The organism is Couchioplanes caeruleus (assembly GCF_003751945.1).
GTDB lineage: Bacteria > Actinomycetota > Actinomycetes > Mycobacteriales > Micromonosporaceae > Actinoplanes > Actinoplanes caeruleus.
Genome location: NZ_RJKL01000001.1, coordinates 2,107,514 through 2,165,184, shown reverse-complemented (window position 1 = coordinate 2,165,184; position 57,671 = coordinate 2,107,514). Strand labels below are relative to the sequence as shown.

General features: G+C 70.7%; 50 protein-coding genes and 1 pseudogene (2 of these 51 running past the window's edge). 35 read left to right on the top strand and 16 right to left on the bottom strand.

Annotated elements, in window-relative coordinates; translation table 11 throughout:
• The 5 genes from rpsA to EDD30_RS09335 all read left to right on the top strand — a co-directional run.
• On the top strand, nt 1-1,062 hold the 3' portion of the coding sequence (gene rpsA / locus EDD30_RS09355) for a 30S ribosomal protein S1 (protein ID WP_123678193.1). Its footprint begins 444 nt before the window's first position; 1,062 of the gene's 1,506 nt are visible here — the last part of the coding sequence; its start codon lies beyond the left edge, outside the window; the stop codon is at nt 1,060-1,062.
• Between the two features lie 421 nt (nt 1,063-1,483).
• Complete coding sequence (coaE, locus tag EDD30_RS09350) at nt 1,484-2,686, top strand: dephospho-CoA kinase (RefSeq protein ID WP_071805324.1); 1,203 nt, start codon at nt 1,484-1,486, stop codon at nt 2,684-2,686.
• A gap of 605 nt (nt 2,687-3,291) precedes the next feature.
• Entirely contained in the window at nt 3,292-5,424 is a 2,133-nt protein-coding gene (gene uvrB / locus EDD30_RS09345) for an excinuclease ABC subunit UvrB (RefSeq protein ID WP_071805350.1), read from the top strand.
• A gap of 739 nt (nt 5,425-6,163) precedes the next feature.
• Entirely contained in the window at nt 6,164-6,763 is a 600-nt protein-coding gene (locus EDD30_RS38925) for a GNAT family N-acetyltransferase (RefSeq protein ID WP_170047258.1), read from the top strand.
• Nucleotides 6,764-7,254: 491 nt separating this feature from the next.
• On the top strand, nt 7,255-8,256 hold the full coding sequence (locus EDD30_RS09335) for a TerC family protein (RefSeq protein ID WP_071805320.1): 1,002 nt from the start codon (nt 7,255-7,257) through the stop codon (nt 8,254-8,256).
• A gap of 84 nt (nt 8,257-8,340) precedes the next feature.
• Here EDD30_RS09335 and typA read toward each other — a convergent pair whose 3' ends face one another.
• The gene (gene typA, locus EDD30_RS09330; RefSeq protein WP_071805349.1) at nt 8,341-10,206 is read right to left on the bottom strand and encodes a translational GTPase TypA; all 1,866 of its coding nucleotides are present in this window, start codon (nt 10,204-10,206) and stop codon (nt 8,341-8,343) included.
• A 309-nt stretch (nt 10,207-10,515) separates the two neighbouring features.
• Here typA and EDD30_RS09325 point away from each other — a divergent pair, with 309 nt between their 5' ends.
• On the top strand, nt 10,516-10,941 hold the full coding sequence (locus tag EDD30_RS09325; RefSeq protein WP_071805318.1) for an uL11 family ribosomal protein: 426 nt from the start codon (nt 10,516-10,518) through the stop codon (nt 10,939-10,941).
• 65 nt (nt 10,942-11,006) lie between these two features.
• On the opposite strand, the gene EDD30_RS09320 is transcribed toward EDD30_RS09325, so the two are convergent.
• The 3 genes from EDD30_RS09320 to EDD30_RS09310 all read right to left on the bottom strand — a co-directional run bounded on the left by EDD30_RS09320 (nt 11,007) and on the right by EDD30_RS09310 (nt 13,089).
• Complete coding sequence (locus EDD30_RS09320; protein ID WP_071805316.1) at nt 11,007-11,636, bottom strand: ATP-dependent Clp protease proteolytic subunit; 630 nt, start codon at nt 11,634-11,636, stop codon at nt 11,007-11,009.
• Between the two features lie 92 nt (nt 11,637-11,728).
• On the bottom strand, nt 11,729-12,379 hold the full coding sequence (locus tag EDD30_RS09315; RefSeq protein WP_071805314.1) for an MBL fold metallo-hydrolase: 651 nt from the start codon (nt 12,377-12,379) through the stop codon (nt 11,729-11,731).
• Between the two features lie 2 nt (nt 12,380-12,381).
• The gene (locus EDD30_RS09310) at nt 12,382-13,089 is read right to left on the bottom strand and encodes a maleylpyruvate isomerase family mycothiol-dependent enzyme (RefSeq protein ID WP_071805312.1); all 708 of its coding nucleotides are present in this window, start codon (nt 13,087-13,089) and stop codon (nt 12,382-12,384) included.
• Between the two features lie 209 nt (nt 13,090-13,298).
• On the opposite strand from EDD30_RS09310, the gene rsgA reads away from it, so the two are divergent.
• The 7 genes and pseudogenes from rsgA to whiA all read left to right on the top strand — a co-directional run bounded on the left by rsgA (nt 13,299) and on the right by whiA (nt 24,826).
• Nucleotides 13,299-14,339: a ribosome small subunit-dependent GTPase A gene (gene rsgA, locus EDD30_RS09305; protein ID WP_071805310.1), complete on the top strand. Its 1,041-nt coding sequence runs from the start codon at nt 13,299-13,301 to the stop codon at nt 14,337-14,339.
• 157 nt (nt 14,340-14,496) lie between these two features.
• The gene (uvrA, locus tag EDD30_RS09300; protein WP_071805308.1) at nt 14,497-17,466 is read left to right on the top strand and encodes an excinuclease ABC subunit UvrA; all 2,970 of its coding nucleotides are present in this window, start codon (nt 14,497-14,499) and stop codon (nt 17,464-17,466) included.
• Nucleotides 17,467-17,705: 239 nt separating this feature from the next.
• Nucleotides 17,706-18,257: a Rieske (2Fe-2S) protein gene (locus EDD30_RS09295; protein WP_084556384.1), complete on the top strand. Its 552-nt coding sequence runs from the start codon at nt 17,706-17,708 to the stop codon at nt 18,255-18,257.
• A gap of 240 nt (nt 18,258-18,497) precedes the next feature.
• Nucleotides 18,498-20,615, top strand: a pseudogene (uvrC, locus tag EDD30_RS09290) (excinuclease ABC subunit UvrC); the annotation flags it as partial.
• A gap of 771 nt (nt 20,616-21,386) precedes the next feature.
• A complete protein-coding gene (rapZ, locus tag EDD30_RS09285) occupies nt 21,387-22,283 on the top strand; it encodes an RNase adapter RapZ (protein WP_071805347.1) in 897 nt (298 codons plus the stop codon).
• A 215-nt stretch (nt 22,284-22,498) separates the two neighbouring features.
• Nucleotides 22,499-23,731 (top strand): gluconeogenesis factor YvcK family protein, encoded by a 1,233-nt coding sequence (locus tag EDD30_RS09280; RefSeq protein ID WP_394328246.1) that lies wholly within the window; start codon nt 22,499-22,501, stop codon nt 23,729-23,731.
• 114 nt (nt 23,732-23,845) lie between these two features.
• Nucleotides 23,846-24,826: a DNA-binding protein WhiA gene (gene whiA, locus EDD30_RS09275; RefSeq protein WP_071805306.1), complete on the top strand. Its 981-nt coding sequence runs from the start codon at nt 23,846-23,848 to the stop codon at nt 24,824-24,826.
• Nucleotides 24,827-24,893: 67 nt separating this feature from the next.
• On the opposite strand, the gene EDD30_RS09270 is transcribed toward whiA, so the two are convergent.
• Entirely contained in the window at nt 24,894-27,257 is a 2,364-nt protein-coding gene (locus EDD30_RS09270) for a glycoside hydrolase family 3 C-terminal domain-containing protein (RefSeq protein WP_071805304.1), read from the bottom strand.
• A 470-nt stretch (nt 27,258-27,727) separates the two neighbouring features.
• Between EDD30_RS09270 and gap the strand changes: the two genes are divergently transcribed.
• The 5 genes from gap to EDD30_RS09245 all read left to right on the top strand — a co-directional run bounded on the left by gap (nt 27,728) and on the right by EDD30_RS09245 (nt 31,688).
• On the top strand, nt 27,728-28,723 hold the full coding sequence (gap, locus tag EDD30_RS09265; RefSeq protein WP_071805302.1) for a type I glyceraldehyde-3-phosphate dehydrogenase: 996 nt from the start codon (nt 27,728-27,730) through the stop codon (nt 28,721-28,723).
• A gap of 5 nt (nt 28,724-28,728) precedes the next feature.
• Entirely contained in the window at nt 28,729-29,925 is a 1,197-nt protein-coding gene (locus tag EDD30_RS09260) for a phosphoglycerate kinase (protein WP_071805300.1), read from the top strand.
• Nucleotides 29,926-29,927: 2 nt separating this feature from the next.
• Nucleotides 29,928-30,719, top strand: coding sequence for a triose-phosphate isomerase (tpiA, locus tag EDD30_RS09255; RefSeq protein ID WP_071805298.1), 792 nt, complete (start codon nt 29,928-29,930; stop codon nt 30,717-30,719).
• Between the two features lie 222 nt (nt 30,720-30,941).
• The gene (gene secG, locus EDD30_RS09250) at nt 30,942-31,199 is read left to right on the top strand and encodes a preprotein translocase subunit SecG (RefSeq protein WP_071805296.1); all 258 of its coding nucleotides are present in this window, start codon (nt 30,942-30,944) and stop codon (nt 31,197-31,199) included.
• Nucleotides 31,200-31,346: 147 nt separating this feature from the next.
• Complete coding sequence (locus EDD30_RS09245; protein ID WP_071805294.1) at nt 31,347-31,688, top strand: RNA polymerase-binding protein RbpA; 342 nt, start codon at nt 31,347-31,349, stop codon at nt 31,686-31,688.
• Nucleotides 31,689-31,919: 231 nt separating this feature from the next.
• Here EDD30_RS09245 and EDD30_RS09240 read toward each other — a convergent pair whose 3' ends face one another.
• Both EDD30_RS09240 and EDD30_RS09235 read right to left on the bottom strand, forming a co-directional pair.
• On the bottom strand, nt 31,920-32,537 hold the full coding sequence (locus tag EDD30_RS09240) for a GNAT family N-acetyltransferase (RefSeq protein ID WP_244945177.1): 618 nt from the start codon (nt 32,535-32,537) through the stop codon (nt 31,920-31,922).
• Between the two features lie 356 nt (nt 32,538-32,893).
• On the bottom strand, nt 32,894-33,187 hold the full coding sequence (locus EDD30_RS09235; protein WP_123678191.1) for a hypothetical protein: 294 nt from the start codon (nt 33,185-33,187) through the stop codon (nt 32,894-32,896).
• 30 nt (nt 33,188-33,217) lie between these two features.
• Here EDD30_RS09235 and EDD30_RS09230 point away from each other — a divergent pair, with 30 nt between their 5' ends.
• The 3 genes from EDD30_RS09230 to fliQ all read left to right on the top strand — a co-directional run bounded on the left by EDD30_RS09230 (nt 33,218) and on the right by fliQ (nt 35,140).
• A complete protein-coding gene (locus EDD30_RS09230; protein ID WP_071809423.1) occupies nt 33,218-33,829 on the top strand; it encodes an RNA polymerase sigma factor in 612 nt (203 codons plus the stop codon).
• A gap of 540 nt (nt 33,830-34,369) precedes the next feature.
• Nucleotides 34,370-34,777, top strand: coding sequence for a VOC family protein (locus EDD30_RS09220; RefSeq protein WP_071809421.1), 408 nt, complete (start codon nt 34,370-34,372; stop codon nt 34,775-34,777).
• Nucleotides 34,778-34,867: 90 nt separating this feature from the next.
• The gene (gene fliQ, locus EDD30_RS09215) at nt 34,868-35,140 is read left to right on the top strand and encodes a flagellar biosynthesis protein FliQ (RefSeq protein ID WP_071809420.1); all 273 of its coding nucleotides are present in this window, start codon (nt 34,868-34,870) and stop codon (nt 35,138-35,140) included.
• Between the two features lie 57 nt (nt 35,141-35,197).
• Here the strand turns inward: fliQ and pgl are convergent, their stop codons facing one another.
• The 5 genes from pgl to tkt all read right to left on the bottom strand — a co-directional run bounded on the left by pgl (nt 35,198) and on the right by tkt (nt 41,800).
• Nucleotides 35,198-35,917, bottom strand: coding sequence for a 6-phosphogluconolactonase (gene pgl, locus EDD30_RS09210; protein WP_123678190.1), 720 nt, complete (start codon nt 35,915-35,917; stop codon nt 35,198-35,200).
• An 80-nt stretch (nt 35,918-35,997) separates the two neighbouring features.
• The gene (locus tag EDD30_RS09205; RefSeq protein WP_071803554.1) at nt 35,998-37,014 is read right to left on the bottom strand and encodes a glucose-6-phosphate dehydrogenase assembly protein OpcA; all 1,017 of its coding nucleotides are present in this window, start codon (nt 37,012-37,014) and stop codon (nt 35,998-36,000) included.
• Entirely contained in the window at nt 37,011-38,528 is a 1,518-nt protein-coding gene (gene zwf, locus EDD30_RS09200) for a glucose-6-phosphate dehydrogenase (RefSeq protein WP_211277690.1), read from the bottom strand. Before zwf ends, EDD30_RS09205 begins: the two co-directional genes overlap by 4 nt.
• 98 nt (nt 38,529-38,626) lie before the next feature.
• A complete protein-coding gene (gene tal / locus EDD30_RS09195) occupies nt 38,627-39,736 on the bottom strand; it encodes a transaldolase (RefSeq protein ID WP_071803546.1) in 1,110 nt (369 codons plus the stop codon).
• 9 nt (nt 39,737-39,745) lie between these two features.
• On the bottom strand, nt 39,746-41,800 hold the full coding sequence (gene tkt, locus EDD30_RS09190) for a transketolase (protein ID WP_244945581.1): 2,055 nt from the start codon (nt 41,798-41,800) through the stop codon (nt 39,746-39,748).
• Nucleotides 41,801-42,132: 332 nt separating this feature from the next.
• Here tkt and EDD30_RS09185 point away from each other — a divergent pair, with 332 nt between their 5' ends.
• Nucleotides 42,133-43,092 carry a heme o synthase gene (locus tag EDD30_RS09185; RefSeq protein ID WP_071803544.1) on the top strand — a complete coding sequence of 320 codons (960 nt, stop codon included), beginning with the start codon at nt 42,133-42,135 and terminating at the stop codon, nt 43,090-43,092.
• 238 nt (nt 43,093-43,330) lie between these two features.
• Nucleotides 43,331-43,627 (top strand): hypothetical protein, encoded by a 297-nt coding sequence (locus EDD30_RS09180; RefSeq protein WP_071803543.1) that lies wholly within the window; start codon nt 43,331-43,333, stop codon nt 43,625-43,627.
• 303 nt (nt 43,628-43,930) lie between these two features.
• Here EDD30_RS09180 and EDD30_RS09175 read toward each other — a convergent pair whose 3' ends face one another.
• Nucleotides 43,931-44,866, bottom strand: a complete 936-nt coding sequence (locus tag EDD30_RS09175) for a COX15/CtaA family protein (protein ID WP_394328214.1) — start codon at nt 44,864-44,866, stop codon at nt 43,931-43,933.
• A 148-nt stretch (nt 44,867-45,014) separates the two neighbouring features.
• Here EDD30_RS09175 and EDD30_RS09170 point away from each other — a divergent pair, with 148 nt between their 5' ends.
• The 9 genes from EDD30_RS09170 (at nt 45,015) to EDD30_RS09130 (ending at nt 52,712) form a co-directional block, all read left to right on the top strand.
• The gene (locus tag EDD30_RS09170) at nt 45,015-45,737 is read left to right on the top strand and encodes a helix-turn-helix transcriptional regulator (protein ID WP_071803553.1); all 723 of its coding nucleotides are present in this window, start codon (nt 45,015-45,017) and stop codon (nt 45,735-45,737) included.
• Nucleotides 45,737-47,158: a Fe-S cluster assembly protein SufB gene (sufB, locus tag EDD30_RS09165; protein WP_071803541.1), complete on the top strand. Its 1,422-nt coding sequence runs from the start codon at nt 45,737-45,739 to the stop codon at nt 47,156-47,158. The genes EDD30_RS09170 and sufB overlap by 1 nt, the downstream gene beginning before the upstream one ends.
• Nucleotides 47,159-47,204: 46 nt before the next feature.
• Nucleotides 47,205-48,338: a Fe-S cluster assembly protein SufD gene (gene sufD, locus EDD30_RS09160; protein ID WP_071803540.1), complete on the top strand. Its 1,134-nt coding sequence runs from the start codon at nt 47,205-47,207 to the stop codon at nt 48,336-48,338.
• 3 nt (nt 48,339-48,341) lie between these two features.
• Nucleotides 48,342-48,674, top strand: a complete 333-nt coding sequence (locus tag EDD30_RS09155; RefSeq protein ID WP_071803539.1) for a non-heme iron oxygenase ferredoxin subunit — start codon at nt 48,342-48,344, stop codon at nt 48,672-48,674.
• Nucleotides 48,671-49,435: a Fe-S cluster assembly ATPase SufC gene (gene sufC, locus EDD30_RS09150; protein ID WP_071803538.1), complete on the top strand. Its 765-nt coding sequence runs from the start codon at nt 48,671-48,673 to the stop codon at nt 49,433-49,435. The genes EDD30_RS09155 and sufC overlap by 4 nt, the downstream gene beginning before the upstream one ends.
• Before the next feature lie 26 nt (nt 49,436-49,461).
• Nucleotides 49,462-50,691: a cysteine desulfurase gene (locus EDD30_RS09145; RefSeq protein WP_071803537.1), complete on the top strand. Its 1,230-nt coding sequence runs from the start codon at nt 49,462-49,464 to the stop codon at nt 50,689-50,691.
• Nucleotides 50,688-51,137: a Fe-S cluster assembly sulfur transfer protein SufU gene (sufU, locus tag EDD30_RS09140; RefSeq protein ID WP_071803551.1), complete on the top strand. Its 450-nt coding sequence runs from the start codon at nt 50,688-50,690 to the stop codon at nt 51,135-51,137. The genes EDD30_RS09145 and sufU overlap by 4 nt, the downstream gene beginning before the upstream one ends.
• On the top strand, nt 51,134-51,667 hold the full coding sequence (locus EDD30_RS09135; protein ID WP_084556152.1) for a metal-sulfur cluster assembly factor: 534 nt from the start codon (nt 51,134-51,136) through the stop codon (nt 51,665-51,667). The genes sufU and EDD30_RS09135 overlap by 4 nt, the downstream gene beginning before the upstream one ends.
• Nucleotides 51,668-51,959: 292 nt before the next feature.
• Nucleotides 51,960-52,712 carry a maleylpyruvate isomerase N-terminal domain-containing protein gene (locus EDD30_RS09130; protein WP_071803536.1) on the top strand — a complete coding sequence of 251 codons (753 nt, stop codon included), beginning with the start codon at nt 51,960-51,962 and terminating at the stop codon, nt 52,710-52,712.
• 295 nt (nt 52,713-53,007) lie between these two features.
• On the opposite strand, the gene EDD30_RS09125 is transcribed toward EDD30_RS09130, so the two are convergent.
• Entirely contained in the window at nt 53,008-53,691 is a 684-nt protein-coding gene (locus EDD30_RS09125) for a DNA alkylation repair protein (RefSeq protein WP_084556154.1), read from the bottom strand.
• 356 nt (nt 53,692-54,047) lie between these two features.
• Here EDD30_RS09125 and EDD30_RS09120 point away from each other — a divergent pair, with 356 nt between their 5' ends.
• Nucleotides 54,048-54,692 carry an acVLRF1 family peptidyl-tRNA hydrolase gene (locus tag EDD30_RS09120; protein WP_071803534.1) on the top strand — a complete coding sequence of 215 codons (645 nt, stop codon included), beginning with the start codon at nt 54,048-54,050 and terminating at the stop codon, nt 54,690-54,692.
• The gene (locus EDD30_RS09115) at nt 54,692-55,387 is read left to right on the top strand and encodes a histidine phosphatase family protein (protein ID WP_084556151.1); all 696 of its coding nucleotides are present in this window, start codon (nt 54,692-54,694) and stop codon (nt 55,385-55,387) included. The genes EDD30_RS09120 and EDD30_RS09115 overlap by 1 nt, the downstream gene beginning before the upstream one ends.
• A 6-nt stretch (nt 55,388-55,393) precedes the next feature.
• Here EDD30_RS09115 and EDD30_RS09110 read toward each other — a convergent pair whose 3' ends face one another.
• Nucleotides 55,394-55,987 carry a LysE family transporter gene (locus EDD30_RS09110; RefSeq protein WP_071803533.1) on the bottom strand — a complete coding sequence of 198 codons (594 nt, stop codon included), beginning with the start codon at nt 55,985-55,987 and terminating at the stop codon, nt 55,394-55,396.
• A 147-nt stretch (nt 55,988-56,134) separates the two neighbouring features.
• Nucleotides 56,135-57,052 (bottom strand): KPN_02809 family neutral zinc metallopeptidase, encoded by a 918-nt coding sequence (gene ypfJ, locus EDD30_RS09105; protein ID WP_071803532.1) that lies wholly within the window; start codon nt 57,050-57,052, stop codon nt 56,135-56,137.
• 223 nt (nt 57,053-57,275) lie between these two features.
• Here ypfJ and EDD30_RS09100 point away from each other — a divergent pair, with 223 nt between their 5' ends.
• Nucleotides 57,276-57,671: the 5' end (the start) of an ABC-F family ATP-binding cassette domain-containing protein gene (locus EDD30_RS09100; protein ID WP_071803531.1), read on the top strand. The gene runs 1,209 nt beyond the window's last position; the window shows 396 of its 1,605 coding nt (coding positions 1-396); its start codon is at nt 57,276-57,278; the stop codon falls past the right edge of the window.

Genomic DNA, 57,671 nt, shown 5'->3' with positions numbered 1-57,671 from the left:
GGCTTCCTGCCGGCCTCGCTGGTGGAGATGCGGCGCGTGCGCGACCTCCAGCCGTACGTCGGCCGGGAGCTCGAGGCGAAGATCATCGAGCTGGACAAGAACCGCAACAACGTGGTCCTGTCCCGCCGCGCCTGGCTCGAGCAGACCCAGTCCGAGGTCCGCACCGAGTTCCTCAACAAGCTCCAGAAGGGCCAGGTCCGCAAGGGCGTCGTGTCCTCCATCGTCAACTTCGGTGCCTTCGTGGACCTGGGTGGCGTGGACGGCCTGGTGCACGTCTCGGAGCTCTCCTGGAAGCACATCGACCACCCGTCCGAGGTTGTCGAGGTCGGCCAGGAGGTCGAGGTCGAGGTGCTCGACGTCGACCTGGACCGCGAGCGCGTCTCGCTGTCGCTGAAGGCGACCCAGGAAGACCCGTGGCGCCAGTTCGCCCGGACCCACGCGATCAACCAGATCGTGCCGGGCAAGGTCACCAAGCTGGTTCCGTTCGGTGCGTTCGTCCGCGTGGACGACGGCATCGAGGGCCTGGTGCACATCTCCGAGCTGGCCGAGCGTCACGTCGAGCTGCCCGAGCAGGTCGTCCAGGTGGGTTCGGACGTCATGGTCAAGGTCATCGACATCGACCTGGAGCGTCGCCGGATCTCGCTCTCGCTCAAGCAGGCGAACGAGAACTTCGTGGAGGGCGAGGAGCACTTCGACCCCACCCTCTACGGCATGGCCGCCACGTACGACAACGAGGGCAACTACATCTACCCGGAGGGCTTCGACCCGGAGACGGGCGAGTGGCTCGAGGGCTTCGACAAGCAGCGCGAGGCGTGGGAGAAGCAGTACGCCGACGCCCGCGAGCGCTGGGAGGCCCACACCAAGCAGGTCCAGGCGTCCCGCGAGGCCGACGCCGAGGCCGCGCTCAACCCGGCTCCGGCCGGCGGCGTGACCACCTCGTCCTCCTCCACCTCCACGAGCACGTCGGCCCCGGCGCGCGCCGCGGAGGAGCCGGCCGGCACCCTGGCCACCGACGAGGCCCTCGCCGCTCTGCGCGAGAAGCTCGCCGGCGGCAAGAGCTGATCACGGCATCACGGTGACACCGGCCCTCGGGCCGGCGAACCCGACACCGGCCTTCGGGCCGGGCTGACGAGGGAGACCCCGTCCATCTGGCCTATGGGCCCGGTGGGCGGGGTCTCTTCGTTCTAGTCCATGCGTCTCTTCGTTCTAGTCCATGCGAACGACATCCTCCTGCGCAACGCCCCTCCTGCCGGCCACGCCGTCCTGCTGGCGACCCCTTCCGGCTAGCGACGCCCATTGTGCTGGACACGCCCGTCCCGCTGGCGGTCCCTTCCGGCCGGCGACGCCCGATCCTGCCGGCCACGCCCGTTCCGCTGGCGATGCCGTCCTGCTGGCGGCGCTCGTCGCGCCGTCACTTCGTGCGTTATCCACAGGTCGCCGGGGTCGCAATGACACCAACCGATCCAGCCGCGATACTGATCGCGTGCTCAGAGTGGGATTGACCGGAGGGATCGGCGCGGGCAAGAGTGCCGTCGCGCAGCGGCTGCACGAGCTCGGTGCCGTGATTCTCGACGCCGACAAACTGGCGCGCGACGTCGTCGCCGCCGGCACCGATGGCCTCGCCGCGGTCGTGGCGGCCTTCGGGCCCGAGGTCCTGGGCGTCGACGGCGAGCTGGATCGTCCTGCCCTGGGCGCGCGCGTCTTCGGCGACGAGCCGGCCAGGCGCCGCCTCGAGAGCATCATCCATCCCCGGGTGCGCGCCCGCACGGCGGAGCTGGCGGCGGCCGCCCCGGCCGACGCGATCGTGGTCAACGACGTGCCCCTGCTGGTGGAGACCGGGCTCGCGCCCACCTTCCACCTCGTGATCGTCGTCGATGCGGCCCCGGAGGTGCGGATCGCCCGGCTTGTCGGTTCGCGGGGGATGACCGCGGAGCAGGCCGCCGTCCGCATCGCCGCTCAGGCCGACGACGCCGATCGGCGCGCCGCCGCCGACGTGGTGATCGACAACAACGGCGGGCTCGACGAGCTCACCGCCCAGGTCGACGAGCTGTGGCGCGCGCGGCTCCGGCCGTACGAGAGGAATCTCCGGCTCCGCAAGCACGCGCCCTTCGACGCAAGCCTGCGCATCGTGGCGTCGGATCCGGCCTGGCGCGGGCAGGCCGCCCGGCTGATCGCCCGGATCAACCAGGCACTGCGCCCGCAGCTCGGCGGCGATGCCGACGTCTCGCACATCGGATCGACGGCCGTGCCGGGCCTGCCCGCCAAGGACCTGATCGACCTGATGCTCGCGGTGCCGACGCTCGAGCTGGCCGACAAGCTCGCCGACACGCTGGCCGGCGCGGGCCTGCCGCCGAGAGACGGCGAATGGTTCGACAACGCCTGGGGCATACCGGGCAAAACCTGGCCCAAGCGCCTGCATGGCAGCGCGGATCCCGGCCGCTCCGTCAACCTCCACGTCCGGGTCACCGGCTCCCCAGGCTGGCGCTTCGCCCTGCTGATGCGCGACCACCTCCGCGCGGTCCCCGAGGCGCGCGACGAATACGCGGCGGCGAAGGCGCGCTGGGCCGAGATCCACGGCGACCCGGAGGGGTACGCGGCGGCCAAGGAACCCTGGTTCGACGCGGAGGCCACGGCGGCACACGAGTGGGCGGAGGCGACGGGCTGGCAGCCACCGACCCGGCCCTAGCGTCATCCTTTCCGGAGCGCCGCGCCCCGACCGCCTCGGGTCTGAGCGGTGCCTTCCTGTCCTACTGCGTCCTCGGGTTTCGGGCGGCGTGCCCTGTCTGGCTGCCTCACCGTGTTCGCGCGGCCGCGCTTCGCCTGGTGTGCCCTTGCTCGACTACGACCGTCCCGCATCCGGCGGTGGTGTTTCCCCGCGTGCTGTCCCGTGGTCGCTTCCACTCGTTGCTGCTTGTCGCGCGACGCCGCTGGTGTCATCGGCTTGCCGGAGGCCGGCTCATGCACCGACAGGGATTTTTCAGGCGGCCGACCCGGCTCGACTCGTCCGAGCCCGGACAGCCAGTGGCGCTCGCGGCGGCCGGTCGACGCCTGTCGCGTCACCTTCGAGATGCGCTCTCCGGCGTCGCCGGGGCTGCAGTCTCGTCCCGTCCGTGGCGCCGTGTGGTGGCGCCGGGTCGGCCGGGCGGCCGCCGCGAGCGGCCTACCCGCCCAGGGTAGACGCGCGGGGCAAGACCGGACAATGCCCGGTGCCGAAGCCGAATGTGCACTCTCCGAACAGCGTCCGTCCGAGCCGGCCCAAACTTGTCACACCCCCGACGTACGGTGGTCAGCATGGCGCTCGACATCCCACGACTCGACGGCACGTTCAAGGTCGTCAGCGACTACCAACCGGCTGGTGACCAGCCCACGGCCATCGCCGAGCTCGAGCGCCGGGTGCGCCGCGGGGATCGCCACTCGGTTCTGCTCGGCGCCACCGGCACCGGCAAGAGCGCGACCACCGCGTGGCTCATCGAGAAGCTGCAGCGGCCGGCGCTCGTGCTCGCCCCCAACAAGACGCTCTGTGCCCAGCTCGCCAAGGAGTTCCGCGAGCTGATGCCGCACAACGCCGTCGAATACTTCGTCAGTTACTACGACTACTACCAGCCCGAGGCGTACATCGCCCAGACCGACACCTACATCGAAAAGGACTCGTCGATCAACGAGGAGGTCGAGCGGCTGCGCCATTCCGCGACGATGTCCCTGCTGACCCGCCGCGACGTCATCGTGGTGGCGACGGTTTCCGCGATCTACGGTCTCGGCACACCGCAGGAATACCTCGACCGGGCCGTCAGGGTGAAGGTCGGCGACGAGCTCGACCGCGACAAGCTGCTGCGCCGTCTCGTCGACATCCAGTATTCCCGCAACGACATGTCCTTCCAGCGGGGCACGTTCCGGGTCCGGGGCGACACCCTCGAGATCATCCCGGCGTACGAAGAGCTCGCCGTCCGCCTCGAGCTCTTCGGCGACGAGATCGAGAAGCTCTACTACCTGCACCCCCTCACCGGCGAGATCGTCCGCGAGGTGGACCAACTGGTGATCTTCCCGGCGACCCATTACGCCGCCGGTCCGGAGCGCATGGAGCGCGCCATCCGCGACATCGAGGCCGAGCTCACCGAGCGCCTCGCCGAGCTCGAGCGCCAAGGCAAGCTGCTCGAGGCGCAGCGGCTGCGGATGCGCACCACCTACGACATCGAGATGATGCGTCAGGTCGGCTTCTGCAACGGCATCGAGAACTACTCGATGCACATGGACGGCCGGTCTTACGGCGATCCCGCCTACACCCTGCTCGACTACTTCCCGGACGACTTCGTCACCGTCATCGACGAATCGCATGTGACGATTCCGCAGATCGGCGGCATGTACGAGGGTGACGCCTCCCGCAAGCGCATCCTCATCGAGCACGGCTTCCGCCTGCCGAGCGCCGCCGACAACCGCCCGCTGCGCTTCGACGAGTTCCTCGAGCGCGTCGGGCAGATGGTCTTCCTCTCGGCGACCCCCGGCCCGTGGGAGCTGCAGCAGTCCGGCGGCGAATATGTCGAACAGGTCATCCGCCCCACCGGACTGGTCGACCCCCAGGTTGTGGTGAAGCCGACCAAGGGCCAGATCGACGACCTCATGCACGAGATCAAGGAGCGCACCGAGCGGGACGAGCGGGTCTTGGTCACCACGCTCACCAAGAAGATGGCCGAGGACCTGACCGACTATCTCCTCGAGAACGGCATCCGCGTCCGCTACCTGCATTCCGAGGTTGACACGCTGCGCCGGGTGGAGCTGCTCAAGGAACTGCGCAAGGGAGACTACGACGTCCTCGTCGGCATCAACCTGCTCCGGGAAGGACTCGACCTTCCGGAGGTCTCCCTGGTCGCGATCCTCGACGCAGACAAGGAAGGCTTCCTCCGCAGCGGCCGCTCGCTCATCCAGACGATCGGCCGCGCGGCGCGAAACGTCTCGGGCCAGGTCCATATGTACGCCGACAAGATGACCCCGTCCATGCGTGACGCCATCGAGGAGACCGACCGCCGCCGCGCCAAGCAGATCGCCCACAACGAGGCGCACGGCATCAGCCCGGAGCCCCTGCGCAAGAAGATCCACGACATCCTCGACGACATCTACCGCGAGGCCGAGGACACCGACACGGCCCTCGGCGGCCACGGCCCCGGCGGCCACGTCGTCGGCGGCGCCGGCCGCCAGATGTCCCGGGGCAAGGGCCCCGTGCCCGAGACCCGCTCCAAGGCGAGAACCTCGTCGGCCCCGGCCCGCGAGGGCATGGCCCGGGCGGAGCTCGCCCAGCTCATCCAGGACCTCAACGACCAGATGCTGGCGGCCGCCCGCGAGCTGCAGTTCGAACTCGCGGCCCGCATCCGCGACGAGGTGTCGGAGCTGAAGAAGGAACTCCGAGGAATGGACGTCGCCGGAGTGAAGTAGACGAGAGAAGCGCAAGCCCAGGGCCGAACGGAATCGGCCAGCCACATGCCGGACGTCCGCTCGTCGTTCGTCGGGTCGGTCGGTCTCAGCCGTCCTACCTGGCGTGTGTGCTCAGCCGTCCTACCTGGCGTGTGTGCTCGGCCGGCTTGCCTGGTGGTCGGTTGGTGCTCGGCCGGCCTGTGCGGCGAGCCGTTCGACCTCGGGGGGTAGCTGGCAGGTCGTTCGAGCTCCGGCGGGATGCCCGCCGGGATCCTGTTGCGGAACTCGGTGGGGATCGAACCCGAATCTCACTAGGCTCGCGCGCGTGTTCTCGATTGACGCCGTGGAATGGACCGTCAGCCCGGTCGCCGTCGAGGCGGAACTCGTTCCGCTCGCCGAGCGATGCCTCGAAGCCGACGGCGGCCTGCCGATGTCCGCCGACCCGGACTTTCTCCGGCGCCGGTGGACGGGAGGCGCCGTGACGACCGTGCAGATCTGTTCGACCCGTGAGCCGAGCGATGACGCGACAGAGCTGCCCCGCGGACCCACGGACGCCGTGGCGTGTCCGCCGGTGCCCCATCGACCTGTGGGCCGCCTTCTCGCGGCGGGAGCTGTCCGGCCGACGTCCGGCGACGGTTCGGACCCTTGGGCCGGCGGCGCCACCTTCGTCGGATTGGTCGATCCGGAGGTTCGGGCGTGTGGTCTGGGAAGCCGGCTCCTCGACTGGGGGCTGGCCGAAGGCCGCCGCCGCGGGGGCTCGGTGACGGTCGAGACCGAATCGCTGACCGGTGAGTCGCTGCGCCTGTTCGAGGGACGGGGGCTGCGACAGGTGTTTGCGGAAGACGTCCTGCGGTTCGGGTTCGATGTGGGTGCTCGGCGCGTACCCGAGGCGGTGTGGCCCGGCGGCACCACCTTCGCGGCGTGGTCGGATGCAAATGCCGAGCGGTTCTTCCGGGTCTATGAGGCCGCGTTCCGGGAGCGGCCCGGTTTTCCCGGGTGGAACGCCGAGCGGTGGATCGCCTGGGTGACCGGGGATGACGAGTTCCGGCCCGAGTGGTCCGTGCTGGCGACCGTTCCCACGCTGGGCGGTGATGCCGGGCTGGGTGGTGATGTCGGGCTGGATCATGACGTCGGCTTCGTGATCGCTGCGGTCGGCTGGATCGTGCAGGTCGGCGTCGTTCCCGCGGCTCGGGGGCGCGGGCTCGGCTCGGCGCTTGTGACAGAGGTTCTGCGGCGGATGCGGGCCGGGGGAGCGGACGAGGCGTGGCTCGATGTGAACGTTGACAACCCGGCGGGCCGGTTGTACCGGCGGCTCGGCTTCGAGGATCGCGGCCGGCGGGCTCGCTTTCGCGCCGGCTGAACGCGGGCCACGGCGAACAGGTCTCGAGCCCACGAACATGTGGGGCGCGGGGCCGACAGAGAGGGCGGATCAAGGATGGCGGGCGCGCGAAGAGCGCATCGCCGGCGCGCCGCCGCGCTCCGCGCGCACAGCGCAGGCACAACCTGGGCAATCCGAGCAGCGTCGAGGCAAGCGAAGACGAACTAGCCTCCTAGGAAGCCGGAGACGGTGTGGCGGCGAAATCTCTGAGCTGGGGGACCGTGCGCGAGAGCCCTGCCACGATTAACCGGGGTGACGTGTCATGGGAGCCTCCGATGCGACACAATGGCTTCCGTAGGAGGGGAGTATTCCTCTGCGCCGGTCTCGTCAGCACGGTCAGCGCCCTTGGGGCGCCCCCGGGGCCGGTGGTCTTCGCTCGCCGGGCGGAGGCGGAAGAGACCTCCGACAGTCACTTCGCCGCTTCGGATTCTGTTTCCGATGCGGCGTTGAACCGTGTCTGCCGGAGGTCCTCGTTGAACGTCTCCACCTGGGTGTGGCTGGTCACCCTCGCCGCCCTCATCGTCATGCTCGCCGTCGATCTGCTGATCGTCGGGCGGCGCCCGCATGAGCCGTCGATGCGGGAGGCCGGCGGCTGGGTCGCCTTCTATGTCGGCCTCGCCCTGGCGTTCGGCGTCGGGTTGTGGATCACCTCCGGGGGAGCGGCCGCGGGGGAGTTCTACACCGGGTGGCTCACCGAGTATTCGCTGAGCGTCGACAACCTGTTTGTATTCATGATCATCATGGCGCGGTTCAACGTGCCGCGGCAGTACCAGCAGAAGGTGCTGCTCATCGGCATCGTGCTGGCGTTGCTCATGCGGGGTGCGTTCATCGCCGCCGGCGCCGCGTTGATCCAGCAGTTCTCGTGGGTGTTCTACATCTTCGGCGTCTTCCTGGTCTACACCGCGATCACCCTGGTGAAGGGTGGCGAGAACGACGAGGACGACTTCAAGGAGAACATCCTGATCCGCTGGGCCAAGCGGGCGCTTCCGATCTCCAGCTCCTTCGGTGACGGCAAGCTGATGGCGGTCTCCGAGACCGGCAAGCGGGTCTTCACGCCGCTGCTCATCGTCATGATCGCGATCGGGACCACCGACCTGATCTTCGCGCTCGACTCGATTCCGGCGATCTTCGGCATCACCAAGGAGCCGTACCTCGTCTTCACCGCGAACGTCTTCGCCCTGATGGGTCTGCGCCAGCTCTACTTCCTGCTCGGCGGGCTGCTGGAGCGCCTGGTCTACCTCAACATCGGGCTGGCGTTCGTGCTCGCCTTCATCGGGGTCAAACTGTTCCTCGAGGCGCTGCACACCAACTCGCTCGGGTTCATCAACGGTGGCCGTGGGGTGCCCTGGGCGCCGGAGATTCCGATCTGGCTCTCGCTGCTGGTCATCATCGGGACTCTGGGCATCGCCACGGTCGCCAGCCTGGTGAAGTCGTCGCGCGACCAGAAGAAGGAACCGCTCAAGACCTCCGCCTGACCGGACAGGAAAGGCCCCGCTGTCACGACAGCGGGGCCTTTCCATGCGCGGGTACGGTGCCGAGCACCGTACCCGCGATCGGTTCTACTGCTGGTGCTTGCGCCGGGCCGCAGCCCGGCCGCGGGTCTGCTGGTCGAGCACCACCTTGCGGATGCGCACTGCGGCGGGCGTCACCTCGACGCACTCGTCCTCGCGGCAGAATTCGAGGGCCTGCTCCAGCGACAGCTTGCGCGGCGGGATCAGCTTCTCGGTCTCGTCGGCGGTCGACGAGCGCATGTTGGTGAGCTTCTTCTCCTTGGTGATGTTGACGTCCATGTCGTCCTGGCGGCTGTTCTCGCCGACGATCATGCCCTCGTACACCTCGATGGTGGGCTCGACGAAGAGCTGGCCGCGCTCCTGCAGGTTGGTCATGGCGAACGCGGTGACCACGCCGGCCCGGTCGGCGACGAGCGAGCCGTTCTGGCGGGTGCGCAGCTCGCCGAACCACGGCTCATAGTCCTCGAACAGGTGGTGCATGATGCCGGTGCCGCGGGTCTCGGTGAGGAACTCCGTACGGAATCCGATGAGACCGCGGGCCGGCACCAGCCACTCCATCCGCAGCCAGCCGGTGCCGTGGTTGATCAGCTCCTGCATCCGGCCCTTGCGGGTGGAGAGCAACTGGGTGATCGCGCCCATGTACTCGTCGGGGGCGTCGATGGTGAGGCGCTCGACCGGCTCGTGCACCTTGCCGTCGATCTCCTTGGTGACGACCTGCGGCTTGCCGACGGTCAGCTCGTACGACTCCCGCCGCATCTGCTCGACCAGGATCGCGAGGGCCAGCTCGCCGCGGCCCTGGACCTCCCAGGCGTCCGGGCGCTCGGTCGGGAGCACCCGGAGCGAGACGTTGCCGATCAGCTCCTTGTCGAGCCGGTCCTTGACCATGCGGGCGGTGACCTTGGCGCCCTTGACCCGGCCGACGAGCGGCGAGGTGTTCGTGCCGATGACCATGGAGATGGCCGGCTCGTCGACCTGGATCAGCGGCAGCGGCTTCGGGTTCTCGGCGTCCGCGAGGGTCTCGCCGATCATGATGTCGGCGATGCCGGCGACCGCCATGATGTCGCCGGGGCCGGCGCTCTCGGCGGGCTTGCGCTCCAGGCCCTCGGTGATCAGCAGCTCGGAGATGCGGACGTTGCTGATCGTGCCGTCGGTCTTGCACCAGGCGACGGTCTGGCCCTTGCGGATGGTGCCCTCGTGCACGCGGCACAGCGCCAGACGGCCGAGGAACGGCGAGGCGTCGAGGTTGACGACGTGCGCCTGCAGCGGCGCGTCCTCGGTGTATGTCGGGGCCGGAATGGTGTCGAGGATCGTGCTGAACAGCACCTCGAGGTCGGTGCTGTCCTCCGGGACGGTGCCGTCCTTGGGCTGGGTCAGCGAGGCGATGCCGTCGCGGGCGCAGGCGTAGACGATCGGGAACTCGATCTGGTGCTCGTCGGCGTCGAGGTCGAGGAAGAGCTCGTACGTCTCGTCGACGACCTCCTTGATCCGCGCGTCGGGCCGGTCGACCTTGTTGATGATCAGGATGATCGGCAGCTTGGCCTGCAGCGCCTTGCGGAGCACGAACCGCGTTTGCGGCAGCGGGCCCTCGGAAGCGTCCACGAGCAGGGCGACACCGTCGACCATGGTGAGGCCGCGCTCGACCTCGCCACCGAAGTCGGCGTGGCCGGGGGTGTCGATGATGTTGATGGTGACGGCCTCGCCGTCGGCGGGCTGGTAGCTGATCGCCGTGTTCTTGGCGAGAATGGTGATGCCCTTTTCCCGCTCCAGGTCCATGGAGTCCATGACGCGGTCGGCCATCTCGCCCCGCGCGTGGGACTGGCTCCCCTGGCGCAGCATGGCGTCGACCAGGGTGGTTTTGCCATGGTCGACGTGGGCGATGATGGCGACGTTGCGTAGGTCGGTGCGGGTCTGCATGGCCCCATTGTCGCCGGTCTTGGTTGCCGCGGGCGCCTCGGGGTTCAGGTACGTGATCGGTGTCAACCCCCGTCCCGTACGTCCCTTTTGTCGATGAACTTCGGCAAGGGGCGAGGTGGCCGGCGGACCCCGCGGAGGCCGCGATACACTGGCAGGTGGAACCCGAGACTGTGCACCCGCTTACTCTCCCGGTGGCGTTTTGACCCGTGGCCGAGCGCGGTAGTAAGGTCTCGGGGTTGTCGTGCGTTGATGATGCTGGCGAGCTCCTGACTTTGGCCCGTGCAGCACACACTAAGGAGCTTTTGCGCAATGCCGCCCAAGAAGAAGACCCATGAGGTGACCCTCGCGCTTGAGGCGGGTAACGCCGCGATGGTGGACCTCGGCAAGATGCTCGGCCCCACCGGCGCCAACATGCGTGCCGTCAAGGTCGAGTACGACGAGGCGACCGCGAAGAACCGTGGCGAGATCATCCCGGTCATCGTCAGCGTCTTCGAGGACCGCTCCCACCAGCTCACCTACAAGACGCCGCCGACGAGCTTCCTGATCCGCAAGGCTCTGGGGATCCAGTCGGGCGCGTCCAATCCGCTGACCCAGACGGTGGGCACGCTGAGCGCGGACCAGATCAAGTCGATCGCCGAGCGCAAGCTCCCCGACCTGAACGCGAACGACCTCGACGCGGCCGTCAAGGTCGTCGCGGGCACGGCCCGGTCGATGGGCGTCAAGGTCGCCGAGTAATTCCGGTCACTGTTCTCTCCGCGGCGCGGTTCCCTCCGGGGAACCGCGCCGCGGTGTTTCCCGGGCTAGCGGGGTTTGCCCGCGATTACCTCCTCGATGAGGCCGTAGTCCTTCGCCTCGTCCGCCGACAGCATCCGGCCCGCCGACAGATCGTCCTCCACCCGGCTGCGGGTCTGCCCGGTGACGTCCACGAGGCGCAGGATCACCTCCTCCAGCTCCCGCAGGTGCTGCCCGGCCGCCGCGGCGACCTCGTCCGCCGTACCCGTGACTCCCGCCGCTCGGGGCTCCGCGAGTTTGAAGCGGGCGTGCCGGTAGGCCGACCGCCGCTGCGCGGCCGCGAGCACCGCGACGACCGCGCCGCCCGCCTCCGAGGTGACCACCGCGTGCACCGGCGCGGCCATCGCGTCGATCACGTCGATGACCGCGTGGGCCGCGTTCAGCTCGCCGCCGCCGCTCGCCATGTGCAGATGCACCGGCTCGGGACCGGCCGCGTCCAGGGTGAGCAGCGCCGCGGCGATGCCGGTGGCGGCCAGGCCGGTCAGCGGACCGCGGATCATGACGATCCGCTGGTCGAAGAGGCGCTCCTCGAGCCAGCCGGGGATGGCGGGGCCGCCTGCGCCCGGCGAGGCGCCGGGCCAGGGTTCGGGGGAGGGCGGAAACGGCTGCCAGCGCATCGGGTCGTGGCGCAGATCCATCGGGACCTCCGGAAGGCTCGAGGGGTGCTCCGACCCTACGTCCGGACCGGGCCCGGCCCGGAGCGTTTCCGCCCAGGGCTGACCGGCCCTGGTCACCAGCCGCGGGCGTGCCATTCGGGCAGGTGAGGGCGCTCCGCGCCGAGCGTCGAGTCCTTGCCGTGGCCGGGGTAGAACCAGGTGTCGTCGGGAAGCCGGTCGAACAGCTTGGTCTCCACGTCGCCGATGAGCGACCTGAAGTTCTCCGCACCGCTCGTGGCGCCGACACCTCCCGGGAACAGGCTGTCGCCCGTGAAGAGGTGGGCGATGCCGTCCGGCTCGCGATAGAGCAGCACGATGGACCCCGGGGTGTGGCCGACCACGTGGATGACCTCGAGCGTGCAGTCACCGACCGCGATGGTGTCACCGTCGCGGACCGTGTCCGTCACGACCGGGATCCCCTCGGCGTCGTCGGCACCGGCCACCGAGCGTGCACCGGTCGCCTGGACGATCTCGGCGAGCGCGCCGTGGTGGTCGTAGTGCCGGTGGGTGGTCACCACCGTCGCGAGGCCGGCGTCACCGATCAGCTTCAGCAGGGTGGGCGCGTCGTTGGCGGCGTCGATGAGCACCTGCGTGCCGTCGGAGGCGCAGCGCAGCAGATAGGCGTTGTTGTCCATCGGACCGACCGACACCTTGGTCACGGTCAGGCCGTGCAGCTCGCGGACCGCCGGGACCGAACCCCGGCTCACGTCTCCGGTGTATCCCATGATCACTTCCACTTCGGTACGGCCGGCAGTTCGCCGTCCGGGGACACGGTCAGGTCGGCGCCGTCGGCGCGGCCGGCGAGCCAGGCGGCGATGGACCGGGTGGGGCCGATGACCGCCGGGGAGGTTTCGGTGGCCTCGCCGATGGTCAGCGGGTGCTCCAGGCCGTGCGGGCGCAGCACCAGCGCCGGCGAGTCGCTCGTGACTCCGCCGACGATCTCGCGCAGCAGCCGCAGCGCGAACGCGTCCGACCAGTCCTCGGGGGTGTAACCGCGGCCGACGTCGACGTGGTGCACCTCCACCTCGCGCAGCCGGGCCCATGGCACGTACGCCGCGGACCGGTCCCACGACGGCAGGTGGAACGCCCACGCCTGCGCCGGCATGGCCGCCGCGGCGTCCGCGAACCGCTCGTGGGACTCGCGCAGGTCGGCGATCTGTTCCGGGAGGGGGCGGCTCCGGCCGGCCTCGATGCCCTCGTCCCGCGCCGTCGGCGTCGCGTACTGCGGCGTCTCCACGCCGGTGCGCGCCCAGGTCAACAGGTTGGTCAGGGAGTCGGCGTTGCGGGCGACGTGGGTCAGCACGTGCCCGATCGTCCAACCCGGCAGCGGCGACGGCGCGGCCTCCGCGCCGGGCTCCAGCCCCTCGGCCGTCCGGATCAGGCGGGCGGTCGCCTGGTCGACATCGGTCATCAGCACAAGTGGATCGATGGTCACCCCCTCAACCTAGTGGGTGGCCCGCGCGGACAGCGACGAAGAAACTCGCTTTCGGCGCGGTCGCCGGCGACCGTACCGTTCGGGGCAGACGCGTCGCAGACCCGCGGAGGAGGTGGGAACCGTGCTTTCCGTTCGTGCGTCCCGACTTCGCCCGGGAGCCCGCGCCTGACATCCGTCGGCGCCGCTCCCCACACCACAGAGGGTTTCCCATGTCTGACCTGCCCGCCCTGGGCTGGGACGCGACGCTCGCGTCCGCCTACCGTCCTTTCGACCGCGCCGACGCCGTCCCCGCCCGGGTGCTGCGCGCCGACCGCGGCGTCTGCACCGTGCTCGCCGCCGACGGCGTGCACCGCGCGAGTCTCGCCGGCAGCCTGCTGATCGGCGCCGCCGCAGACCCCGCCGGCCTGCCCTGTTCCGGTGACTGGGTGGTGCTGCGGCGCTGGCCGGACCGCCGGCTGACGATCGAGATCGTGCTGCCGCGGCGCACAGCGCTGATCCGGCGTACCGCGGACAAGGACTCCACCGGCCAGGTGCTGGCCGCCAACATGGACACCGTCGCGGTGGTCGAGCCGATGCACCCGACGCCCGACGACGCCCGCGTCGAGCGGCTGCTGGCCCTGGCCTGGGAGTCCGGCGCACAGCCGGTGATCGTGCTCTCCAAGAGCGACACCGCGCGTCATCCGCAGGCGATCGCGCGCCAGCTCGGCGAGCTGGCGCCGGGGGTACGGGTGCTGCCGGCCAGCGTCCGCACCGGCGCGGGCCTGCCCGAGCTGCGCGAGCTCGTGGCGCCCGGACGCACCCTGGCCCTGCTCGGCCGCTCCGGGGCGGGCAAGTCCACGCTCGTCAATGCGCTGGCGGGCACGGAAGTGATGGGCGTACAGGAGATCCGGCGGGCGGACGGCAAGGGACGGCACACGACCGCGTACCGGAACATGGTCTTGATTCCCGGTGGCGGTGCCGTGATCGACACGCCCGGCATCCGCGGAGTGGGCCTGCTGGAGACGGCCGCGGGCCTGGACCGGGCGTTCGCGGACGTCGCGGAGCTGGCCGGGCACTGTCGCTTCGGTGATTGTCGTCACGACGGCGAGCCCGGCTGCGCGGTGGAGTCCGCCCTGGCCGACGGCACGCTGGTGCCGCGACGGCTGGAAAGCTGGCGCAAACTGCAGCGTGAGGTCGCCGTGGAGAGCGGGCGCCGGGCCGAGCGGCTCGCCGGGGCGGCCGGGCCGGACCGGCGACGGCCGCGACGCTGACCGTCCGTCTGTGGGATGTTCGAGGTGGGTTCACTCGCCGGGGTGACGGGAATTCGAGGTCCGGGCGGGGTGCTGTACCTCGGCGGGCTCAAAAATGTCGTACCCCGCGGTTAGGGTGGCGGCGCCCATCGAACTGACGTAAACGGAGTGGCTGGCTGTGGCCGACCGACTGATCATCCGCGGCGCGCGGGAGCACAACCTGCGCAACATCAACCTCGACCTGCCCCGCGATGCCATGATCGTGTTCACCGGGCTGAGCGGCTCGGGCAAGTCCAGCCTCGCCTTCGACACGATCTTCGCCGAGGGACAGCGGCGTTACGTGGAGTCGCTGTCGTCGTACGCCCGGCAGTTCCTCGGCCAGATGGACAAGCCCGACGTCGACTTCATCGAGGGCCTGTCCCCGGCCGTCTCGATCGACCAGAAGTCGACCTCGCGCAACCCGCGCTCGACCGTCGGCACCATCACCGAGGTCTACGACTACCTGCGGCTGCTCTTCGCGCGCACGGGCATCCCGCACTGCCCGGCCTGCGGCGAGCGGATCAGCAGGCAGACCCCGCAGCAGATCGTCGACCGGGTGCTGGCGATGCCCGAGGGCACCCGGTTCATGGTGCTCGCCCCGGTCGTGCGCGGCCGCAAGGGCGAGTATGTCGACCTCTTCGCCGAGCTGCAGTCCAAGGGCTATGCCCGGGCCCGGGTCGACGGCGTGGTCCACCCGCTCGCCGAGCCGCCGAAGCTGAAGAAGCAGGAGAAGCACACCATCGAGGTGGTGGTCGACCGGCTGAGCGTCAAGGCGAGCAGCAAGCAGCGGCTGACCGACTCGGTGGAGGCCACGCTCGCACTGTCCGGCGGCATCGTCCTGCTCGACTTCGTCGACCTGCCGGAGGACGACCCCGGCCGCGAACGCCGCTTCTCCGAGCATCTGGCCTGCCCCAACGACCATCCGCTCGCGATCGAGGACCTCGAGCCCCGGGTCTTCTCCTTCAACGCGCCCTACGGCGCCTGCCCGGAGTGCACCGGCCTGGGCACCAAGAAGGAGGTCGACCCGGAGCTGATCGTCCCGGACGAGGAGCGCAGCATCCGCGAGGGCGCCATCCAGCCCTGGTCCGGCGGCTCGACCATGGATTACTTCCTGCGTCTGCTGGAGGCCCTGGCCAAGGCCGAGGGCTTCAGCGTCGACACCCCGTGGCGCGCGCTGCCGAGCCGGGCGCAGAAGACCATCCTCTACGGCTCCGAGGACCAGGTCCACGTCCGCTACCGCAACAAGTACGGTCGCGAGCGCTCCTACTACACCGGCTTCGAGGGCGTGGTGCAGTGGATCGAGCGCCGACACGGCGACACCGAAAGCGACTGGTCGCGCGACAAGTACGAGGGCTACATGCGCGACATCCCCTGCCCGACCTGCGGCGGCGCGCGGCTCAAGCCCGAGGTGCTGGCGGTCACGATCGCCGGCAAGAGCATCGCCGAGGTCTGCAACCTGTCGGTGGGCGAGTGCGCCGAGCTGCTGGCCACCATCGAGCTCGACGACCGGCAGAAGATGATCGCCGAGCGGGTGCTCAAGGAGATCAACGCCCGGCTGCGCTTCCTGGTCGACGTCGGCCTGGACTACCTGTCGCTGGACCGCGGTGCCGGCACCCTGTCCGGCGGCGAGGCGCAGCGCATCCGGCTCGCCACCCAGATCGGCTCCGGCCTGGTCGGCGTGCTCTACGTGCTCGACGAGCCCTCCATCGGCCTCCACCAGCGCGACAACCACCGGTTGATCGAGACGCTGGTGCGCCTCAAGAACCTCGGCAACACCCTGATCGTCGTCGAGCACGACGAGGACACCATCCGTACGGCGGACTGGATCGTCGACATCGGCCCGGGCGCGGGGGAGCACGGCGGGCAGATCGTGCACAGCGGGTCGGTGAAGGGCCTGCTGGCCAACAAGCAGTCGCCCACCGGGGCATACCTGTCGGGCCGCAAGTCGATCCCCACCCCGGTGACCCGCCGCCCGCAGACCGCCGGCCGCGAGCTCGTCGTGCAGGGTGCCCGCGAGCACAACCTGCGCAACCTGACCGTCGGCTTCCCGCTCGGGCAGTTCATCGCGGTGACCGGGGTCAGCGGCTCCGGCAAGTCCACGCTGGTCAACGACATCCTGTACACCGTGCTGGCCAACCAGATCAACGGTGCCCGGATGGTTCCCGGCCGGCACACCCGCATCACCGGCCTCGAGCACGTCGACAAGGTCGTCGGCGTCGACCAGTCGCCGATCGGACGCACCCCGCGCTCCAACCCGGCCACCTACACCGGCGTCTTCGACAACGTCCGCAAGCTATTCGCCGAGACCACCGAGGCCAAGGTCCGCGGGTACGGTCCCGGCCGGTTCTCGTTCAACGTCAAGGGCGGCCGCTGCGAGAACTGCTCCGGCGACGGCACGATCAAGATCGAGATGAACTTCCTGCCGGACGTGTACGTGCCGTGCGAGGTCTGTAAGGGCGCGCGCTACAACCGGGAGACGCTCGAGGTCCACTACAAGGGCAAGACGATCTCCGAGGTGCTGGAGATGCCGATCGAGGAGGCCGCGGAGTTCTTCCAGGCCATCCCGGCGATCCACCGCCACCTGCGGACCCTCGTCGACGTCGGCCTGGGTTACGTGCGCCTGGGGCAGCCGGCACCCACCCTGTCCGGCGGCGAGGCGCAGCGCGTCAAGCTCGCCTCCGAGCTGCAGAAGCGCTCCACCGGCCGGACCGTCTACGTGCTCGACGAGCCCACCACCGGCCTGCACTTCGAGGACATCCGCAAGCTGCTGCTGGTCCTCAACGGTCTGGTCGACAAGGGCAACACGGTGATCACCATCGAGCACAACCTCGACGTGATCAAGACCGCCGACTGGCTCATCGACATGGGCCCCGAGGGCGGCAACAAGGGCGGCCTGGTGCTGGCCACGGGCACGCCCGAGGAGATCGCCGACGTCGCCGGCAGCCACACCGGCCACTTCCTGCGCCCGATGCTCGGGCTGAGCGGCGAGCCGGCCGGGGCGGACGCCGCGGTGGCCCGCGCGGCCAAGGCGAACGGCGCCGCCAAGACCCCCGCGAAGGCCGCCGCCAAGCCGCGGGCGAGCCGGTCGCGCGCCAAGACCGCCGTCTGATGGTTGAAGGGCACAGGTAACTCAGAGCTACGACGCCCGTCCCCGTTCCCGCCCGCCGGCGGCGGCGCCCACGGGGACGGGCGCCGCGCGGTCGTTGGCAAAGCCGCCGGAAATCAGGCCTTCCCCCGCGGATAATTTCTCCGTTGCCCATGAACCACACCGGCGGAGCGCGCGTACATACAGACAACGCCGCGTGACGTAAGCGCGGTCCAGGGGTTCTGGAAAGGGTTTGGCGAAAGATGACTGACGTGCAGCGGCCCCACGCCGAGATCACGGGCACTCGCGAGGCCACCGGCATGGTCGCCTCGCGTCGCGTCGTACTCTCGGGCGCCGGCGCGCTCGGTGCCGGGTGCCTCCTCGCCGCCTGCGGCACGGACACCAAGAGCGGCGTCGGCGCCGACGGCGGCGACTTCAGCAACAACCCCCTTCCCGCCGGCAGCGCGGGTCCGGATGGCGGCGGTTCCGACAGCGGCGGCTCCGACAGCGGAGACTCCTCCTCCGGCGGCGGCGGCAAGACCCTCGTGGCGGCCGTCGACGTACCCGAGGGCGGCGGCATCATCAAGGGCGACTACGTCATCACCCAGCCGGAGAAGGGCACCTACAAGGCGTTCAGCAAGATCTGTACGCACCAGGGCTGCCCGGTGACCAAGGTGGACGGCGGACAGATCACCTGCCCGTGCCACAACAGCAGCTTCTCCATCACCGACGGCTCGCCCACGGGCGGACCGGCCCGCAAGGCCCTTCCGGAGACGAAGGTCAAGAAGGACGGCGACAACATCGTCGCCGCGTGAGGACGTGGGGCCGGCCTGAGTGACCGCAGCGGCCACGGGACGCGGCGGCCACGCCCTGCCGGCACGGCCGGCCCCCATCACACCCTCATGATCTTCACCGCGTGGCCTTCTCCGCGCGGTTTTCACCGTGCGGTCTTCACCGTGCGGCCTTCACCGTGCGGCCGGAGGCCCGTCGCCGTGGCGGCGGCAGCGGGCCTCCGGTCGGGTAATCATGTCAGGGGTCGGCACTAGTGTTGAGACGTGCCTGACCCGTCCAGCTACCGGCCGGCGCCCGGGACCATTCCGGACGCTCCCGGCGTCTACCGTTTCCGCGACCCCACCGGCCGTGTCATCTACGTCGGCAAGGCCAAGAGCCTGCGCAACCGGCTGAATTCCTACTTCGCCGACACCTGGAGCCTGCACGCGCGCACCCAGCAGATGGTCACCACCGCGGCCTCCGTGGACTGGGTCACCGTCGGCAGCGAGGTCGAGGCGCTGCAGCTCGAGTTCTCCTGGATCAAAGAGTTCGACCCGCGGTTCAACGTCAAGTACCGCGACGACAAGTCGTATCCCTTCCTCGCCGTCACCCTCAACGAGGAGTTCCCGCGGCTGCAGGTCATGCGCGGGGCCAAGCGCAAGGGCGTGCGGTATTTCGGGCCGTACAGTCATGCCTGGGCGATCCGGGAGACCCTCGACCTCCTGCTTCGGGTCTTCCCGGCCCGCACCTGCTCCGCCGGGGTCTTCAAGCGGGCCGGTCAGATCGGCCGCCCCTGCCTGCTCGGCTACATCGGCAAGTGCTCCGCGCCCTGCGTCGGCTCGGTAACCGCCGAGGAGCACCGCGCGATCGTCGACGACTTCTGCGACTTCATGGCCGGGCGCACCGACACCTTCGTCAAACGCCTCGAGCGCGACATGCTCGACGCCTCCGAGCAGCTCGAGTTCGAGAAGGCCGCCCGGCTACGCGACGACATCGCCGCGCTGCGCAAGGCGATGGAGAAGCAGACCGTCGTGCTCGGCGACGGCACCGACGCCGACGTCGTCGCGTTCGCCGAGGACCCCCTCGAGGCTGCGGTGCAGGTCTTCCACGTCCGCGACGGCCGCGTGCGCGGCCAGCGCGGCTGGGTGGTGGAGAAGGTGGAGGACCTGACGACCGGAGACCTCGTGCACCACTTCTGCAGCCAGGTGTACGGCGACGAGCACGGCGAGAACGACGTCCCCCGCGAACTGCTGGTGCCGGAGCTCCCGCCGGACGCCCCGGCGCTCGAACACTGGCTCTCCGAGCATCGCGGCAGCCGAGTGACCCTGCGAGTGCCGCAGCGGGGCGACAAGCGCACCCTGCTCGAAACCGTGGCCCGCAACGCCGGCGAGTCCCTCGCCCGCCACAAGCTCCGCCGCGCGGGCGACCTGACCACCCGCAGCAAGGCGCTCGACGAGATCGCCGAGGCGCTGGGAATGGAGACGGCGCCGCTGCGCATCGAATGCTTCGACGTCTCCCAGATCCAGGGCACCGACGTGGTGGCGAGCATGGTGGTCTTCGAGGACGGCCTGGCGAGGAAGAGCGAGTATCGCCGCTTCGCGGTGCGCGGCAACCCGGACGGCAGCGGCACCGACGACCTGGCGGCCATGAGCGAGGTGATGCGGCGGCGGTTCGCCCGCTACCGCGCCCAGTCCCCAGACGCCGCCGTATCGGCCTCCGACGACCTCCCGCTCTCGGCCTCCGATGATCCCGCGCTGTCGGCCTCCGATGCTTCGGATCTTGCGGTGGCCGAGGTCCCCACGTCCGGTTCTGTCGCTGCTGGCTCTTTCTCGGCCGGCTCTTCTGCGGCCGGCTCTTCTGCCGCCGGGTCTCTTGCGTCCGCTTCCGCGTCGGTGGCCGGGGTCGGTGAGTTGGCCACCAACGACCTGCCCGGCGTCGACCCGCTCACCGGGCGGCCACGCCGGTTCGCTTATCCGCCGCAGCTCGTCGTGGTCGACGGCGGCCAGCCCCAGGTCAACGCCGTCGCCGCGGTGCTGTCCGACCTCGGCATCACCGACGTGGCGCTGTGCGGGCTGGCGAAGCGGCTCGAGGAGGTGTGGCTTCCGGGCGAAGACTTCCCGGTCATCCTGCCGCGTACGTCCGAGGCCCTCTACCTCCTGCAGCGGGTCCGCGACGAGGCGCACCGCTTCGCCATCACGTTCCACCGTCAGCGGCGCTCGAAGCGGATGACGGCGTCCGCGCTGGACAACATCCCGGGCCTGGGGGAGACCCGCCGCAAGGCGCTGCTGCGGCACTTCGGCTCGCTGAAACGACTGGCGCAGGCCAGCGCCGAGGAGATCACCGAGGTCCCGGGCATCGGCCGCCGCACCGCCGAGGCGGTCCTGGCGGCCCTCGCCTCCCCGAAGGACACCCCGGTGGCGAGCACCGGGGCTTCCGGGAGCGCCCCGCGGCCTGCGTCGGCAGCCGGCTCGCCGGCCTCGGACAGCGGCTCCGGTGGAGGTTCCGTTGTGGCCGGTGGTGGCTCGGGCGGTCCGGACGATGGTTCTGGTGTGGCGGACGGTGATTCCCGTGATTCGGGCGCTGGTTCGGGTGTGGCCGGTGGTGGCTTGGGTGGTTCAGGGGTCTCGGCTGTTGGCTCCGGTCCTTCGGGCGGTGGCTCTGGTGTGGGGGCCGCGGATGCCGTTGGGCAGGGGGATGCTGATGGCGGCGACCGGGTGACCGACGGAGTGTCGGCAGCGGCGATACCGGCGGGTGGTGCGGGGCGGACCAGGGCGGGGGCGAACCGGTCTCGGGTGGCCCGTCCGCTGCCCCGGCCCGCGGCGGACGAGGACGGAGGCTAGGTGAAGGTGCTGGGCCACGGCTGGCGGCTTCAGTGCCGCCTGGCCGGCTGCCGTCGACGGCCTGCGGCGATGCTTGGTCGGCTGTCCTCCTCGGTCGCTGCCGAGGGCTGCGGTGGAGCCTGATGAGCTGGGGAAAGGTGGAATAGGGGTGGCCGGGTGCATCGTTGGCCGGGACGGATGAATCGCGGCGTCCGGGGGTCCTCCGGGAGACCCGGATCGGGTACCGGACATGATGTCCGGCGGCCCCCCGGGGTTGCGTCGGCCTAGGATGCAGTGTCCACCCGGCCGGGTGGGGCAAGCAGTGCGGTGCAGGAGGAGTGCGTGACCGAGTCGATGCCGGAGTTCGCTCCGGAGCCGTCTCCCGACGAGGCCGCCACCGATCTCGTGGTGGTGACCGGGTTGTCCGGCGGGGGTCGCAGCACGGTCGCCCGCGCTCTGGAGAACGTCGGCTTCTATGTCGTCGACAACCTTCCTCAGGCGCTGATGCTGGACATGGCCCAGCTCGCGTTCGAGGCCGGCGGCGCCGCTCGGCGTACAGCGATGGTGCTGGACGTGCGCAGCCGGGCCTTCTCCACCGACCTGGCGGGCGCCGTCCGGGCGCTCAAAGACCGCGGATTCTCGCCGCGGGTGGTCTTCGTCGACGCCGACGACGAGGTGCTCATCCGGCGCTTCGAGTCAGTGCGCCGCTCGCACCCGTTGCAGGGCGACGGCCGCCTCGCCGACGGGATCGCCGCCGAACGCAAGCTGCTCGAGGAGGCGCGCGAGCACGCCGACGTGATCATCGACACCAGTCACCTCAACGTCAACCAGCTACGCCGCCGCGTCGAGGAGCTGTTCGGCGGCGAGGACGCGCGCAAGCTGCGGATCACGGTGCTGTCCTTCGGCTTCAAGTACGGGCTGCCGCCGGATGCCGACTATGTGATGGACGCCCGGTTCCTCCCTAATCCGTTCTGGGTGCCGGAGCTGCGCGACCACACCGGCATGGAGGAGGGCGTCAGCACCTACGTCCTGGGCCAGGAGGGCGCGAACGACTTCGTCGCCACGTACGCCGAGCTGATCGCGTCGACCGCGCCCGGCTTCGAGCGTGAGGGCAAGCGCTACCTCACGGTGGCGGTCGGCTGCACCGGCGGCAAGCACCGCAGCGTGGCCATCGCCGAAGAGTTGACCACCCGCCTGTGCGACATCCGTCTCTCCGCCCACTCTTCGCACCGCGACCTGGGCCGGGAGTGACGGCGGAACACGCCGGGCCGTCCAGCGACGCGCGCCGGCCGATCGACGCGGGGCACGCCGAACCCTCCGGGGAGAAGGGCCGGCCGATCGAGGCGGAGCGCGCCGGGCCGTCCGGGGACAGGGGCGTGGGCCGGCCGGTCGAGGCGGAGCGCGCCGGGCCGTCGGACGATGGGCGCCGGCCGGTCAAGGTGGTGGCCTTCGGTGGCGGGCACGGTCTGGCCGCCTCGCTGCGGGCGCTGCGGCTCTGCTCGCCGCGGCTGGAGCTCGACATCACCGCGGTCGTCACCGTCGGCGACAACGGCGGGTCGAGCGGACGGCTGCGCGCGGAGCGGGATGCCCAACTGCCCCCGGGTGACCTGCGCATGGCCCTGGCCGCCCTGGCCGACGACGACCCCGCACACCAGACGACGGTCAGACTCATGCAGCACCGGTTCGCGCCGGTCGGCAATTCGGACCGCCGGGCCGCATCGGCAGCGACACCGACCGGCGACGACGCCGGCGAGGGAACTGGAGCGGGACCGCTCGACGGGGCGGCGACGGGCGGAGCTGCGTTCGGGAGGACGGCGGGCGTCGAGGAAGCGGCGGGGTCCGGTGGTGCCGCGTTCGGGGTGGCGGCGGCGTCGGAAGAGGCGGCGGGGTCCGGTGGTGCCGCGTTCGGGGAAGCGGCCGCGCTCGGCGAAGCGTGCGGCGATGAGGGCGAGGGCAAGGCCGGCTGGGGAAATGTCGACCGCCGGATCGCCTCCCTCGGCGGTAAGCACGACCCCCTCGCCGGCCATGCCGTCGGCAACCTGTTGCTGCTCGGCCTCCTGGAGCTCATGGACGATCCCGTCGAGGCGCTCGCGCATGCCGGGAGGATGGTCGGGGCGCAGGGGCGGGTGCTGCCCATGGCGTCGCATGCGGTCGGCATCGAGGCCGAGGTGCGGGGCGGGGATCCGTCGCGGCCCGGGGATGTCGTCACCGTACGAGGGCAGCATGCCGTGGCGATCGCCTCCGGGCATGTGGAGGCGGTGCGGATCGTTCCCTCGTCGCCGCCTGCGTGCGCGGCGGCGGTGGAGGCGATCCGGGATGCCGACTGGCTGATCTTCGGGCCGGGGAGTTGGTACACCAGTGTGCTTCCCCACCTTCTGGTGCCCGAGCTGGCCGCCGCGATCGTGGCGAGTCCGGCACGGCGGCTCGTCACGATGAACCTCGCCGCGGACAACGAGACGCTCGGGCTCTCCGTGGCCGAGCACCTGGACGCCCTGCACTGGTACCTGCCGGAGCTGCGGATCGACGTCGTGCTCGCCGACGCCAAGTGGGTCGGGGAGCCGGATCCGGTGCACCAGGCCGCCGAGGCGCTCGGGGCTCGGCTGGTTCTCGCCCCGCTGGCCGTTGCGGATGGCAGTCCCAAGCATGATCCTGAGTCGTTGGGCACAGCGTTGGTGCCGCTCCTGGGCCCCGATCGTTAAGCAACTGGCTATGGGATCGGCGAGCACAGGGCGAGGGGTCCAGCAGTCGGCAACGGGCCGGCACGACACAGACCGCGTAAGAAGACCGCAAGAACAGCATGAGGTGACTTCGAGATGGCGATGACGGCAGCGGTCAAGGACGAGCTGAGCCGGGTCGACGTACCCAAGCCGTGCTGCCGCCGTGCGGAGATGGCCGCCCTTCTTCGCTTCGCCGGGGGCCTGCACATCGTCTCCGGGCGGGTGGTCGTCGAGGCCGAGCTGGACACCGGCGCCGTCGCCCGGCGGCTGCGGCGCGAGATCGCCGACGTGTACGGCTACCCGAGCGAGGTGCACGTCCTCGCCTCCGGCGGCCTGCGCAAGGGAAGCCACTACATCGTCCGGATCGTCAAGGACGGCGAGGCGCTCGCGCGGCAGACCGGCCTGCTCGACGTCCGGGGCCGTCCGGTGCGCGGCCTGCCCCCGCACGTCGTCTCCGCCAACGTGTGCTGCGCCGTCGCCGCCTGGCGCGGGGCCTTCATGGCGCACGGTTCGCTGACCGAGCCCGGTCGCTCCAGCGCGCTGGAGATCACCTGTCCGGGTCCGGAGGCCGCCCTGGCGCTGCGCGGCGCCGCCCGCCGCATCGGCATCACCGCCAAGGAGCGCGAGGTGCGCGGCGTCGACCGGGTCGTGATCAAGGACGGGGACGCGATCGCCGCGCTGCTCACCCGCGTCGGCGCGCACGCGAGCGTGCTCGCCTGGGAAGAGCGACGGGTACGCCGGGAGGTGCGTGCGACAGCGAACCGCCTCGCCAACTTCGACGACGCCAACCTGCGCCGCTCGGCCCGCGCGGCCGTGGCGGCGGCGGCCCGGGTGACCCGCGCCCTCGAGATCCTCGCCGACGAGGCCCCGAACCACCTGACCTCGGCCGGTCGGCTGCGCCTGGAGCACCGCCAGGCCAGCCTGGAAGAGCTGGGTGCGCTCGCCGACCCGCCGCTGACCAAGGACGCCATCGCCGGCCGGATAAGGCGTCTGCTCGCCCTTGCCGACAAGCGCGCCCGCGACCTGGGTATCCCCGACACCGAGGCAGCGGTCACCCCGGAGATGATGGCCTGCTAGATCCCGCCCAGCGCCGGGTGTAGATGGCGGCCCGAGTGGCGTGGGTCGGGAACGGCGCGGGGCTGTGTCAGGAGAAGCGGGCTGCTGCCTCTTCCACCTGGGGTTCGGTGATCGGGAAGCCGGGGAAGCGGGACAGGCGCTGCAGCGGGATCGCCCGCATCATCTGGCCGTTCGCCGGGTCGAAGAACATGGCGTCGACGATGCCGTCGCCCAGCCGTTCGCGGAGCCAGGCGCCGGCCGCCGGGTGGGCGAGCCAGGCGTCCACCGTCGCTTCCGGGGTGAGCGGGGTCGTCACGTCGTCGCCCGGGAGCTCGATCGTCGTCTCCAGGCGGATGTCCCGTGACGACGCGCCGACGCGGATGCCGAAGCTGCCTCCCTCGACCGTCCAGCGCCGCAGCACCGGGTGCCAGTAGGCGAACGCCCGGTCGCCGAGCGCCACCGTTGCCGTCCGGCTCTCGCCCGGTGCCAGCGTGATCCGGGTAAAACCGCGCAGCTCCTGCTCGGGGCGGTACACCCCGGCCACGGGGTCGGTGACGTACACCTGGACGACCTCCGTGCCGGGCCGCGGGCCCGTGTTGGTCACCGTCAGCGTCACCCGCACGCGGTGACCCTCCACGGCCACCGCGAGATCGTCGTACGCGAAGGACGTGTACGACAGCCCGTGCCCGAACGGGTACGCCACCGGCAGCCGGTGTGCGTCGTACCAGCGGTAGCCCATCAGCAGGCCCTCGCCGTACCGGACGTGGCCGTGCTCGCCGGGGAAGGCGCCGATCGCCGGGTTGTCCTCGTAGCGCACCGGGATGGTCTCGGCGAGTTTGCCGGCCGGTGTGGCCGTGCCGAGGAGCAGGTCCGCCGTGGCTGCGCCGCCGGCCTGGCCCAGGAGCCAGCCCTCCAGGACGGCGCCGGCGCGGTCCTGCCACGGTGCCACGGTGACCACCGAGCCGTTCGAGAGCACCACGACGACCCGGGGGTTGGCGTCGGCGACGGCGTGCAGCAGCGCGATCTGGTCGGCGGGCAGGTCCAGGTGGGTGCGGTCGTAGCCCTCCGACTCGGCCGCGGGCGGCAGTCCCAGGAAGACCACGGCCACCTCGGCACCGGCGGCGGCGCGGACGGCCTCGTCCACCAGCGCAGAATCGGCGGCACGGACGCCCACACCGGCCCCGACGAGACCGGCGGCCGCGGGGGCGTTGTCGGTGGTGGCACCGTCACCGCGGGCCGCGGGGGCGTTTCCAGTGGAGGCGCCCTCACCGGCGGGCGGCTGGATCGTGAAGCCGGGGGCGAAGACGACTTCCCGGGCACCGTCCAGGGCGTCACGCAGTGCGTCCAGTGCGGTGTCGACGCGGGTCGGGTTGACTTGCGAGGAGCCGGCCCCCTGGAAGCGGGGGGTCCGGGCGAATTCGCCGATCACCGCGATCGGGCCCCCGGTGCGGGCGAGCGGCAGGATGCCGTCGTTCTTGAGCAGTACCGCGCTGGCCGTCGCCGCCTCGCGGGCCAGCGTGTGGTGCGCGCCGACGTCGAAGGTCTGTCCCGGGCCGAGTGCCGGCAGCGCGCGGTCGATCAGCTCGAGGACCCTGATGGCGGCACGGTCGACGTCCTTCTCGCTCAGGGTGCCGGCGTGCACGGCGTCCAGGATGATCCGGGTGCCGGCACCACCGGAGGAGGGCATCTCCAGGTCGAGGCCCGCGGCCAGGCCCGCGTCGCGCCGGTGGACCGCACCCCAGTCGGAGACGACCAGGCCGCGGAAGCCCCATTCGTCGCGCAGGACGCCGGTGAGCAGCCAGGGGTCCTCGCTCGCGTATGTGCCGTTGATCCGGTTGTACGCGCACATGACCGTCCACGGCTGCGACCCGGTCACGATCCGCTCGAACGCCGGCAGGTAGATCTCCCGCAGCGTCCGCTCGTCCACGTCGGCGGAGACCGTCATCCGGTCGGTCTCCTGGTTGTTCGCCGCGAAGTGCTTCAGCGACGTGCCCACGCCCTGGCTCTGGACGCCGTCGACCAGCGCCGCGCCGAGGTCGCCGGCGAGCAGCGGATCCTCGGAGAAATACTCGAAGTTGCGCCCGCACAGCGGCGAGCGCTTCATGTTGACGCCCGGGCCGAGCAGCACGGCGACCTCCGCCGCGCGGCATTCCCGGCCGAGGGCCGCGCCGACGCGGGTCAGCAGCTCCGGATCCCAGCTCGAGGCGAGCCCGGCGGCGGGTGGGAAGCAGGTCGCCGGGACGCTGTCGTTCAGGCCGAGGTGGTCCGTCTCGCCGGCCTGCTTGCGCAGGCCGTGCGGGCCGTCGGTGACGGTCACCGCGGGGATGCCGAGGCGCTCCACGGCTTGGGTACGCCAGAAGTCGGCGCCGTCGAGCAGCGCGGCCTTCTCCTCCAGCGTGAGGGCGCCGATCAGGGCGGGAATGTCCAGGGGTGTGCCGGGGTGGGGGCCCATACGGTCAGCGTAGGGGGATCACGGGTTTCCCGCCCGGCTCGCGGGACCGGGCCGCTCTTCAGCCCGGAACCGGGCTGCTCCCTCAGCCCGGAACCGGGCTGCTCCCTCAGCCCGGAACCGGGCTGCTCCCTCAGCCCGGAACCGGGCCGCGGCCTGGACCGGCGACGCGCTTTCCGCCCTGATCAGGTGCGGTCGGTGTGGCTTTTGTGCACTCGTGTGCCCGTACCCGAAAAGAAGCCTGAGGTAACGATAAGGTTGCGCCCCGACGCGAGGGCGACCGACGTTCTCGGCTAGGGTCTTGGTGGACGGCGACGGTGCCGGCAGCACGGCCGGACGCGCCGGGACGCCGCGACCGGCGCGGTTCGTCAACGGCAAGCGCGGCCCACCCACAGCCGGCCTTCGAGCCATTGGTCGGCACTGCACACCTCCGCCGGTCGCAGCCCGGCGGACCGAAACGAGGAGATCGACCTGTGACCATCCGGGTTGGCATCAACGGCTTCGGCCGTATCGGCCGTAACTTCTTCCGGGCCGTGCTCGCCTCCGGCGCGGACATCGAGCTCGTGGGCGTCAACGACCTCACCGACAACGCCACGCTGGCCCACCTGCTGAAGTACGACAGCATCCTGGGCCGCCTGCCGCACGAGGTGAAGGCCACCGCCGACGAGATCACCGTGGCCGGCAAGACCTTCAAGGCGTTCGCCGAGCGTGACCCGCAGAACCTGCCGTGGGGCGATCTGGGCGCGGACGTGGTCATCGAGTCCACCGGCTTCTTCACCGACGCCACCAAGGCGAAGGCGCACGTCGACAAGGGCGCGAAGAAGGTCATCATCTCGGCGCCGGCCAAGAACGAGGACATCACGATCGTGATGGGCGTCAACGACAACCTGTACGACGGCGCAAAGCACACGGTCATCTCGAACGCTTCCTGCACCACCAACTGCCTCGCGCCGATGGCGAAGGTCCTCAACGACACGATCGGCATCGAGCGTGGCCTGATGACCACGATCCACGCCTACACGCAGGACCAGAACCTGCAGGACGGCCCGCACTCCGACCTGCGTCGCGCCCGTGCCGCCGCGCTCAACGTGGTGCCGACCTCGACCGGTGCCGCCAAGGCCGTCAGCCTGGTGCTGCCGGAGCTCAAGGGCAAGCTGGACGGCTTCGCGATGCGCGTGCCGATCCCGACCGGCTCGGCCACCGACCTGACCTTCCAGGCCGGCAAGGAGACCTCGGTGGACGAGGTCAACGCCGCGATCAAGGCCGCCTCGGAGGGTGCGCTCAAGGGCATCCTGACCTACACCGAGGACCCGATCGTGTCGGCCGACATCGTCACCGACTCGGCGTCCTGCATCTTCGACGCGGGCCTCACCAAGGTCATCGGCAACCAGGTCAAGGTCGTCGGCTGGTACGACAACGAGTGGGGCTACTCGAACCGCCTCGTCGACCTGGTCAAGCTGGTCGGCTGAGTCCCGTGAAGGCTCTCGACGACCTGCTCGGCGAGGGTGTGTCGGGTCGGCGCGTGCTGGTGCGCGCCGACCTGAACGTCCCGTTCGACAAGAGTGACCCCACGGTCATCAGCGACGACGGCCGCATCCGCGCGGTGCTGCCGACGCTGGTGGCCCTGCGCGACGCGGGCGCCCGCGTCATCGTGTGCTCGCATCTCGGACGCCCCAAGGGCGCGCCGGACCCGAAGTTCACGCTCGCGCCGGTGGCCGAGCGCCTCGGTGAGCTGCTCGGCAACCCGGTGGTCTTCGCCGAGGACACCGTGGGTGCCTCGGCGTCGGACGCCGTCGCGGCGCTGCTGGACGGCCAGGTGCTGCTGCTGGAGAACCTGCGCTTCAACGCGGGCGAGACCTCCAAGGACGACGCCGAGCGGGGCGCGTTCGCGGACCAGTTGGCCGCGTTCGCCGACGCCTACGTGGACGACGCGTTCGGCGCGGTGCACCGCAAGCACGCCTCGGTGTACGACGTGCCGGCCCGGCTCCCGCACTTCGCCGGCGGCCTGGTGCAGCGCGAGGTCGAGGTGCTGCGGCGCGTGACCGAGAGCCCGGAGCAGCCCTATGTGGTCGTGCTCGGCGGCTCGAAGGTCTCCGACAAGCTCGCCGTTATCAAGGCGCTGCTGCCCAAGGTGGACAAGCTGCTCGTGGGCGGCGGCATGTGCTTCACGTTCCTCAAGGCCCAGGGGCACGAGGTCGGCAAGTCGCTGCTGGAGGAGGAGATGATCTCCACCTGCGCCGATCTGCTGGCGGAGGCGGACGGCCGGATCGTGCTGCCGGTGGACGTGGTGGCGGCGTCGGCGTTCGCCGCGGACGCGGACCACGACGTGGTGGATGCTTCCGCTATTCCGGGCGATCGGCTGGGGCTGGACATCGGTCCGCGGTCGGTGGCGCTGTTCGCGGAGGCCATCGGCTCGGCGAAGACCGTGTTCTGGAACGGGCCGATGGGCGTGTTCGAGCTGGCGCCGTTCGCGGCCGGCACCCGGGGCGTGGCCGAGGCGATCACCAAGATCGACGGCTTCTCCGTGGTGGGCGGCGGCGACTCGGCCGCGGCCGTGCGCACGCTGGGCATCGACGAGTCCGCGTTCGGACACATCTCGACCGGCGGCGGCGCGTCGCTGGAGTACCTCGAGGGCAAGACCCTGCCGGGTCTCGCCGCGCTGGAGAGCTGAGCATGGCGGACGTCACCCGCCGGCCGATCATGGCCGGCAACTGGAAGATGAACCTCAACCACCTCGAGGCGATCCTCCTGGTGCAGAAGCTGGCGGCCAGCCTCACCGAGCAGCAGCTCACCGACGTCGAGGCGGTCGTGCTGCCGCCGTTCACCGACCTGCGCAGCGTGCAGACGGCGATCGACGGCGACAAGGTGAAGATCGGGTACGGCGCCCAGGACCTGTCGCAGCACAAGGGCGGCGCGTACACGGGGGAGATCTCCGGCGCGATGCTCGCCAAGCTGGGCTGCTCCTACGTGGTGGTCGGGCACTCCGAGCGCCGCGAGTACCACGGCGAGGACGACGCCCTGGTCAACGCGAAGGTGAAGGCGGCGCTCGCCAACGAGATCACGCCCATCCTGTGCGTCGGCGAGGGGCTGGAGATCCGCGAGGCGGCGGGGCAGGTCGAGCACTGCCGCGGCCAGCTCGACGGGGCCCTCGAGGGACTCAAGGATTCGGACGTCAAGAAGATCGTCATCGCATACGAGCCGGTGTGGGCGATCGGTACCGGCAAGACCGCCACGCCCGACGACGCGCAGGAGGTGTGCGGCGCCATCCGGGCGCGGCTCGCCGAGAAGTACGGCGCCGAGACGGCCGACGCGGTGCGGATCCAGTACGGCGGCTCCGTGAAGGCGGCGAACATCGCCGCGATCATGGCGCAGCCGGACGTGGACGGCGCGCTGATCGGCGGCGCGAGCCTGGACGCCGAGGAGTTCGCCTCGATCGTCCGATTCCGCGAGCACATCCAGCGCTGAAACGTAGGATGAGGAACCGGCTTTCACGGCTCGGTTCCCCGTGAGCGGCCCGTAGGAGACGTTGTACGGAACCGGCCCGGCCCCCCAGCTTCACGGCTCGGTTCCCCGTGAACGGCCCGCAGGAGACGTTGTGCGGAACCGGCCGCCCCCAGGGCGGTCGGTTCCTCCTGCGCCCGCTATTGTAGTGGCGCTGCAGTGCCCTTCGAGAGGAATGACCGGACCATGCCGATCGCGTTCGCGTACACGTTGATCGTGTTGCTGATCATCACCAGCATCCTGCTGACCCTGCTGATCCTGCTGCACCGCGGCAAGGGCGGCGGCATGTCCAGCATGTTCGGCGGCGGCGTCACCTCCAGCCTGGCCGGCTCCTCGGTCGCGGAGAAGAACCTCGACCGCTACACCGTGCTGGTGGGCATCGTGTGGTTCGCCTGCATCGTGGGCCTCGGCCTCTGGCTGAAGCTGGCCCAGACCACCACCTGAGGACGACCAGCTTCTTACGGTTTGTCAACAACCCTTCCTGAGGCGCCTGAGGGAGTCGTAGACTCTGCCGCGCGGTCCGGTCCGTCCGGGCCGCGCGGTTGTTTTTCACCGCTGTACTACCGCCCCTGAAAGACAGGAGTCACATCCGTGTCCAGTGGCAGTGCCATCCGTGGCAGCCGCATCGGCTCCGGCCCGATGCGCCCCGATGAGCGCAGCGAGCCTGCACCCCGCCGGGAGGTGAGGTACTGGTGCTCGGCCGGGCACGAGGTGGACGTCCGGTTCGCCGCCGACGTGCCTCCGCCCGAGACCTGGGACTGCACCCGATGCGGCCAGCCGGCCGGCCTCGACCCGTCGAACCCGCCGGGGCGGATGCGGGTCGAGCCGTACAAGTCTCATCTTGCGTATGTGAAGGAGCGGCGTTCGGAGGCGGACGGGGCGGCGATTTTGGCCGAGGCGCTCGCCAAGGTCCGTCAGCGGCGCGGGGAGTAGGTTCTGGTTTCTGAGGCCGGGCCGGGTTCCGGGGCCGGGCCAGGGTTCCGGGGCCGGGCCAGGGTTCCGAGGCCGGGACAGGGACAGCCAGGCCGGGCTTGGGGTCGGGCGAGCGGTCGGGCGTGCGCTTTGAGCGGACATGGCCGCGCTCCGCGCGGGACACCCTTGCGGACCCTCTCGGGTCGGGCATGGACGGCTTGGGCGTTGCCTCGGCGCGTCGGTTGCGGTCGTTCACCACGGTGTCGTGTCGCGGCCCATGTAGGTGACCGTGGTTGCCGCCGGGACGTTCAGTTCGACGAAGCCCAGCCGGTGGTAGAAGGCCCGCGCCGCGGTGTTTGTCGACACCATCCCCAGGTGGACGCGGGGTACGCCGGCCCTGTGGAGTCCTTGCAGGAACGTTGCGATCAGGCTGCGGCCCCAGCCCTTGCCCTGCCAGTCGGGCAGCAGGTCGATGTGGAGGTGCGCGGGGTGGTCCGCCAGCTCGGGCACGATCATGTGCTCCGGGTGGTGGTGCAGAGCCAGCATCTCGTCGTCGGGTGTGACCGGGGGATCGTTCGGCTCGGGGTAGCGCCCGGCCGTCGCCGGGAGCCACTCGTCTCGGTAGCGGCGGGCGAAGCGTGCGGTGTCGGCCGTGCCGAGTACGTAGCCGACCGCCGCGCCCGTGCCGTCGTCGAGGATGTGGGCGTGCTCGGGTTCGAGGACGACGTAGGGCGCGGCGAAGATGTCGCCCATCAGTGTGTCGGAGGAGTAGCGGCCTCGGGCGTCGCCGCCCGCGTCGGCGGTGCGGACGCAGATGTCGTAGACGGCGTCGAGGTCACCCGGACGGTATGGGCGGATCACAGGCTGCACGGGCGGACAGTCTAGGCGGCCAAGATCTGTGACCGGCGTCACCATGGCGCGGCCAACCTTTTCTGTGCCCGCGCGTCCCTGTGATCGAGACCTTGTCACCGAGCCGCAGGAGCCACCCCGATGCGCCTGACCCGCCGTGCCGCCACGTACACCGTCGCCGCGACCGCCGTCGTCCTCCTCGGCGGAGGATTCGCCGCCGCCTCCGCGTTCGCGGGAGCGAGCGGGCCAGGTGCGGCGCCGAGCGCGCAGCCCACCCCGCCGAGCCCCGGCATGCCCTGTGACCGCGAGTCGTCGCCGTCGGCCTGGCCCGAGACTCCGTCGCCGTCATGGCCGGCCCCGCCTAAGAGCCCGTCGGCTCAGCCGGAGATCCCGTCGCCGTCATCGTCGGTATGGCCCGAGCCGTCGCCGTCGTCGAGTTCGGTGGGGAAGCCCGAGGCGTCGCCAACCCACCCGCCCTGCCCGATGCCGAGCGGCCCCGCCCCCGAGCCGACGCCGACCGGTCCCGCCCCCGAGCCGACGCCGAGTGGCCCCGCCCCCGAGCCGACGCCGAGCGGGCCTGCCACCCCCGAGCCGATGCCGACCGTCTCCGCGGTCCCTGAGCCCGACGGGGTGTCACCGTCGGCTCGCCCGAGCACGATACCGTCGCCCACCTGGACCCGCTGACCCCCAGGCCACGCCCTATGTCGCTCGCCCTGCCCCTGGCCCGCCCCCTGCTGCGGTGGTGGCGTTCCGCGCTGTCCGGGTCCTCGACGCCGGCCCGGGGCATGGCGTCCTCGGGATCCTCGGCCATCAACCAGTCGTCCGGGCCTCCGGCCATCAACGAGCTGTACCACGCTCGTCGGCTGAGGCTCGTGCGTCTGGCCGTGCTCATGGTTGACGACCTGGGCACGGCCGAGGACATCGTGCAGGACGTGTTCGCCGCGCTCTACCGCCGGCATGGGGCGCATCTACATACGGTCGAGGACCCCGACGCCTACCTCACCTCGGGGGTGATGAACGCGGCGCGCTCGGCGCTGCGGCGCCGCCGCACCGCGCGGGCCTACGTGCCGCCGCCGGCGGGCACGGTCCCGGCCGCCGAGGACCAGATGTTGCTGAGTGAGGGAGACCATGAGGTGCTGACGGCGCTGGGGAGGCTGACGGTACGGCAGCGCCAGGTGGTGGTGCTGCGCTACTGGTCGGAGCTGTCGGAGCAGGAGATCGCGGACGTGCTCAACGTGTCCCGCGGCACCGTGAAGTCGACCGCGCACCGGGCTCTGACCCTCCTGCGCGGTCTGTTGGGGGAGCGGCGATGAGCGCCTTCGAACGGCGGCTGCGCGCGGCGCTGGACGCCCGTGCCCGCTCGGTCACGGCCGCCGACCTGTCTCCCGCCGTTCCGCCGACCGCGATGCCGCTCCGGCGGCGGCATCCGGCCATGAGGTGGCGCCTGGGCGCGGTGACGGTCGGCGTGACCATCGCACTCGCCGCGGTCGGCGTCGCCGTGTTTCCGGTGGGGGACGACGGTCGCGGTCCGGCGCCGAATGCGCCTCACGCGCCGGCAGGACCCGGCTCGGTGGAGCCGAGGCCGTCCGGTTCGCCGGGTCCGTCGGGGGTGCCCACGTCGCCGGGTCCGTCGGGGGTCTCCGGGTCATTGGAACCGTCCGGACCATCCGGTTCGCCGGGTCCTTCGGGGTTGCCGGATCCGCCGCCGCTCACGGGGCAACCGACGCCGTCGGTCGGTGGGTTCGTGACGGGCGATCCCGAGAACGTTTCACCCACCACCTCGCCCTGATCCCGCCCCGGCGTCCTTCGGTCGAGGGTCCACGGGCTGCCCGCGTACCTGTCAGGATGGGCCGGTGAACTGGACGCTGGAAGTGGTGATCGTTCCGGTCTCGGACATCGACCGGGCGAAGGAGTTCTACGCCGGCAAGCTCGGCTTCGTCGTCGACCACGACACCGTGATCGGCGACGACGCCCGGATCGTGCAGCTGACGCCTCCGGGCTCGGGCTGCTCGATCGTCATCGGCCGGGGCGCGGTGCCGGAGATGCCACCGGGGTCACTGAGGGGCCTGCAACTGGTGGTGCCGGACATCAACCGGGCCCATGCCGAGCTGGTGGAGCGCGGTGTGCCGGTCAGCGACGTGCAGAGGCTGGGCGAGAACCCGAGCCCGACGCCGGACCCGCTCGACAACGTCGGATTCCTCTTCTTCAGCGACCCCGACGGGAACGGCTGGGCGGTGCAGCAGATCTCGTCCAGGGCCTGACTTGAGGATTCCGCCGGCGCGAACCTGACTGCAACCGTGGTGCGACCGTTGTGCACTCGTCGGGGCGCCGTGGGACCCGAAGAGGATGGCATGACGGACACGCAGATCGTTGAGCTGGGACTGCAGGCCATGACCATCGCGGCGAAGATGAGCGCGCCGACGCTGCTGACGGCGTTGCTGATCGGTTTCGCGATCTCGTTGTTCCAGTCGGTGACGCAGATCCAGGAGGCGACGCTGTCGTTCGTGCCGAAGGCGATCGCAGTGGGTGCGGCGATGCTGTTCTCGGGCAACTGGATGCTGCACGAGATGATGACGTACACGACGCAGCTCTTCGAGAAGCTTCCGACGCTGCTGATGTCCTGATCTGAGAACGTACGAGAAGGCCGCCCCGCACGCAGCGGGGCGGCCTTTCTCGTGCCGTCAGCGCTTGGCGGCCGCCGCGGCGTCCAGCAGCCAGACGGTCCTCGTCGCGCCGGTCGCGCGGGCGGCCGGCAGCGCGGTGTCCCCGCCGAGGGCCGCGCCGACCGCGTCCGCCTTGTCCGGCCCGGCCGCCACCAGCCAGACCTGCGCGGCGGACCGGATCGCCGGCATGGTGAGGGAGATGCGCGTCGGCGGCGGCTTGGGGCTGTCGTGCACCGCCGTCACCGTGCCCTCGGCGGTGGCGTCGGGGTGGCCGGGGAACAGCGACGCCACGTGCCCGTCCTCGCCGACGCCGAGCATGAGCACGTCGAAGGTGGCGCCGCCGGCCGCGAGCTCGTGGGCGTAGCGGGCCGCCGCGGCCGCCGCGTCGTCACCGTCCGCGCCGTCCGCCGGCGGCATCGCGTGCACCCGTTCCGGGACGAGGGGCAGAGCGTCCAGCAGGGCCTCGCGGGCCTGGGTCTCGTTGCGGTCCGGGTCGCCGGAGGGCAGGAAACGCTCGTCGCCCCACCACAGATCGACGCGGGACCAGTCGATGGCCTCCGCGGCCGGCAGCTCCTTGACGGCACGCAGCACCTTCGCCGCGACCCGGCCGCCGGTCAGTACCACGTCCGCCCGGCCGCGCACCGCCTGCGCGTCGATGATCGTGGTCACCAGCCTGGCCGCCACCACCGACGCCAGGAGGTCGGCGTCCGGAACCACCACCACAACGGTCTCGCTCATCGGACTCCTCGTCACATGGGCGCCATGGGCGCGGGGCCGCCCGCCCGAGATGGCGGAGCGGCCCCGTCGATCTTAGTGAGTCAGGCGGCGGAACCGCCGGGGCCCGCCATGGCGTCGGCCTCCTCGCCCGCGCGGGCGGCCAGCGCCGGGTCCTTCCACACGTGGACGCGCATCGCCGCCTTCCGGTCCAGGTCGGGCAGGCCGGCCATCGCGCCCAGCGCCTCGCCGTAGATCTGGTCGGGGTCGAGCCGGCGCAGCTCCTCGGCCAGCTCGTCGCCGACCGGCCGCTTCGGCAGCGGCATGTAGCGCGGCTCCTGCCCGGTGCGGCTGAAGAGCGCCGTACCCTCCTCGCGCGTGACCGTGACGCAGTCGCCGTTGGCGCAGCCGAGCTGCACCGAGTGCATGCGCGGGGCCTGGTCGGTGTACTCCCACTTGGGCTCGATGCCCAGCCGGGACTTGAGCCACCCGCACATCAGGGCGGCGGTGGGGTCGTGGGCCGGCGCGACGACCGTGGCGCCGGTGACCCGCTCCTCGGTGGTGTCGAACGCGCCCGCCACGAGCGTGCGCCACAGCGTGATGCGGGTCCAGGTGAGGTCGGTGTCGCCGGGCGCGTAGTCGACGGCGCGCTGCCGCAGGGCGGCGACCGGATCCGGGGCCAGCTTGCTGTCGGTGATGCGGCGGTCCGCGACGACGCCGAGGAAGTCGTTGGCGATGACGTCCGGCGGCTCGCCGTGCCACCACGTCACCACCGGCACGTCCGGGGCGAGCAGCGGCATGACCACCGACTCGGCGTGCAGGGCGAGGCGGCCGTACATGCGCATCACGACCGCCTCGGCCGGGCCGAGCCGGCCGCCCACGACGATCTCCGCGTCCAGCCGGCTGCGGCCCTCCAGGTCCGAGCGGACCACGATGAGCAGGCGGCACGGGTGCGCGGACGCCGCGATGGTGGCGGCGGCCTCCGCCTCGCGGACCTTCTTCTCCTCCACCACGGCGACCAGGGTGAGGGCGAGGCCGGAAGCCACGCCGCCCGCGCTGCGCCGCTCGGCCGCGAGCGCCTTGACGACCTCGTTGCCGGTGGTGTCCCACAAGCCGATCATGCCCGCCTCCAAGCCCGGCCCTCGAGGGCCAGCATCTCGTCCGAAGCGCGCGGGCCCCACTCGCCGGCGCGGTACGGCTCCGGCTTGGTGCCGGTCCAGGCCTCCTCGAGGGGGTCGATGACGCGCCAGCTCTGCTCGACCTCGGCCGCATCCGGGAACAGGGTTCGGTCGCCCACGAGCACGTCGAGCACCAACCGCTCGTACGCCTCCGGACTGGACTCGGTGAACGCCTCGCCGTACTGGAAGTCCATCGCGATGTCCCGGACCTCCATCGTGGTGCCCGGCACCTTGGAGCCGAACTTCAGCACCACGCCCTCGTCGGGCTGCACCCGGATGACGAGCTGGTTGTTGCCGAGCATCTCGACGTCGGCCGGGTCGAACGGCAGGTGCGGCGCGCGTTTGAAGAGGATGGCGATCTCGGTCACCCGGCGCGGCATCCGCTTGCCCACCCGGACGTAGAACGGTACGCCGGCCCAGCGGCGGTTCTGGATGCCGAGGCGTACCGCCACGTACGTCTCCGTGGTGGAGCCCGCCGGCACGCCCTTCTCCTCCTGGTAGCCCACCGCGCGCTCGCCGGCCACCCAGCCTTGCAGATACTGTCCGCGCACCGAGCCGGCGGCGATGTCCTTCGGCAGGCTGATCGCCCTGAGCACCTTGAGCTTCTCGGCGCGGATCTCGTTGGGGTCGAAGCTCGTCGGCTCCTCCATGCCCACCAGCGCCAGCAGTTGCAGCAGGTGGTTCTGCAGCACGTCGCGGGCGGCGCCGGCGGAGTCGTAGAACGCGGCGCGGGTGCCGATGCCGACGTCCTCGGCCATGGTGATCTGCACCGAGTCGACGTACTTGGAATTCCACACCGGCTCGAACAGGCTGTTGGCGAAGCGCAGGGCCAGGATGTTCTGGACCGTCTCCTTGCCGAGGTAGTGGTCGATGCGGAAGACGTCCTCCGGTGTGAAGACCTCGTCGACGAGCTGGTTGAGCGCCATGGCGGTCTTCAGGTCGTTGCCGAACGGCTTCTCGACGACGACCCGGCGCCAGCCGCCGGACTTGGCGTTGTCGGCCATCCCGGTGCGGTTGAGCTGGTTGAGCACCAGCGGGAACGCGGCCGGCGGGATGGAGAAGTAAAAGGCGGCGTTGCCGGCGATGCCATTGCGCTCGCGCAGCTCGTCCAGGGTGGCCGCCAGGTGGTCGAAGGCGGCGTCGTCGTCGAAGGAGCCGGGCACGAACTGGAACTGGCTCGACAGCCGCTGCCAGACGTCCTCACGCCACGGCGTCCGGGCGCCCTTCTTGGCGGCCTCGTAGGCCAGCGACTCGAAGTCGCCGTCGCCCCAGTCACGGCGGGCGAAGCCGAGAACCACGAAGCCGGGCGGCAGCAGGCCCCGGTTGGCGAGGTCGTAGACGGCCGGGATCAGTTTCTTCCGCGACAGGTCACCGGTGACGCCGAAGATCACCAGAGCGCACGGCTCCGGGATCCTGGGAAGCCGTCGGTCCTGTGCGGTGCGCAGCGGATTACCCACGTGTCCCATCCTGCCAGCTTTTCCCCATACCGCAGGCTTACCCGGAACGACCCAGGCACCCGCTCCCGGCGGCGTTGCGCCGGGAGCGGGCCGGGTGGTCAGCGTGCGGCGGCGTCGAGCGACTTCTTGACGTCGACGAGCAGCTCGGCCCAGCTAGTCTCGAACTTCTCGACGCCCTCCTCCTCGAGGACCTTGAAGACGTCCTGGAGGTCGACGCCGACGGCGGCGACGTCGTCCATCACCTTCTGGGCGTCCGCGTAGGAGCCGGTGACGGTGTCGCCGCGGGTCTCGCCGTGGTCGTGGAACGCCGTGATGACCGACTCCGGCATGGTGTTGACCGTGCCGGGGGCGATCAGCTCCTCGACGTAGATGGTGTCCTTGTAGTCGGGGTTCTTCGTGCCGGTCGACGCCCAGAGCGGCCGCTGCGGGTGCGCGCCCGCGTCGGCCAGCGCCTGCCAGCGGGAGGAACCGAACACCTCGGCGTACGCCTGGTAGGCGAGCTGGGCGTTCGCGATCGCGGCCTTGCCCCGCAGCGCCTTGGCCTCGTCGCTGCCGATCTTGTCGAGCCGCTTGTCGATCTCGGTGTCCACCCGGGACACGAAGAACGAGGCGACCGAGCCGATCTGGGTGAGGTCGTGGCCGTTGGCCTTGGCCTGCTCCATGCCCGCCAGGAAGGCGTCCATGACGGCCTTGTACCGCTCCAGCGAGAAGATCAGCGTGACGTTGACGCTGATGCCCGCGGCCAGCGTCGCCGTGATCGCCGGCAGGCCCGCCTGGGTCGCCGGGATCTTGATGAAGAGGTTGGGGCGGTCGACGAGCCACCACAGCGTCTTCGCCTCGGCCGCGGTCTTCTCGGTCTCGTGCGCGCTGCGCGGGTCGACCTCGATGGACACCCGCCCGTCGACGCCGTTCGACGCGTCGTACGCCGGCTTCATGACGTCGCACGCCCAGCGCACGTCGTAGGAGGTCAGCAGCCGCACCGCCTCCTCGACGGTGACCTGCTGCGCGGCGAGGTCCTTGAGCTGCTCGTCGTACGCGTCGGCGTGGGCGAGCGCCTTGGCGAAGATGGTCGGGTTCGTGGTCACGCCGACCACGTTCTGCTCGCGGCGCATCTTGTCCAGCGAGCCGCTCTGCAGGCGGACCCGGGAAAGATCGTCGAGCCACACCGCCACACCTGCGGCGGAGAGGTCTGCCAGCCTGTCGGTCATCGCTACTCCTCAGTTTCCGGTCTTGTGACCGGTGATTTCGCCGACCTTGGCGAGGGCGGCGTTGGCCTTGGCCACCACGTTGTCCGCGGTGAACCCGAACTGCTCGAACAGGATCTTCGCCGGGGCGCTGGCGCCGTAGTGCTCGATGCTGACGGCCTCGCCGGCGTCGCCGATCAGGCGGTCCCAGCTCATCCGGATGCCCGCCTCGACCGAGACGCGTGCCTTGACGCCCCGGGGGAGGACCTGCTGCTGGTACGCGGTGTCCTGCGCGAAGAACCACTCCTGGCACGGCATCGACACGACCCGGGTCGGGGTGCCCTCGGCCTCCAGGCGCTCCTGCGCGGTGAGGCAGTACTGCACCTCGGAGCCGGTGCCGATGAGGATCACCTTCGGCTCGCCGCCGGACGCCTCGGAGAGGATGTAGCCGCCCTTCAGGACGCCCTCGGCCGACGCGTACTTGCCGCGGTCGATGGTCGGCAGGTTCTGCCGGGAGAGCGCCAGTGCGGTCGGGCGGTCGGTGTGCTCCAGCGCGCCGCGCCAGGCCCAGGCGGTCTCGTTGGCGTCCGCCGGGCGTACGACGTCGAGGCCGACGATGGCCCGCAGCGCGGAGAGCGTCTCGATCGGCTGGTGCGTGGGGCCGTCCTCACCCAGGCCGATGGAGTCGTGCGTCCACACGTAGACGACCGGCAGCTTCATCAGCGCCGACAGCCGGACCGCGCCGCGCATGTAGTCGCTGAAGACCAGGAACGTGCCGCCGTACGGCCGGGTGCCGCCGTGCGCGGCGATGCCGTTGAGGATCGAGCCCATGCCGTGCTCGCGGACGCCGAAGTGCAGGGTGCGGCCGTACTCGTGGCCGGGGAACGCCTTGGTGGCGTACTCGGCGGGGATGAACGAGGGCTCGCCCTTCATCGTGGTGTTGTTGCTCTCGGCCAGGTCGGCCGAGCCGCCCCACAGCTCGGGCAGCACCGGCGCGAGGGCGTCGAGCACCTTGCCGGAGGCGGCGCGGGTGGCCAGGCCCTTGTCATCGGCCGGGAACTCGGGCAGCGCCGCGGTCCAGCCGTCGGGCAGCGAGCGGGTGGCGAGGCGGTCGTACAGCTTGCTGCCGTCCTCGTTGCCGGCGGCCCAGGCCGCGAAGGCCTTGTCCCACTCGGCGTGCGCCTCGCGGCCGCGGGCCGAGACCTGACGGGCGTGCTCGAGCACCTCGTCGGCGACGGCGAACGTCTCGTTCGGGTCGAAGCCCAGGATCTCCTTGGTCGCCGCGACCTCCTCGGCGCCCAGGGCGGAACCGTGGATCTTGCCGGTGTTCTGCTTGTTCGGCGCCGGCCAGCCGATGATGGTGCGCAGCACGATGAAGGACGGCTTGTCGGTGACCGCCTTCGCGGCCTGGATCGCCGTGTAGAGAGCCTCCACGTCCTCGTGGTAGTCGCCCTTGTCCGGGTCGCCCTGGCGCCAGTCCACCGTCTGCACGTGCCAGCCGTAGGCCGCGTAGCGCGCGCCGACGTCCTCGTTCTTGGCGATGCGGGTGTCGTCCTCGATGGAGATCTCGTTGTCGTCGTAGATCACCGTGAGGTTGCCGAGCTTCTGCACGCTGGCGACGGCGCTCGACTCGTGGCTGACGCCCTCCTCGATGTCCCCGTCCGAGCAGAGGGCGAAGACGTGGTGGTCGAAGACGGAGGTGCCGTCGGCGGCGTCCGGGTCGAACAGGCCGCGCTCGCGGCGGGCCGCCATCGCCATGCCGACGGCGTTGCCGATGCCCTGGCCGAGCGGGCCCGTGGTGACCTCGACGCCGGGGGTGTGCCCGTACTCCGGGTGGCCGGGGGTGAGCGAGCCCCACTGCCGCAGGGATGCCAGGTCGTCGAGCGCCAGGCCGTATCCGGAGAGATAGAGCTGGATGTAGAGAGTGAGGCTGGAGTGGCCACAGGAGAGCACGAACCTGTCCCGGCCGGCCCACAGCGGGTCGGTGGGGTCGTGCCGCATGACCCGGTTGAACAGCAGGTAGGCGGCCGGCGCGAGGCTCATGGCCGTGCCGGGGTGGCCGTTGCCGGATTTTTCGACGGCGTCCATGGCGAGCACACGGACGGTATCGACCGCCCGGCGGTCGAGGTCGGACCAGTTCAAATCGTCAGTGGCAGCCACGTCGGTCGATCTCCTCGGGCATCGTGTGGGAACCCTTCGAAAGTGACCCTATCCAGTCCGTGTAAACCACCGCCGCGGGAACGCCGCAGGCCCATACGCTGAGAGCGGACACACCGGCTCCTGCTGTGACGCCGTGCACCCCCGACGGGTCGCCCGGGCAGCGCCTCGGGCTGCGCGTAGGCTGTCCGAACGTGCCAGCCCGTCCACACCGGTGACGGCTGACGAAATGCGCCCTCGCCGATGCCGGAAGGTGGCTGTCCGTGAGCATGATCACCGAGCGTCCCGCCCAGGGGCGGTCGCCGGGTCTGAAGGAGGCGGCGCCGCCGGCGGCCGGCACCACGGCCCGACGCGACATCCGCGCCGTGCTCATGGCGTACGTCTCGCTGACCAAGCCGCAGATCGTCGAGCTCCTGCTGGTGACCACCATCCCGGCGATGATGTTCGCCGCCGGCGGGCGGCCCGACCTGGGTCTCATGGCGGTCGTGCTGGTCGGCGGCTCGCTGGCCGCGGGCGCGGCCAGCGCGCTCAACTGCTACATCGACCGCGACATCGACCAGCTCATGCGCCGCACCAAGCGCCGCCCGCTGGCGACGCACAGCCTGACGCCGCGCGCGGTGCTGATCTTCGGTCTGTCTCTGGCCGCGGTCTCGCTCGTGCTCATGGCAGCCCTCACCAACTGGCTGGCGACGGCGCTGACCGCGGCCGCGATCGTCTACTACGACGTCGTCTACACGCTCTGGCTCAAGCGGCGCACCCCGCAGAACACGTTCTGGGGCGGCATCTGCGGCGCGGCTCCCGTACTCATCGCCTGGGCCGCGGTGACCGGCACGGTCGCCCCCATCGGCTGGGCGCTTTTTGCCGTTGTCTTCTTTTGGCAGATGCCGCATTTCTACCCGCTCGCGATCAAGTACAAGGACGACTACGCGCGCGCCGGCATCCCGATGCTGCCCGTAGTCCGCTCTGCACGCCGGGTGAACGCCGAGATCCTGATCTTCACGGTGCTGACGGTCGCGGCCTCGCTGGCGGCCTGGCCGCTGGGCATGGGCCCGATCTACGGCGGCACGGCCCTCGTCGCGGGCGCGCTGTTCCTCCTCGAGGCTGTGCGCCTGGTCGGCCGCTCGCGCCGCGGAGAGCCGCTCAACGCGATGCGGCTCTTCCACTGGTCGATCACCTACCTGACGATCCTCTTCATCGCGGTCGCGGTCGACGCCCTCGTCTGACGCACAAAGTGTGCGATCGCATTGAGTGACGCCATTGCGTCTCGTCGCACACAATGCCCGTTTTTCAGGCTCGTTCGGTGACACTCTGTCGCTCGATGGAGTGGACCTGGCTCGGGGATAAAACGGACTATATCGGGTCATACCAATGCCCTGATCCGCCAAACCTGCAGGTAATTGGCATCACAAAATGCACCCGTCGTTACTTGCTCACGGCCGAAGTCTGCCTAGGCTTTGCCCCATGGCAGAAGGTTCCGATACGACACTGACCGCGGACATCCGGTCGTTCGCCTCCGGTCACGGCGGAGCGAAGGCGGTCATCGAGTACGTCGGCAAGCGTGGTGCCCGCATCGTCCTGGTGGGCGAGGACGGGGAGTGGACGGACCAGTTCGCCGCCGCCGGCACGGACGTGGCCCGCAAGGCCTGCGAGACCGCGGGCGTCGAGGTGGAGAACGAGTGGGAGCGCGAGCTCATGGAGCAGATGCGCCCCAGCAACGACCTCTGGCGGTCGATGTCCCGCCGCAGCATGGCGAGGTAGCTTTTTCCATATTCAGTCGGTGCGGCCCGGGCCTTGTCCGGGCCGCTTTCGTGCGGTGCGGTTTTTTCAAGATCAAGTTCAAGGGCTTGATGTCGTAGGTGAGTGGGTGGTACTAGCCGTCGCTCACGCCGAGGCCGGGCCCGAAGGGCCAGTCGCCTGGCGGCTCCTGGACGGCCCTTCGCACCCTTCGTTCTGCATGCGTGGCTGAGCTCGAACCCTTCACCCCGCGGCCCGGCGCCGGCCGTAGGGAGTGCTCGAGGCCCGCGTGCCCTTCGTCCGCCTGGGGTTTGGTGCCGGCTTCGGTCAGGCGACCGTTGCGGGGGCGGGTGCCGGCTCTGCGGCCGTGGTGGAGGGCGAGGTGGGGGCGGGTGTCGGGCGGTCGCGGAGGCGCCAGAGGGTGTTGAGGGTGGCTACCCAGACGAGGCAGGCGCCGAGCATGTGGGCGGCCACCAGGATGACCGGCAGGTGGGTGAAGTACTGCACGAAGCCGATCAGGCCCTGGGAGAGCTCCACCGCGACGAAGACGGCAGCCGCCCGGATCGCCGGGGCGGGTGCGCCTGCCGCGCGCAGGGCGAACCACAGCGCCACCGAGAGGCCGAGGAGCAGGAAGACCAGGTCGGCGTGGATCTGGGAGATGGTCGCCGGGTCGAGGCCGTTGCGCTTGGCGTCCTCGTCGCCCGCGTGTGGGCCGCTGCCCGTGACGATCACGCCGGCCACGATCACCGCCGCGCTGACGAGGGCGGTCAGGACGGCCAGGTGGCGCAGCGGCGGGGCCACCAGCGCCCGCGTGGGTGCGTCGCCTTCCTTCGTGCGCTGCCAGAGGGCCCAGGTGACCGAGATCAGGGCCATCGACAGCAGGAAGTGCAGGCCGACCACCCAGGGGTTGAGGTCCGTCAGGACCGTGATGCCGCCGATGACCCCCTGGCCCGGGATGCCGAGCCCGGCCGCGAGCGACAACAGGATCAGCGGGCGGCGGCGGGGCTTGTGCCACAGCGCCGCGACGAAGGTGGCGAGGGCGATCAGGCCCAGCGCGATGCCGAGCAGCCGGTTGCCGAACTCGATGACGCCGTGCACGCCCATCTCGCGGGTGGTCGTGTACGACGCGTCGGTGCACTTGGGCCAGGTGGGGCAGCCGAGGCCGGAGCCGGTCAGCCGGACCGCCGCGCCCGTCACGACCAGGCCGATGTTGGCCACGAGGGACGCGAGGGCCAGACGGCGCAACAGGGTGGGCTCGCTCACGCTCGGGATCGTACGCCCGGAATCGGACGTGTCACCGAGCCCTCCGCGACGCGGTGTCCTGGATCACCGGAGCGCCGGTTTGCAGGCACGGAGCGAATTACGTAACGTTGGCGTAGTGAAAAACGGAGTGCTGTCGCGGAGCAGCCGGGTGGCCGTTGCGGCCGCCGGCTCCGGCGCGCCCTCCGCAGAGGGTAAAGGCGTCGATGTGCGCACCCGCGACCGGGTCGCGCAGTTGCTGCTCGAGCGGGGCACGGCCACCGCGGCCGAGCTCGGCGCGCAGCTCGGCCTGAGCCCGGCCGCGATCCGCAAGCATCTGGACGCGATGCTCGCCGACGCCCTGGTCGAGGTCCGTGAGACGCCCCCGCGCGGCCCGCGCGGGCGCGGGCGTCCCGCCAAGGTCTTCGTGCTCACCGCCGCGGCCCGGGAGAGCTTCCCGCACTTCTACGACGGCATCGCCACCGCGGCGCTGCGCTGGATCGCCGAGCACGGCGGTCCCGAGGCCGTCGAATCGTTCGCCGCCGCTCAGCTCTCCGCGCTCGAGGAGCGCTGCCGCGCCGCGATGCTCGAGGCCGGTGACGCACCGATCGCCCGGGCGGAGGCGCTCGCCGAGGCCCTGACCGCCGAGGGCTACGCTGCCAACGCGACCACGATCGCGTCCGGCGGGCAGCTGTGCCAGCACCACTGCCCGGTGGCCCACGTGGCCGCCGAGTTTCCCCAGCTGTGCGACGCCGAGACCGCGGTCATCTCGCGGCTCATCGGCACCCACGTGCAGCGCCTCGCCACCATCGCGCACGGCGACGGGGTGTGCACCACGCACATCCCCGCCCCGCAGTGCCCACCCCATAACCACACCACGGTTAGGAACGGATAATGACCGACCAGATCGTCACTCAGGAAGAGCACCTGGCCGCTCTTGGCAAGTACGAGTACGGCTGGGCCGACGCCGACGTGGCCGGCGCTGCCGCCACGCGTGGCTTGTCCGAGGCCGTGGTGCGCGACATCTCCGCGAAGAAGAACGAACCGCAGTGGATGCTCGACCTGCGGCTCAAGGGCCTGCGCCTGTTCGACCGCAAGCCCATGCCGAACTGGGGCGCCGACCTCACCGGCATCGACTTCCAGAACATCAAGTACTTCGTGCGCTCCACCGAGAAGCAGGCCACGAGCTGGGAAGACCTGCCCGAGGACATCAAGGCGACCTACGACAGGCTGGGCATCCCCGAGGCGGAGAAGCAGCGCCTCGTGGCCGGCGTCGCGGCGCAGTACGAGTCCGAGGTCGTCTACCACAAGATCCGTGAGGACCTCGAGGAGCAGGGCGTCGTCTTCCTCGACACCGACACCGCCCTCAAGGAGCACGAGGACATCTTCAAGGAGTACTTCGGCACGGTCATCCCGGTCGGCGACAACAAGTTCGCCGCGCTGAACACCTCCGTGTGGTCCGGCGGGTCGTTCATCTACGTGCCGAAGGGCGTGCAGGTGGAGATCCCGCTGCAGGCGTACTTCCGAATCAACACCGAGAACATGGGCCAGTTCGAGCGGACCCTGATCATCGTCGACGAGGGCGCGTACGTGCACTACGTCGAGGGCTGCACCGCGCCGATCTACTCGTCCGACTCGCTGCACAGCGCGGTCGTCGAGATCATCGTCAAGAAGAACGCCCGCTGCCGGTACACGACCATCCAGAACTGGTCGAACAACGTCTACAACCTGGTCACCAAGCGCGCCACCTGCGAGGAGGGCGCGACCATGGAGTGGATCGACGGCAACATCGGCTCCAAGGTGACGATGAAGTACCCGGCCGTCTACATGACCGGCCCGCACGCCAAGGGCGAGGTGCTGAGCGTCGCGATGGCCGGCGAGGGCCAGCACCAGGACGCCGGCGCCAAGATGGTGCATGCGGCGCCGTACACCTCGTCGACGATCGTCAGCAAGTCGATCGCCCGCGGCGGCGGCCGCACCTCGTACCGCGGCCTGGTGCAGGTCATGGACGGTTCGCACCACAGCGCCAGCACGGTCAAGTGCGACGCGCTGCTGGTCGACACGATCTCGCGCTCGGACACGTACCCGTACGTCGACATCCGCGAGGACGACGTCAACATGGGTCACGAGGCGACCGTTTCCAAGGTCAGCGAGGACCAGCTCTTCTACCTGATGAGCCGGGGCCTGACCGAGGACGAGGCCATGGCGATGATCGTGCGCGGCTTCATCGAGCCCATCGCCAAGGAGCTCCCTATGGAGTACGCCCTCGAGCTGAACCGCCTCATCGAGCTGCAGATGGAGGGCGCGGTCGGCTGACCGCGATCCCTACCCGACGTTTCCCGCTGCGAAGAACTAGGACGAGATGACTACCGAGGCCATGGCCCCGCCGAGCACCAAGTCGCAGGTGCTGCGTTCCTTCGATGTCACCGACTTCCCGGCCGTCAACGGCCTGGAGGAGGAGTGGCGCTTCACCCCGATCAAGCGGCTCGGCGCCCTGATCACGGCGACCTCGCTCACCGGTGCGGCGCCCGGGTACGCCCCGGGCGACCTGCCGGCGGGCATCTCGGTGACCCAGGTCGATGCGGGCAAGGTCGACGCCGTGCTCACGCCGTTCGACCGGATCAGCGCCCTCGCGTACGGCTCGGCCGCGGAGGTGACGCTGATCGACGTCGCCGCGGAGACCGTTTCCGAGACCGCCGCCGTGATCCGCGTCGTCGGGCAGGGCTCCGAGGCCGCGGCCGCGCGCACCTACGTCCGGGTGGGCAACTTCGCCAAGGTCACCATCGTGCTGGAGCAGACCGGCACGGCGACGCTGGCGGACAACCTCGAGGTGGTGCTCGGCGACAGCGCCCAGCTCACCCTCGTCACGATCGCCGAGTGGGACGCCGGCTCGGTCCAGGCCCAGCACGTCAAGTTCAAGGTCGGCAAGGACGCCCGGGCGCAGCACGTGCAGGTGGCCCTCGGCGGCGACCTGGTCCGCCAGTTCACCAGCGTCGACTACGCGGGCCGGGGCGGCGACGCCGAGCTCTGGGGCCTGTACTTCGCCGACGCCGGCCAGCACCTCGAGCACCGCCAGCTAGTCGACCACAGCGTGCCGGACTGCCGCAGCTACGTCGGCTACCGCGGCGCGCTGCAGGGCGCGTCGGCGCACACCGTCTGGGTCGGCGACGTGCTCATCCGCGCGGCGGCGACGGGAACGGAAACGTACGAGATCAACCGCAACCTGGTGCTGACCGACGGCGCCCGGGCCGACTCGGTGCCCAACCTCGAGATCGAGACCGGCGAGGTCGCCGGCGCGGGCCACGCCAGCGCCACCGGCCGCTTCGACGACGAGCAGCTCTTCTACCTGATGGCCCGCGGCATCCCCGAGTTCGAGGCCCGCAAGCTGGTCGTCCGCGGCTTCTTCGCCGAGCTGGTCAACAAGATCCCGGTCGAGGAGCTGCGCGAGCGCCTGGGCGACGCCATCGAGGCCCGGCTGGCGAAGGCGGGGGCCTGAGCCATGTCCTTCGAGCTTGTCGGGCCGGCCGCCGAGGTGGCGAAGGGCACGGCGATCTCCGTCGAGGTGAACGGCGTCGACGTCGCGGTCGTGCATGCCGACGACGACAACTTCTACGCCGTACGCGACGAGTGCAGTCACGCGTCCGTCGCGCTCTCCGAGGGCGAGGCCGACGGCTGCACCCTCGAGTGCTGGCTGCACGGCTCCCGCTTCGACCTGCGTACCGGTGAGCCCTCCGGACCGCCCGCCACCGAGCCGGTGGCGACCTTCCCCGTCGAGATCCGCGACGGCGACATCTACGTTTCGACGACACCGAGTAATGGAGTAGAGCCGTGAGCACCCTGGAGATCCGCGACCTGCAGGTTTCGGTCAAGCTGCCCGAGGGCGAGCTGAAGCCGATCCTGGCCGGGGTCGACCTCACCGTCAAGGCGGGCGAGACCCACGCCATCATGGGCCCCAACGGCTCCGGCAAGTCCACGCTGGCCTACTCCATCGCGGGCCACCCCAAGTACGAGATCACCGGCGGCACGGTGACCCTCGACGGCGCGGACGTCCTGGAGATGAGCGTGGACGAGCGCGCCCGGGCCGGCCTCTTCCTCGCGATGCAGTACCCGGTCGAGGTCCCCGGTGTGTCGGTGGCGAACTTCCTGCGTACCGCCAAGACCGCGATCGACGGCGAGGCGCCGAAGCTGCGGACCTGGGCCGGCGAGCTGCGCGGCGCCATGGAGAAGCTGCAGATGGACCCGGCGTTCGCCCAGCGCAACGTCAACGAGGGCTTCTCCGGCGGCGAGAAGAAGCGTCACGAGATCATGCAGCTCGAGCTGCTCAAGCCCAAGGTGGCGATCCTCGACGAGACCGACTCCGGCCTCGACATCGACGCGCTGCGCATCGTCAGCGAGGGCGTCAACCGGGTCCGCGCGACCGGCGAGACCGGCCTGCTGCTGATCACCCACTACACCCGCATCCTGCGCTACATCAAGCCGGACTTCGTGCACGTCTTCGTGGCCGGCAAGATCGTCCAGGAGGGCGGCCCCGAGCTCGCCGAGCAGCTCGAAGCCGAGGGGTACGAGCGGTACGTCGCCGGCGCCCACGCCTGAGCCGAGCCTGTCCCAAGGAGATCAAGATGACCTTCGACGTGGCCCGGGTTCGCGCCGACTTCCCGATCCTGGGCCGGGAGATCAACGGGCATCCGCTGGTCTACCTGGACAGCGCCAACACCTCGCAGAAGCCGCGCCAGGTGATCGACGCCATGCGTGATCACCAGGAGCGGCACAACGGCAACGTGTCGCGCTCGGTGCACACCCTGGGCACCGAGTCGACCACCGCGTACGAGGCGGCCCGCGCGAAGGTCGCCGCCTTCATCGGGGCGCCGTCGCCGGACGAGGTGATCTTCACCAAGAACTCCACCGAGGCGATCAACCTGGTCGCATGGACGGCGGCGGAGTTCCTGTCGCTCGGCCCCGGCGACGAGATCGTGGTCTCCGAGATGGAACACCACTCCAACCTCGTACCGTGGCAGCTCCTCTGCCAGCGCACCGGCGCGACGCTCCGCTGGTTCGGCGTCACCGACGAGGGACGGCTCGACGAGTCCTCACTCTCCGAGCTGGTCAACGAGCGCACCAAGCTCGTCTCGGTCGTCCACATGTCCAACATCCTCGGCACGATCAACGACCCGGCGCGCATCGTCGCCCGGGCGCACGAGGTCGGCGCGCTGGTCATGCTCGACTGCTCGCAGTCGGTGCCGCACTTCCCGGTGGACGTGCGCGACCTCGGCGCCGACTTCATCGCGTTCACCGGGCACAAGATGCTCGGACCGACCGGCATCGGCGTGCTCTGGGGACGGATGTCGCTGCTGGAAGCGATGCCGCCGTTCCTCGCCGGCGGGTCCACGATCGAGACGGTCAGCCTGGGCGCCACCACGTTCGCGCCGCCCCCGGCCCGCTTCGAGGGCGGCACACCGCCGATCACCGAGGCCGTCGGCCTCGGCGCCGCCGTCGACTACCTGACGGCGCTCGGCATGGAGAACGTGCACCGCCACGAGCAGGAGATCACCGCGTACGCGCTGAAGGCGCTCACGGACGTCCCCGGCGTACGCATCTTCGGACCCGCCACGCCGGAAGGGCGCGGCGGCACGGTGTCGTTCGAGGTGGAGGGGGTACATCCGCACGACGTGGGGCAGATCCTCGACAGCCTCGGCGTCGAGGTGCGAGTGGGCCACCACTGTGCACGCCCGGTGTGCACGCGGTACGGGGTGCCGGCGATGACCCGCGCCTCGTTCTACCTCTATACGACGACCGACGAGATCGACGCCCTCGCGCGCGGTCTGGAGCAGGTGCGGAGGGTGTTCGCCTGATGATCGACCAGCTCTACCAGGACATCATCCTGGACCACTACAAGCACCCGCACGGGCGCGGGCTGCGAGACCCGTACCAGGGCGAGGCGCACCACGTGAACCCCACCTGCGGCGACGAGATCACCGTCCGGGTCACCAGCGACCTGTCCGACATCTCGTACGACGGGGTGGGTTGCTCGATCAGCCAGGCCTCGGCATCGGTGCTGCACGAGCTGCTCAAGGGCCGCCCGGTGGCGGAGGTCTTCGCGATCCACGCGGAATTCGTGGATCTGATGCAGAGCCGAGGTCAGAAGGAACCGGACGAAGAAGTACTCGGCGACGGCATCGCCTTCGCCGGCGTCGCGAAGTACCCGGCCCGGGTGAAATGCGCGCTGCTGCCATGGATGGCATTCAAGGACGCCGCGGCGCGCGCCGGTGTGGGCATCAACCCGGAGGTGAAGGCATGACGGACAGAACTGTCGAAGAGATCGCCGCGGACGCGGCGGATACGGCCGGACCGGACGACGCGACGTCGCCGGCCTCGACGGCCCCGGTCGCTTCGGACGGACCGGCCGAGGCTGGTGCCGCGGCGTCCGGTCCTGCGGCGTCTGATGCTGTGGCGTCCGGTTCTGTGGCGTCTGGTGCTGTGGCGTCCGGCGGCGGTTCGGGTGCCAAAGCCGCCGTGGCCGACGTCGAGGAGGCGATGAAGGACGTCGTCGACCCGGAGCTCGGCATCAACGTGGTCGACCTCGGTCTCGTCTACGACGTCCACGTCGACGACGACAACGTGGCCACCCTGGACATGACGCTGACCTCGGCGGCGTGCCCGCTGACCGACGTCATCGAGGACCAGACCCGCCAGGCCCTGACCACCGGCCCCGGCGGCGGCCTGGTCAAGGACTTCCGGATCAACTGGGTCTGGCTCCCGCCGTGGGGCCCGGACAAGATCACCGACGACGGCCGCGACCAGCTCCGGGCGCTCGGCTTCAACGTCTGACACCCGCCGGGCCGGCGCTTTCCACGCGCTGGCCCCGGCATCGTCGCGTCGGTCCGCGCGTCCCTGCGCCGGCCGGCGCGTCTTTGCGTAGGGGCTGGCATGTTCTTGCCTGGGCTGGCGTGTCCTTGCGTCGGGGATGGCGTGTTATTTGCCGCGGCGTGCCCTTGCGCCGGGGCCGCCGGGGCTTCGCGTGGACCGGCACGCTCCTGCCTCGGCCTCGCGTGGTGCGACTCCTGAACTTCGCTGACCTGCGGTTCCAGGAAATGTCGGTAGCCGGTGGTAGACAACGGGCATGACCTCGATGCCGCCCTACCCGGCCCTGCTGGACCAGATCGACGAGCGCGCGACCGCGTTCCGCGAGGCCGTGACCGCGGCCGGCCTCACGGCCCCGGTGCCGGGCTGCCCGGAATGGACAGTGCGCGACCTCACCGCACATCTGGGCAGGGTCCACCGCTTCTGGGCGGCAACCGTCGCGGCAGGACCCGCCGACGGCCCACCGTCCGCCGAAGCCATCGGCGACACCACCCCGCAACCGGACCTGCTCGCCTGGTCGGCAGAGTCCACGCACCTGCTGATGGAAGCCCTGCGATCCGCCCCACCCGATCGCGACTGCTGGACGTGGTGGGGAGCCTCGGAGGCGCCGATGACCGTCGCAGCGGTCGCCCGTCACCAGGCCCAGGAGGCGGCCGTGCACACGTACGACGCCCAGGAGGCGGCCGGCAAGGCAGAGCCCCTCCCCGCCGCGATCGCCGTGGACGCGATCTCGGAGTTCCTGGTGGCAAGCCTCGGCAGCCTAGGCCCATGGCCACACCGCCCTGCCCGCATCGCGCTGTCCGCGGTGGAAGGCCCGACCTGGCTCGTCGACCTCACCCCCGCCGGCGCCAAGGCCAACCCGGCCCCCAGCGGCGACCCCCTCGCTACAATCCACGCCTCCGCCAGCGACCTCCTCCTGCTCCTCTACGGCCGCATCCCCACGGATGCGGTCGTCATCAAGGGAGACAGCTCAGCCGTCGCCGAACTCCTCGCCTGGACCGACAATGACTAAGCCACCCTGAGCCCCACGCCTACCCCACCGCCCTGCGCCGCCTCCTCGCCGGCGCCACCTCGCGCAAATGCCTTCCCGCGCGGCGCGGCGTCATACCGTGGCTGTGCTCGTGGGGGCGCCCGGCGACGGCTCTTACACCGTGTTCGGCTTCGCGTCGTGTTCGGTTCCTTGCGGCGTGTGGTTCCGCGCCGCCTGTGGTTGCGCGCTGTCCGCACTAACCGCGTCCGCGTTTCGCCGCGCCGGGCCCTGTGGGTTGGGCATTGGGGTGTGGCGTGTCTTGCTGCACCGGGGTGGGTCAGAGGTGCTTGGCGGCCTCTCGGATGGACAGCGGCGACAGCAGGTGCCCGTGGTCGCAGAGGTAGGTGCGGACTGCCTCGGCGTCAGTCCGGGCGTATTGGCGTAGTGCCCAGCCGATGGCCTTGCGTATGAAGAAGTCCGGGTGTCCCGCCTGCCGTGTGCAATAGCCGAAGAGTCGGTCGGCGTTGGTCTTCCGGCCGTACTGCAACTGGTGCAGGATCGCCGTGCGGATGACCCACATGTCGTCGTCTTCCACCCACGCGTCCATTTCCGTGGTGAGGTCCGGATGGCGGGCGACGAGACCGCCCACGAAGTGGGCCGCCAGCGTGTCGACGGTGTCCCACCACGACTTCGTGGTGATCAGAGCGCGGGCCGTCGGCAGGAAGTCCGGTCCGGGGACGGCCGCGTGCTTACGCAACCAGTCGCAGGCGAAGTACTGGTATTCCCTGCCCTCCTGCTCCCAGCAGGCCGCCGCCACCGCGCCGAGGTCCTTTCCGGTGGGCCTGGGAAGTCCGGCCACCACGGCGCGGTCGAGTGCGCGGCGGGCTGGGCTCGCGATACCGAGGAAGGCGAACTGGTCACGCATGTAGGCCGCCGCCTGCACGGCGCGATCAGGGTCCCGGGCGGCCTCGTAGGACCGCGCCAGTCTTTCCAGGACCTCGTCGGCCAGCGGTCGCGTCATGAGCTGGATCATGCCATTCCGCCGCGCACGGTCGCGGCAGTAAAGGCGCCGCCCGCGCCGCCGCCCGCCCCGTCGCGCCATCCGCCGCCTGCCCCCGTCGTGCTGCCGGTCGTGCCGCTCGTCGCGCCGCCCCGTCGCGCTGCCTGCCCCGTCGCGCTGCCGCGGTGCCCGTCGCGCTGCCGCGGTGCCCGTCGCGCTGCCGCGGTGCCCGTCGTGCCGCCGCCCGCCCTCGCCGCGCTGTCGCGCTGCCTGTGGCGCTGTCGCGCGTCCACCGCGCTGCCGAAGCCGCGGGCCGCGCCGAAGCCGCCGCCCGGTGGGGATCTCGGGGCGGACCGCGCCGCCGTACGCTAAGGCTCATGAGCGCACGTCCGGCGGCCGGCGGGGGACGGTGGGTCGATGTGCCCCCGGAGCGCCTGGCCCGGTGGGTGGAGAACTTCTCGTCCCGTCACGGCGGCCACACTGTGCACGGTCTGGTGCTGACGGGCACGGACGGCGCCACCGCCGAGCTCTCCCCGCCGCCCGGCGCGCCGCCCGTGGCCGACCTCGATGACCTGCATCTCCAGGCGTCGGCGCCGCGCCGGATCGGGTTGCTGCTGGCGCGCAAGGGTGCCGTCGCCGCCGGGATCGCGGACGGTCCCGAGCTTCTTTCTTCCAAGGTCGACACGCATTACGTTCAGGGGCGCACCGCGGCCGGCGGATGGTCGCAGCAGCGTTTCGCCCGCCGTCGGGACAACCAGGCCAAGGCCGCCGCCGCGGATGGCGCGGCCGTCGCGGCGCGGGTCCTTCTTCCCGGGGCCGGCGCCCTGAGCGTCCTGGTCACCGGCGGCGACCGTACGGCGGTGGACACGATCCTCGCCGCCCCGGCGCTCGCCGCCCTCGTGCCGCTGCGCCACGATCGTTTCCTCGACGTGCCGGAACCCCGGCGGGCCGTACTCGAGGAGGCCGTCGCCCTGGCCCGGGCGGTCCGGATCCTGGTGCGCGACGCTCGACCCGTACGCTGATGATCGTGGATGTCGTCGCCGAGCTGGTGCTGATCCGTCACGGGCAGAGCGCCTCCAACGTGGCTTTTCCCGAGGCCGATGCGGCCGGCTTGCTGGAGTCCGGACTGTCCGGCCGGGACGCCGACGTGGCGCTGACCCGGTGGGGAGTCGAGCAGGCGCGGGCGGTCGGCGCCTGGCTCGCCGCGCTTCCTTCCGCTCGGGTGCCTCAGGTGGTCGTCACGTCGCCGTACGTGCGGGCCCGCGAGACCTGGCGGATCGCCGCGGAGGCATCCGGGCGGGAGCTGCCGGCTCCCGCGACCGACGATCGGCTGGTCGACCGGCTGCTCGGGGATCTGGAGATGCTGACCCGGGCGGCCGTCGCCCAGCGGTTCCCGGACGAGCCCGGGCGGCGGGCGGCCGTCGGCGAGTACCGCTACCGGCCGCCGAACGGGGAGGCGTTCGAGGATGTCGCGGCGCGCGTGGCCGCCTTTCTCGACGATCTGCACCGGGAGCATGCAGGGCGGCGGGTGGTGGTGGTCGCGCACGACTCGGTGGTGCTCATGATGCGGTTCGTCATCGAGGGTCTGGACTGGGACGGCGTGGCCGCGGTGGCCGACGCCGGTCCCGTCCGCAACGCCTCGATCACCCGGTTCGACGGGTCCTCGGGACGACTTGTTCTCGCGGGCTACAACACCGTCGACCATCTCGCGCCCTGATCGCCGTCATACCACCAGAGCGACGGCGAGGACGGCGATCACGGCGCTGGACGCCAGCGCGGTGATGAGCCGGGCGCGGCCGCCGGTCAGGAAGCGGCCGGCGAGGGCGCCGCTGGCGGCGATCAGCAGTTGCCAGCTCGCCGAGGCCAGGAACGCTCCGAGGACGAACCAGGCGCCCCCTCCCTCGCCGCCGCGGCCGAGCACCAGTGCGGCGAAGTAGACGACCGTGGCCGGGTTGAGCAGGGTGAGACCCAGGATGCCGGCGTACGCCGCCATCGGGGTGGTCCGGTCCGTCTCGCGGGTGGTCGCCGGCTTGGTGAGCGCCGACCAGGCGGTGTGCGCCGCAAGCAGGAGCAGCACCGCGGCGGCGGCCCAGCGCAGGGGAGCGGCGATCGGCGCGATGAGTCCGGCGAGGGCGGCCCCTCCGAGGACGGCGAGCAGGGCGTACACGCCGTCGGCGGTGGCCGCGCCCAGTCCGGCGGCCGCACCGACCCGCAGGGAGGTGCGCGCGGTGAGGCCGGCGATCAGGACGGCGATGGCGCCGACGGGCACGGCGACGCCGTAGCCGGCGATGACGCCGGCCAGGAAAGCGCCGGTCATGACACGGGTACGGGGACCGCAGGGCCGCCGGGACCACGCTGCTGTCGCGTCACCCGGACGGGTGCGGCGGCGGCAGTGGGCTTCAGCAGGCTCAGTACGGTCACGCGCCCATGGTGTCGCCCGCCCTCACCCTCGGACAACGGGTTTTCAGGACACGGCCCCCGCGGCGAAGGTGTCGCAGCTCTTCGGCGAACCGCTCCCGAATCCCGTCTGGAACCACTGTTGCCGCTGGGCGCTCGTGCCGTGGGTGAACTCGGCCGGGTTGATGGTGCCTCCGCCGCGCTTCTGCAGGGTGTCGTCGCCGATCTGAGCGGCGGTGTCGAGTCCCTCCTGGATGTCCTGCTGCGTGATGCTCTTGAACAGCTTGCGGCCGCTGCGGTCGTCGGCGCCGGTCGCGTTCTTGGCCCAGACCCCCGCGTAGCAGTCGGCCTGCAGTTCGAGTTTGACCGACAGCGGGTTCGCCTGGTCGGGGTCGCGCTGCTGGGCGCGGCGCATCGCGCTCTCGGTGCCGGAGATGTCCTGGATGTGGTGCCCGTACTCGTGGGCGAGCACGTACGGCTGTGCGAACTCGCCCGGCGCCCCGAGCTGGTCCGCCAACTGCCGGTAGAACGTCAGGTCGATGTAGACCTGGTCGTCCGCGGGGCAGTAGAACGGGCCGACGCCGGAATCGGCGGCACCGCACTTCGTCCTGACGGCCCGGGCGAAGAACACCGTCTTGGCCGGCTGGTACGGCTCGCCGAAGTGCTGCGGGTACGCATCCACCCAGTAGTCCTGGATCGCGTTGACGTACAGCGCGTTGCGGCAGTCGAGCTGCTGGAGCTTCTGCGTCTGCGCGCACTTCTGCTGCAACTCTGTGTTGTCGCCGCTCTGCGGTGCCCCGCCGTCGCCGCCGAGGGTGTTGATCCCGAAGTATCCGCCGACGACGGCGATCAACACGGTCACGATGATGCCGGTCAGGCCGCCGCCGCCGATGGGTAGGCCGCCGAAGCCGCCTCCACCGCCTCCGGAGGAGCGCCGGTCGTCGATCTGGCTCGTGTCGATCTCGGCGTTCTCGTTGAGTTCCATCTCGTCCTCCCGGGCACCGGCACGCGTACTCGGCACGTGTGCGGGAGCGTGTACCCGATGATCACGCCACCTAATCGGGTAGGTGGCCGCGCGGGCCGCCCGGTACACTAGTCGCGTGCTGCTCTGCGAAGGCTGATTTGCCCCGCGCCGACCGCGTGATATACCGGCCGGCGCTTCCGCGTGCCCTGAGCCAGCCTTCTCCCCGAGAGCGAGACGTCTCCCCATGATTACCGCCACCGGACTCGAACTGCGCGCCGGCGCCCGCATCCTGCTGTCCCCGGCCACCCTGCGGGTGCAACCGGGAGACCGGATCGGCCTGGTCGGCCGCAACGGCGCCGGCAAGACCACCACCCTCAAGGTCCTGGCCGGCGAGGGCCAGCCGTACGCGGGGGAGGTCAGCCGGACGAGTGAGGTCGGCTACCTGCCCCAGGATCCCCGTACGGGCGATCTGAACGTCACCGGCCGTGACCGGGTGCTGTCCGCCCGCGGGCTGGACGTGATCCTCGCCGAGATGCAGAAGCTCGAGGTCGAGCTGGAGGAGAGCGCCGACGACAAGCTGGTCCGGCGTTACGGCACCCTCGAGGACCAGTTCGCCGCGCTGGGTGGCTACGCCGCCGAG

Coding starts and splice junctions, on each gene's coding strand:
- uvrB (WP_071805350.1), top strand. CDS start 3,292: ATGGCGCTCGACATCCCACGACTCGACGGCACGTTCAAGGTCGTCAGC.
- typA (WP_071805349.1), bottom strand. CDS start 10,206: ATGCAGACCCGCACCGACCTACGCAACGTCGCCATCATCGCCCACGTC.
- EDD30_RS09325 (WP_071805318.1), top strand. CDS start 10,516: ATGCCGCCCAAGAAGAAGACCCATGAGGTGACCCTCGCGCTTGAGGCG.
- EDD30_RS09320 (WP_071805316.1), bottom strand. CDS start 11,636: ATGGATCTGCGCCACGACCCGATGCGCTGGCAGCCGTTTCCGCCCTCC.
- EDD30_RS09315 (WP_071805314.1), bottom strand. CDS start 12,379: ATGGGATACACCGGAGACGTGAGCCGGGGTTCGGTCCCGGCGGTCCGC.
- rsgA (WP_071805310.1), top strand. CDS start 13,299: ATGTCTGACCTGCCCGCCCTGGGCTGGGACGCGACGCTCGCGTCCGCC.
- EDD30_RS09295 (WP_084556384.1), top strand. CDS start 17,706: ATGACTGACGTGCAGCGGCCCCACGCCGAGATCACGGGCACTCGCGAG.
- rapZ (WP_071805347.1), top strand. CDS start 21,387: ATGCCGGAGTTCGCTCCGGAGCCGTCTCCCGACGAGGCCGCCACCGAT.
- whiA (WP_071805306.1), top strand. CDS start 23,846: ATGGCGATGACGGCAGCGGTCAAGGACGAGCTGAGCCGGGTCGACGTA.
- EDD30_RS09270 (WP_071805304.1), bottom strand. CDS start 27,257: ATGGGCCCCCACCCCGGCACACCCCTGGACATTCCCGCCCTGATCGGC.
- tpiA (WP_071805298.1), top strand. CDS start 29,928: ATGGCGGACGTCACCCGCCGGCCGATCATGGCCGGCAACTGGAAGATG.
- secG (WP_071805296.1), top strand. CDS start 30,942: ATGCCGATCGCGTTCGCGTACACGTTGATCGTGTTGCTGATCATCACC.
- EDD30_RS09230 (WP_071809423.1), top strand. CDS start 33,218: ATGTCGCTCGCCCTGCCCCTGGCCCGCCCCCTGCTGCGGTGGTGGCGT.
- fliQ (WP_071809420.1), top strand. CDS start 34,868: ATGACGGACACGCAGATCGTTGAGCTGGGACTGCAGGCCATGACCATC.
- pgl (WP_123678190.1), bottom strand. CDS start 35,917: ATGAGCGAGACCGTTGTGGTGGTGGTTCCGGACGCCGACCTCCTGGCG.
- EDD30_RS09205 (WP_071803554.1), bottom strand. CDS start 37,014: ATGATCGGCTTGTGGGACACCACCGGCAACGAGGTCGTCAAGGCGCTC.
- tal (WP_071803546.1), bottom strand. CDS start 39,736: ATGACCGACAGGCTGGCAGACCTCTCCGCCGCAGGTGTGGCGGTGTGG.
- tkt (WP_244945581.1), bottom strand. CDS start 41,800: ATGGACGCCGTCGAAAAATCCGGCAACGGCCACCCCGGCACGGCCATG.
- EDD30_RS09180 (WP_071803543.1), top strand. CDS start 43,331: ATGGCAGAAGGTTCCGATACGACACTGACCGCGGACATCCGGTCGTTC.
- sufB (WP_071803541.1), top strand. CDS start 45,737: ATGACCGACCAGATCGTCACTCAGGAAGAGCACCTGGCCGCTCTTGGC.
- sufD (WP_071803540.1), top strand. CDS start 47,205: ATGACTACCGAGGCCATGGCCCCGCCGAGCACCAAGTCGCAGGTGCTG.
- EDD30_RS09155 (WP_071803539.1), top strand. CDS start 48,342: ATGTCCTTCGAGCTTGTCGGGCCGGCCGCCGAGGTGGCGAAGGGCACG.
- EDD30_RS09145 (WP_071803537.1), top strand. CDS start 49,462: ATGACCTTCGACGTGGCCCGGGTTCGCGCCGACTTCCCGATCCTGGGC.
- EDD30_RS09135 (WP_084556152.1), top strand. CDS start 51,134: ATGACGGACAGAACTGTCGAAGAGATCGCCGCGGACGCGGCGGATACG.
- EDD30_RS09130 (WP_071803536.1), top strand. CDS start 51,960: ATGACCTCGATGCCGCCCTACCCGGCCCTGCTGGACCAGATCGACGAG.
- EDD30_RS09125 (WP_084556154.1), bottom strand. CDS start 53,691: ATGACGCGACCGCTGGCCGACGAGGTCCTGGAAAGACTGGCGCGGTCC.
- EDD30_RS09120 (WP_071803534.1), top strand. CDS start 54,048: ATGAGCGCACGTCCGGCGGCCGGCGGGGGACGGTGGGTCGATGTGCCC.
- EDD30_RS09115 (WP_084556151.1), top strand. CDS start 54,692: ATGATCGTGGATGTCGTCGCCGAGCTGGTGCTGATCCGTCACGGGCAG.
- EDD30_RS09110 (WP_071803533.1), bottom strand. CDS start 55,987: ATGACCGGCGCTTTCCTGGCCGGCGTCATCGCCGGCTACGGCGTCGCC.
- ypfJ (WP_071803532.1), bottom strand. CDS start 57,052: ATGGAACTCAACGAGAACGCCGAGATCGACACGAGCCAGATCGACGAC.